The following is a 57,671-nucleotide window of genomic DNA, read 5'->3' on the forward strand; positions in this document are numbered from 1 at the left end:
GGTACAAGTTACGTAGCCGTGAGCTAGTCGAGCAGCTGTACTTGTCTTTGCTCGTAGTAATCGTCATCCTTCTTACTTCGAGGCCAATCACCAAACTCCAGAATGGACTCCACCTTCATAGAAAACTTGGCCATCGCCATTATTGATTATCTGCAACGACATCCAAAGAGTGCTGACACTTTGAGTGGAATTCACGCATGGTGGCTGCCAAGCGAATTGGCATTGCAGCCCCAGCTAACTGAAAAAGCGCTTGATCTGCTTGTATCACGCGGCCAGCTTGAATCAGTCACGATCGGCAACAACAAGATCTACCGTCGCCCAATGAATGTCTAGTTTCCTTAGCCGTATTAAAAGGATGAAAGCCAATTTTATTATTTTACATAATATACATTATTTGGCATTATGGTGATACCATCCCGAAATTCAGATCTCCTTGAAATCTCATTCCGTGTCCGACGCTCCTCGCTTTCAATACCAACCGCCTGCCCATGAGGGTTTGAGAATCCTTCATTTATCCAAGCAGATGATCGTGCTTGAAAAGCCGGAAGGATTGCTCACCGTGCCTGGCAGAGGTGATGATCGGGCCGACTGTCTGTTGAGCCGCGTTCAACTGGAGTTTCCCGATGCCATGATCGTCCATCGTTTGGATTTGGCTACGTCGGGGATTGTCGTAATGGGACGTGGACCGAAGTACCAACGAGAGTTAAGCATCCTGTTCCAAGACCGCAAGGTCAGCAAGCGCTACCAAGCTTTGGTTGACGGCTGTGTCGAGACGCCGGAAGGCTCGGTCGATTTGCCGATGATCGTGGACTGGCCCAACCGGCCACGCCAGATTGTGGACCATGTCCATGGCCGGCCCAGCTTGACACACTACAAGCGCTTATCGGTCGATGCCGAAGGAGATACCACTCGGGTGGAGTTGGAGCCGGTTACCGGTCGTTCCCACCAACTGCGGGTGCACATGAATGCCCTGGGGCATCCGATTCTCGGCGACGACTTGTACGGCACGGAAAAATCCATGACTGCCGCCAAACGCCTAATGCTCCATGCCTGTTATCTGGCATTGGCGCACCCGGCGACGGGGAAGACATTGGAAATCGTCTCCCCGCCGCCCTTTTGATCAGCCTAGCCAGAAAGACGTTTCAAGATCGCAGACCGAAGGCGCGCCGTGGGTGATTTCCTCGGCATAGGCATTGGCCTGGGGCAACACGTGGTGGGCAAAGAAGGTGGCCACCGCGATTTTTTCCTTCAGGAAAACCGGGCTGAAAGTGCCCTCTCCCTTGGCTTGGACAGACTCCGCTGCAAGCGCGGCGCTGGCCATTTGCCAGCCTCCGAAGACCGTGCCTGACAGGTACAGATAGGGTACGGCACTGGCGGCCACGGCACCGGCATTGGTCCGCAGCTGTCCGGCAACCCAAAGCGTGGCACGCGATAGGGCCTCGGCGGCCACTGCGAGCTTGAGGCCGATGCCCTTGATGGTGGCATCGCCGGATTCGCGGCATTGCGAGATCGTCTGCTGGATTTGGGCGAAAATCAGCCGGGCAGTGGCGCCCTCGTCGCGCAACAGCTTGCGGAACACCAGGTCGTTGGCCTGGATGCCCGTGGTGCCTTCGTAGATCGTAGTGATCCGCGCATCGCGGAGGTGTTGGGCAGCGCCAGTCTCCTCGATGTAGCCCATGCCACCATGTACCTGGACGCCGAGGGATGCCACATCCACGCCGGTTTCCGTGGCCCAGCCTTTGACAATGGGGATCAGATACTCGGCCTGGAACAAGTAGCGCTGACGTTCCTCCTGCTCAGGATGGGCATGGGCCCGATCCAGCCAAGAGGCCGTCAGATAGGCCAGGGCGCGGGCGGCTTCCACCCGTGACCGCATGGACAGCAGCGTGCGCTTGATTTCCGGATGGTGCACGATGGCGACACCATCCTTGCCGGTCACCACATCCCGTCCCTGAATCCGTTCGCGGGCATAGGACAGTGCCTGTTGATACGCCCGCTCGCCAATGGCGACCCCTTGCAGGCCGACGCCCAGACGGGCTTCGTTCATCATGATGAACATGTACTCAAGACCGCGATGGGGCTTGCCCACCAGGTAGCCGACCGCCCCACCCTTCTCACCGTAGGTCATGACGCAGGTCGGGCTGGCGTGAATACCCAGCTTGTGCTCCAAGGAAACACACTGAACATCGTTACGCATGCCCAGGCTGCCGTCGGCGTTTACCAGGAACTTGGGTACCACGAACAGGGAAATTCCCTTGATGCCCGGCGGCGCATCGGGCAAGCGGGCCAGCACCAGGTGGATGATGTTCTCCGCCAAATCATGCTCGCCATAGGTGATGAAAATCTTTTGGCCGAAGATCCGGTAACTGCCATCATCGCTTGGTTCGGCCTTGCTACGTAGCAAGGCCAGATCGGAACCGGCCTGGGGCTCGGTCAGGTTCATGGTGCCGGTCCATTCGCCGCTCACCAACTTAGGCAGATAGATGGCCTTGAGTTCATCGCTGGCGCAGCGGCTGATGGCTTCGACGGCACCGGCTGTCAACAGCGGACCAAGGGAGAAGGATAAGTTGGCGGACGTCACCAGTTCCTTGACCGCCAGGGACAGCACGCTGGGCAGACCCTGCCCACCGAAATCGGTAGGGGAACCGATGCCATTCCACCCGCCTTCGCAAAAATGGCGGTAGGCGTTTTGCCAACCTGGTGGCGTTGTCACGCAGCCATCGGCATCGAGCTGACAGCCGGTCGTGTCGCCGATACGGTTGAGGGGGGCAACGACTTCCGCGGCAAAACGACCGCCCTCCTCCACGATGGCCTCGGCCACATCGGAAGTGGCTTCCTCAAAACCCGGCAATTGGGAAATGGAGGAAAAGTCCGTCAATGTCTCCATGACAAAGCGGATGTCGGTGATCGGTGCTTGATACTGGCTCATGGAAAATTCCTGATGAATGTCAAAGGGCGGCAAAACCAGCCATTTTTTGAGACAGATCGGCCTGGGCGGCCTGGTACTCGGTTTTGAGACGTTGAATCAGTGCCGCGGTATCGCTGACTTGATCCACCACGCCGATCCCCTGCCCCGCACCCCAGATGTCGCGCCAGGCCTTGGCTTCGGCGGCCTTGCTGCCGAAGTCCATGGCACTCTTGTCGCGTACGGGGAGGTTGTCGGGATCCAAGCCGGCGGCACGGATGCTGGCCTTCAGGTAGTTGCCGGAGACGCCAGTGAAATAAGGGGTGTAAACCACGTCGTCAGCAACGCCATCCACGATCGCCTGCTTGTAGGCCTCGCTGGCATTGGCCTCCTGGGTGGCAATGAAACATGTCCCCATATAGGCCAGATCGGCGCCGAGTGCCTGGGCAGCAAGGATCGAGCGGCCATGAGCGATGGCACCCGAGAGGATGATCGGGCCGTCGTAAAACCGACGAATTTCATTGACCAGAGCGAACGGACTCAATGTTCCGGCGTGACCACCGGCACCAGCGCAGACCAGGATCAAGCCGTCGACACCAGCTTCCAGGGCTTTCTCGGCATGACGCACACTGATCACGTCATGGAAAACCAGGCCGCCGTAGCCGTGCACATGAGGCACCACGATGTCCGGTGCCCGCAGGCTGGTAATGATGATCGGCACCTTGTGCTCGACGCAGACCGCCATGTCGTGTTCGAGACGGGTGTTGCTCTGATGGATGATCTGGTTCACCGCATAAGGTGCGATGATCCGCTTGGGATCAGCCTGTTTCGCTTCGGCCAAGGCAGTTTCGATCTGGGTTAGCCACTGGCCCAATGTTTCCTGCGGCCGGGCATTGAGGGCGGGGAAACTGCCGACGATGCCATTCAAGCATTGGGCGATCACCAATGCCGGGTTCGAGACGATGAACATGGGCGAAGCAATCACCGGCAGGGCCAGGCGGCCCTGAAGCGCTTTGGGCATGGCCATCTCAGGCTCCTTCCTTGAGGGCACGGCGAAGGATCTTGCCCACGTTGGTCTTGGGCAGGTCGTGGCGGAATTCCACGTGCTTGGGCACCTTGTAGCCGGTGAGCTGCTGGCGACAATGGGCGATCAGCATTTCCGCCGTCAGGGACGGATTCCGCCGCACCACGAAGATTTTCACCGCCTCGCCCGAATGCTCGTCGGCAACTCCCACGGCGGCCACTTCAATCACGTCGGGATGCAGGATCACCGCCTCCTCCACCTCATTGGGGTAGACGTTGAAACCGGAGACCAGGATCATGTCCTTCTTGCGATCCACCAGGAAAACGTAACCCTTGTCATCGATGTAGCCCAGGTCGCCGGTACGCAGGAAACCGTCCTTGCCCAGCACCAGGTTGGTTTCATCGGGACGCTGCCAATAGCCGCTGGTGACTTGGGGCCCGCGAATGCAGATTTCCCCCACCTGCCCTTGCACCACTTCATGACCATCGTCACCACGGATGACAACTTCCGTCGAGGAAATCGGCAAGCCGATGGAACCGTTGAACCCGGCCAACTCCAAGGGATTGATGGTTGCGGCCGGAGAGGTTTCGGTCAATCCATAGGCTTGGGCCAGGGGCTTGCCCGTCACCTTTTGCCAACGCTCCGCCACGGCCTGCTGCACGGCCATGCCGCCGCCCAGGGTGAGGCGCAGGGTGGAAAAATCCAGTTGGGAAAAGGCCGGGTTGTTGAGCAAAGCATTGAACAAGGTGTTCACGCCGGTGACGGCCGTGAACGGATACTTCCCCATTTCCTTGATCATGCCAGGGATGTCCCGCGCGTTGACGATGAGCAGATTGCGGGCGCCGATCATGAGGAAGGTCAGGCAGTTCGCCGTTAGCGCGAAGATGTGGTACAGCGGCAGAGCCGTGACAATCAATTCCTCGCGCTCGCGCACGGCGGGACTGATCCAGGCTTCCGCTTGAAGTACGTTGGAGACGATGTTGCGGTGACTGAGCATGGCGCCTTTGGCCACGCCGGTGGTGCCCCCGGTGTATTGCAGGAAGGCCAAGTCCTCGGGGTGCAGGTCGACACGCTTGAACGTCAGCCCCTTGCCCTCTGCCAACACGCTGGGAAAGGGAATGGCCTGGGGAAGGGACCAGGCGGGCACCACCTTCTTGATCCGGCGCAGGACCAGGTTCACCACCCTACCCTTCACGGCACCCAGCATATCCCCCACCGTGGCGACGATGACCTGTTTCATCTGGGGGGTATGGGGCAAGGCCTGCTGCAAGGTGGCGGCGAAATTCTCCACCACCACGATGGCCTCGGCACCGGAATCCCGCAACTGGTGTTCCAGTTCGCGAGCGGTGTACAGCGGATTGCAATTGACGGCCACGCAGCCGGCCCGTAGGGCGCCGAACAGGCAGACCGGGTATTGCAGCAGGTTGGGCATCATCAAGGCCACGCGGGAGCCCTTGCCCAATCCCCGGCTTTGCAACCAGGCAGCGAAATTCTGGGAGAGCTCGTCCAATTGCCGATAGGTCAACTCGCGACCCATGCTGATATAGGCCACCTGGTCGGCATACTTGGCGAAGCTTTCCTCCAACATGGCCACCAGGGATGGATAGCGGTTCGGGTCGATTTCAGCCGGCACTCCTGGCGGATAGCTTTTGAGCCAGATCTTTTCCATGCTTTCTCCTCTTTGTTTTTTATTGGCTTGCCAGTGCGCTTAGTTGCCCAGCAATGCTTTCTTCAATCCTTCTTCCACCGGACGATCCCCCAACCAAATGGTCAACAAGCGCCGGGCGTTTTTCCCGCCGGGGATAGTGCCCTTGCTCTCGCCATTGAGGGAAACGGTCAAGCCATCGGGCAGAAAATCCAGGGTAACGGTATCACCGCTGCGGATATTGCCGATCCGGCGCATCAGGCCGGCCAGGGCATCGAGGAAAACCTGCATCGTTGCCATTTCGCCTTCTTGCAGATTAGGGGCGAGACCATCGCGCATGGCACCGTATAGGGTGTCGGCATCCAGGTCCCGCATCAGCCGCAGACTGATGCGGGCGGGCTCGGAGGACTCCAGCACCACGGCAGCCGTGGAGGATTTGCGTGGCACGTACAGGGCGGCAACGTATACCTTGAAGAACAAGCGGGTACGCAAGCCGGCGCCATTCAGGACCAACTCCCGTCCCGCCGCCGTGCTTTTCTCTTCCACCTTGACACCAGCCACCTCGGTGCCCCAGGCAGCCCCGGCCAAAGCGAATGCACTGGTGAGTACAAGCAGTCGTAGCGTTTTTTTCATGGTGAACCTCCTCCAGATTTTTTCTTTTTGTAGTGATGCTTCGCGGCGATATAAACGGTGCGTTCCACAATGGCATGAACGTGGCCGCCCCGGTCCTTGATTTCCACGGTATAGGTCCGGTCAGTTTCCCCCTCCTCCGCCAGAATGCGGCGCACCGTGTCGACTTCTTCCGGCGTGATGCGGAAATCGGCGGTCAAGGTGCTGTGCCCCGGCTTGCGATAACGGATGCTGGCAGCCTTGTCCCAGACGATCACATCCTTGCCCAAGGCCACCATCAACATGGAAGGATGGGGACCATCGGTGATGGCGAACAAAGAGCCGCCATAGATGGAGCCCACCACGTTGCGGGTACGCCAGGTGAGGGGTAAGCGAATCCGGATGTGGTCCAGCGCCGGGGACACATATTCGACCCGACCGCCGGTCCCACGGAAGGCGGGATGAAAATTGAATCCGACTTTCATCATCCACGCCTGCCAACGGGGCGGCAGCTTGGCCAACCATTGCGGCTTCATCAGAGAACCTCGAACACCCCCGCAGCCCCCATGCCCGTGCCGATACACATGGACACCATGCCGTAGCGACCACCGGTGCGCTTGAGGCCGTGCACCAGGGTGGCGGTACGGATGGCACCGGTGGCGCCCAGGGGGTGGCCCAGGGCGATGGCGCCGCCGAGGGGATTGATGCGTTCCGGATTCAGCCCCAGTTCCTTGGTCACGGCCAGGGCCTGGGCGGCGAAGGCTTCATTGAGCTCGATCCAGTCCAGGTCGTCCTGCTTCACACCGGTCTGGGCCAGAACCTTGGGAATGGCCGCAATGGGACCAATACCCATGATCTCCGGTGCCACGCCGGCCACGGCGAAACCGACGAAACGAGCCAGGGGCGTCAGGTTGTATTGCTTGAGCATCTTCTCGGACACCAGCACCACGGCGGCGGCACCGTCGGACATCTGGGAGCTGTTGCCAGCCGTGACGGAACCCCGAGCGGCGAACACGGGTTTAAGCTTGGCCAGCCCTTCCAGGGAAGAATCGGGACGGGGGCCTTCATCGTCCTCGGCCAGGCGTTCCACCACCCGCACCGCACCGGAAGCAAAGTCGGGCTGGTGGCTGCGCACCGTGTAGGGAGAAATCTCGGCCTTGAAATGACCGGCAGCGATGGCGGCGCAGGCCTTCTGGTGGGAGGCGACAGCGAAGGCGTCCTGCTCGTCGCGGCTGATCTGCCACTGGTTGGCGACTTTTTCCGCAGTCAAACCCATGCCGTAGGCAATGGCGACGTTCTCTTCCTTGGCGAAAACGGCCGGGTTGAGGGAAACCTTGTTGCCCATCATCTGGGGCATGGCGCTCATGGACTCGGTGCCGGCAGCGATCATCACGTCGGCTTCGCCGAGGCGAATCTTGGCAGCGGCATCAGCCACGGCCTGGAGGCCCGAGGAGCAGAAACGATTGATGGTGATGCCAGGCACGCTCTGGGGCAAACCGGCCAGCAGCAGGCCAATACGGGCCACGTTCATGCCCTGCTCTCCTTCGGGCATGGCGCAACCAACGATGACATCGCCGATTAAGGCCGGATCAATGGCGGGCACCTGATCCACGGCGCTACGGATGACATGGGCCAGCATGTCGTCGGGCCGGGTAGTGCGGAAAAAACCGTTGCGCTTGGCCGTGGGCAGGCGTGTCGCGGCAACGATGTAGGCGTCTTGAATCTGTCGGGACATTGCGTGTCTCCTCACTTGTGAGCTTCGCACCGCGAAGCTCCGATTTCGTTACCCCCGCCCGGGCGGGGGCTAGGGGGTGGGGGCTTAACTGCCAGATCGCTGGAGGCGGGACAGGCTGTTGCGCATCAATTGCGCAACGGCTTGCCCGTCTCCAGCATGTGCTTGATCCGCGCCTGGGACAGCGGGTGCTTGAGCAGTTCGATGAACAGGCGTCGTTCCACCTTGAGCAACCACTCCTCGTCCACTTTGGTCCCGGTTTCCACCTCGCCACCGCACAGAGCGATGGCGGCATCACGGGCAACCCGGTAGTCGTGGGCGGAAATCATGCCGCCTTCCTTCATGTTGATCAGCATCATCTCGAAGGTGGCGATACCGTTGCGACCGGCAACGGGAATGTCCTTGGCCGGCAGCGGCGGCGCATAGCCGGCATCGGCCATGGCACGGGCTTCGCGGATGGCCACCCAGAGCAACTCGTGGGCGTTGAACAACACCGTGTCCGACGCCAGGGCAAAGCCCATGCTGACGGCGTCGTGGGCACTCTTGGCCACCTTGGCCATGGCGATGTTGGTGAACACCGATTGCAAGAAGTTGAACACCTCTCCCGGGGTGGCGGTCTTGGCTGCCATCTGGGCAGCACGCAGGGCAAATTCCTTGCAGCCGCCGCCAGCGGGAATCAGGCCGACGCCCGCTTCCACCAGACCGATGTAACTTTCCAGGGCCAACACCCGCTTGCTGGCATGCATGACGAACTCGCAGCCACCACCCAGTGCCATACCCTGCACGGCCGCTACGGTGGGCACCTGAGCGTATTTGAGAGTTTGGGAGGCCCGCTGGAACTTAGCCACCACGGACTCAAGCAAGTCGAACTGGCCAGCAGCGATGGCTTCACCCACCTGGGCCAGGTTGGCGCCCACGGCGAAGGGGGCTTCATGCCAGATCACCAGGCCGTCGAACTCCTGTTCGGCTCGGGCCACGGAGGCGATCAGACCGTCCAGCACCTCGTTACCCAGGGTGTGCATCTTAGATGTAACGGACATGATGGCGATGCGGCCATCCACTTCGGGCAAACGCCACAGGCGCACGCCTTCGTTTTCCCACAGGGTTTCCCCCTTGTTGGCCGGGGCTTCGCCCAGCACTTTTTCAGGGAACAACTGGCGTTGATAGACCGGCAGTGTGGAACGGGGCCGCAGAGACTTCTGGCTGGCGGACCAGGAACCATCGGCAGCATGAACGCCGACACGATCCTTTTCCAGCACCCAGGCGGGCAAAGGCGTGTTGCTCATGGCCTTGCCGGCAGCGATGTCGGCGGCGATGGCTTGGGCAGTCTCCTGCCAACCGGCGGCCTGCCAGGTTTCAAAAGGCCCCTGGGCCCAGCCGAAGCCCCAGCGCATGGCGAAGTCCACGTCCCGGGCATTGTCGGCAATGGATTCCAACTGCACGGCGCAGTAATGGAACACGTCGCGGAAGATGCTCCAGAGCAACTCGGCCTGGGGATGGCTGCTGGCACGCAGGGCCGCAAACTTTTCAGCAGGCGACTTGATCTTGAGGATGGCCGCCACTTCGTCGGCGATCTCGCCAGCGGAGGTCCGATAGTCTTGGGCCGCCAGGTCCAACACCTGGATTTCTTTGCCGGCCTTGCGGAAGATGCCGCCCTTGGTCTTTTGACCCAGTGCCCCCTTGGCGATCAAGGCCTGCAACCACTCGGGGCTCTTGAAGTAACCATGCCAGGGGTCGCCGGGCAGCGTGTCCTGCATGGTCTTGACCACGTGGGCCAGGGTGTCCAGCCCCACCACGTCGGCGGTGCGGTAAGTAGCGCTCTTGGGACGACCGATCTTGGGACCGGTCAGGGCATCGACGGTGTCGAAACCCAGCCCCAGGCGGGCGGTATGGTGCATCACGGCGAGAATGGAGAATACCCCCACCCGGTTGGCGACGAAATTCGGGGTATCCAGGGCCCGCACCACGCCCTTGCCGAGGCGGCTGGTGAGCCAGGTTTCCAGTTGGTCCAGCATGGCCGGTGCGCTGTGGCGCGTGGCGATGATTTCCACCAGGTGCATATAGCGCGGCGGATTGAAGAAATGGATGCCACAGAAATCGGCTTGCAGGCTGGCGGGCAAAGCATCGGCCAGGGCATTAATGGACAAGCCGGACGTGTTGGAGGCGACGATGGCGCCGGCCCGCAGATGGGGAGCGATCTTCTGGTACAGGTCCAGCTTCCAGTCCATGCGCTCGGCGATGGCCTCGATCACCAGGTCGCAATCCTGCAACAGGGGGAGATGTTCGTTGTAGTTGGCGGGCGTGATGCCGGCCAGTTTTTCCGGCGAAGACAGCGGTGCCGGATCCAGTTTCTTGAGCCCGGCAAGAGCCTTGAGCACCACGCCATTGGCGGGGCCTTCCTTGGCGGCCAGGTCGTAGAGCAGCACGGGGACACCGGCATTGGCCAGATGGGCAGCGATCTGGGCGCCCATGACGCCGGCACCGAGCACGGCCGCTTTGCGGACGATGAGTTTTTGCATGAATCGGGGCTTTCTTGGCAGGGAGGTTTCTCGCCGAGAAACCTCCCATGGGTCAGAAGAGATTAGAAGCGGGAGGAGTATTGCGCGCCGAGAATCCAGCCACTATCCTCGTAGGTGCCGGTGATTTGGCCACGACTAGGATTTGCGGTTGTCTGGTTGTTATTGATCTTGGCATCCTTGACATACAAGTAGGTCAAGCCGACATCCAAAGTGGATTCCTTGGTTGCCTTCCACTGACCACCGACTGACAGCCACAGGCGATCGTTGTCGGGCAGAGAAACCAACCTAGTCGCCTCACCCTTTACTGGCGTTTGGTCGTAAGCAATACCGAGCTTGAGCTTCCAGTCATCGGAATACTTATAAGTCCCGCCCAAAGCAACACGCCAAGTATCTCGGAAGTTGGTATCCAGGGTTTGTGCGGTTGCTCCCGCTTGGGAACCAGAGGTTCGAATGATGTCGATCTTCGGAATACTGCTCCAGCCAGTCCAGGACACGTCCCCGAGAAGCTCCCACTTTTCATTGAGTTGATGAGTCAAGCTGGCAATAAAGGTGTCAGGAAGCTCCAGGTCTGCCTTTACATTGCTTAATGATCCATTGCCAGCCAACGTGGATGTGAGGGGTCCGCTTGCATCAACCTGCCCAGTCACGTTGTACTTGATCTTGGAACGATAAGACAAACCCAACTTGGTGGCAGGTGACAACTTAAAAAGTGTCCCCACATTCCAACCGAAAGCCTCATCCCGCAGACTCATTTTCAGCGTTGTTGAAGCGAGGCTAGTAGCGGCAACGCCAACAAGTCGCTTGTACTCGGCTTCGATTTTCTGCCAGTTGAGACCACCACCAATCGAAACGCTGTCATTCACCTCGTAAGCAACTGAAGGATTGATGTTAAATGTTTTGACGTCAAAGCTCATGGACTGAGCACCACCGAGCCACGCTTCGTCATACTTGGTCATCAGACCAAATGGTGCACCAAAGCCAATACCGAATTTCAATTTTGGGCTATACGTCCAAGACACATAACCATTGGGAACTACCCCCAACTGACCAGCATCACTTCCACTACCCGTCAGTACACCTGCACTGGAGCCATTATCCTTAAACTGAAAACTGGGCTGGATGGCAGTCAGACCGACCGAGTACTCGCGGTCCTGCAGTTGGGTCATGCCCGCCGGATTGAAGTAAATCGTACTGGCATTCTCGGCAACCGCAGCAGAACCAGCATACGCATTACCGATACCACTGGCGTTTTGCTCCAGCAATTGAAAACCCGCTGCACCGGCTGTACCGGCAAATGCAGTGGCGATCATGGCCGGAATTAGTTTTTGCATTTGTTTCATGTTTCCACTCCTCCTATTGGTTTTGGCTACAACAACTACAGGGTTACAACGATTTATTCTCAAGTCCTGGCCGCATTGCGGTAATTCAACGGACCGCCGGTGAAAGGGGCAAAGCCTGTACCGAAGATTACGCCGGCATCGGCCAAGTCCGTATCGGCGACGATGCCCTCCTCCACCAATTTGTGGCTTCGCTCAATCAGCGGAGTGACCAAGCGCTCGGCCAAACCCTTCGGTACGGCCGCCGCAGGGGATTTCTTCGCTTTTCCATTCGGGTAAGCATAGAAACCACGGCCGCTCTTGCGACCGAGATCGCCTTGGCTGATTTTTTCCTCCAGGCAGCGAGGCACTTCGGTCGTGCCGCCCAATTGCTTGCCGGCGGCCATGGCGATATCCAGACCGACGGTATCGATCAGTTCGATCGGCCCCATGGGCATGCCGAAGGCCAAGGCGGCCTCGTCCACCGTTTCCGGGGAGATACCTTCATCCACGCAACGCATGGCTTCGAGCATGTAGGGCGCCAGAACGGCATTGACCAGGAAGCCCGGAGCGCTTTTCACCGGCAGGGGAAGGCGGTCGATGGTGCGGACGAAAGCGGCGGCACGGGCCAGGGCCACCGGATCGGTGCCTGCTGCGCCGACGACTTCCACCAGGGGCATCTTGGATACCGGATTGAAGAAATGGATGCCCAGCAGCCGCTCAGGATGGATCATCGCCTCGCGGATTTGCTCGATGCGCAAGCTGGATGTATTGGTCGCAATCAAGGCGTCCGGTCGGGCCATGGACTCCAACTTCTTGAACAGGGCTTGCTTGGCTTCCAGATTCTCGAAAATAGCCTCAATGATCACATCGGCATGACGAGCCCCCTGCCCCTCGGGATCGGGGATCAGGCGGTCCATGGCGGCGCGGCACAGCAGTTTGTCGCGAATGCGCTTGCCGAACAGGGTATAGGCCCGCTTCATGGCCGGCGCAATGCGTGCCATGTCCTGGTCCTGCAAGGTGACGGTCAGGCCGCGCAGGGCGCACCAGGCAGCGATGTCGCCCCCCATGACCCCAGCGCCCACCACATGAACGCGGCGAACCTTGAAGTCGCCAACGGCATCGCTCTTGCCGAAGGACTTGAGTCGTTCCTGCAAGCGGAACACCCGCACCAGATTGCGCGCCGTGCTGGAAGCAACGATACGTTCGGTGATTTCCGTGGCGGCCACGGCGTTACCGCCATGCTTTGACCACAGATCGATGATTGCGTAAGGAGCGGGGTAATGCTCGGGGCGAGCACGCCGGGCCACCTGCTTGCGGGCCTGGCTGGCAACGATGCCCTTCAATGGGCCGTTGAGCAAGCGTTGCATCAACGGCAAGGGACGACGGGCAGGAGGATTGAGCGCCAGCATGCGAGCAGCGGATTCCATCACCCGGGGAGGAACGCACTCATCGGCCAGTCCCATGCGCTTGGCACGCTTGGCGTCGATGGTTTTGCCGGTCAGCATCATGTCCAGGGCGGCGGAGGGACCGACCCGCTGCGGCAGGCGCAGCATGCCGCCCCAACCGGGGAAGATGCCCAGCATTACTTCCGGCAGCCCCAGACGGGTACCGGGTTCGTCCACCACCAGGATGGTACGGCAAGCCAGGGCCAGTTCGAGTCCACCGCCGAGGCAATGACCGCGAACCAGGGCCAGGGTTGGATAGCGAACGGCGGCAAGCTTGTTGAACAAATGCCAGCCCCGCGCCACCATGGCCTTGGCGGCATCGGTGCCTTGCAATTCATCGAATTCGCCGATGTCGGCACCGGCGATGAAACCGGCGTCCTTGCCGGAGCGGATCACCAGGGCCTTGGGCGGGTGGGTGTTCAGATGGTCGAGCACGCTGCCCAGCTCGGCCATGACAGCCTTGGACAGGGAGTTGGCATTTTCACCGGCCTTGTCCAACACCAGCCAGGCGATCCCTTGCTCGTCCCGGCTCAACTGCCAATGCTGCCACTGCTGACCGTTTTTTTGCGGAATATCGTTCATGTTCATCTCAGACCTCCACCATCATGGCGCCGCCCTGGCCGCCGCCGATGCAAATGGAGGCAATGCCCCGTTTCAGATTCCTTGCCTGGAGGGCATGGACCAGATGCAGCACGATGCGCGCACCGGAGGCCCCCACCGGATGGCCCAGGGCGACCGCGCCCCCATCCACATTGAGCTTGTCTTCGTTGAGCTTGCCCAGGGCGCCGGGCAGGCCCAGTTCCTTGCGGCAGTAATCGTCATCTTGCCAGGCGGCAATGCATCCCTGCACCTGGGCGGCAAACGCCTCGTTGATTTCCCACAGGTCCAGATCGTCGAGCCCCAGGCCCTGACGTTGCAGAATCGGCGTGGCGGCATGGACGGGACCAAGCCCCATCTGGGCCGGGTCGAGACCGGCCCATTGCACGTCGGTGATGCGGCCGATGGGGTCCAGATGCCACTGCTTGACCGCCTCCTCGGAAGCCAACAACAACCAGGCAGCGCCGTCGGTGATCTGGGAGCTGTTCCCTGGCGTCACCCGACCATATTTTTTGTCGAAGAAGGGTTTGAGCTTGGCCAAGCCAGTCATGCTGGCATCGGCACGCACCCCGTCATCGTCGGCATAAACATTGCCCTTGGCGTCGATCAACGGCACGATTTCACCCAGGGCACCGCGCTCCTTCGCCGCCACACAACGCTGATGGGAACGGACACTGAACTCATCCATGGCGTCCCGGCTGAGGCCGAAGCGCCATGCCAGGTTTTCCGCCGTTTGCCCCATCAACAAGCCGACCACGGGGTCGGTCAGGCCCTTCATCAGACCGATCACGGGCGACAGCAGCACACCGGGCTTGAGTTTGAAGAAATGGGCGGCTTTCTGGCCCAGGGTTTTCATCTGCATCATGCCGGCGAACCACAGCACCATGGCATCGGCGTAAAGCAAGGGGGCCCGCGACAGGGCATCGACACCACCGGCCAGCACCAGTTGGGAACGACCAGAATGAATGTTGGCCATGGCGGAGTCCAGGGCCTGCATGCCGGAGGCGCAGTTGCGCATCACGGTCCAACCGGTCACTTTTTGGCCACAACCCATGCGCAGGGCAGCCACGCGACCGATGTTCACTTCGTCGGGGGAAGGACTGGCACAGCCCAGGACCACTTCGTCCAGATCCTCGGGGGCAAAAGGTTGCCGGGCCAGCAGCGCCCTGCCCGCCTGCACCGCCAGGTCGGCGGCAGCGAAGGGGCCGGGGCCATTCTTCGCCTTGAGGAACGGGGTTCGGGCGCCGTCGATGATGTAAATGGGTTTCATGCTGTCTCCGAATCAGGCGGCCAAGCGCAGGGCGTCTCGCTTGAGGGCAGAGGCGACGCCGAAGTCGAAGGGGAAGTCGTCGACACGGATCACGATGTCCCGCAGATGATTGCGCCGTTCCAACACGGCATACTCAGCGGAGGTGACCACGCCCGCATCCCGCGCCGCGATGGCCACGTCGCGCACGTTGGCGATGGGGTTGCCCTTGAACAGGCCCTTCTTCTCGGCTTCGCGGATCTTGGCCTCGATCGGTTCGGCGTCAATGGTGGCCTGCAAGGCCAATTCCACGGCGCCCACCGCCTCATCCTCGGTCTTGGGCACGAAGACCCCGCCCGTCAGACGATCACGGGTGGCCGAGGGCGCGATCAGCAGCTTGGCAATGGCGTGGCCCAGATTGTCGCTGGGGGCCTTGCTGGCGGCGCCGAAGGGGAACAGCACCCGACGCAGCACGGCAGGCAGCAAACCGCCAGGGAAGTTGGCCAGGATGCCGTCGAAGGCCAATTGGGTTTTGTGCAGGGCTTGCTGGATGGACCAATGCATCAGCGGCGCATCGGCGGCATGACGACCTTCGTCCTCGTAACGCTTGAGCACGGTGGAGACCAGGTAGAGCTGGGACAGCACATCCCCCAAGCGGGCGGAAAGCTTTTCCTTGCGCTTGAGATCGCCACCCAGGGTCAGCATCGCCACATCGGCGAGGAAGGCGAAGGCAGCGGAATAGCGGTTCAGCACCTGATAGTAGCGACGGGTCTCGGCGGCGACCTTGGCTGGCGTCCCGTTGAGACGGGCGCCGGTCAGTCCCAGCCAGGCAGCGCGCAGGCCATTGCCGATGGTGTAGGCCACGTGGCTGAACAGGGCCTCGTCGAAATCCTTCAGCCCCTTGGCGGCGTCGGGATTCTGGGCGGCCTGCATTTCCTTGAGCACATAGGGATGGCAACGGATGGCACCTTGGCCGAACAGGATCAGACTGCGCGTCAGGATGTTGGCGCCCTCCACGGTGATACCGATGGGCACCTGCTGGTAGGCGCGACCGAGGAAATTGGAGGGACCAAGGCAGATTCCCTTGCCGCCCAGCACGTCCATGCCGTCGCTGACCACTTGCCGGGCCAGTTCGGTGACGTGGTACTTGGCGATGGCGGAGACCACGGAGGGCCGCTCGCCCAGATCCACCGCGCCAGCGGTCATGGCGCGCACCGCGTCGGCGGTGTAGGTGTAGCCGGCGATACGGGTCAGGGCCTCTTCGACCCCTTCGAACTTGCCGACGGCCATCTTGAACTGACTACGAACCCGGGCATAGGCGCCGACGGTGCGGGCCGTCAGCTTGGCCATGCCGGTGTTGGAGGAAGGCAGGGAAATGGAACGACCGGCTGCCAGACACTCCATCAGCATGCGCCAGCCCTGGCCGACCATGGCGGGTCCGCCGATGATGAAATCGAGGGGCATGAACACGTCCTTGCCGCGGGTCGGACCGTTCATGAACACGGCGTTCAGCGGGAAGTGACGGCGACCCACGTCTACGCCGGGGTGATCGTGGGGCACCAGGGCACAGGTGATTCCGAGATCCTTCTTGTCGCCGAGCAGGCCGTCGGGATCGTAGAGACGGAAGGCCAGACCGAGAATGGTGCACACCGGAGCCAGGGTGATGTAGCGCTTGTCCCAGGTGACGCGCATGCCCAGCACTTCCTTGCCCTGCCACTGACCCTTGCAGACCACGCCAAAGTCAGGAATGGCGGCCGCATCGGAACCGGCCCAGGGGCTGGTCAGGGCGAAGGCGGGGACTTCCTGTCCCTTGGCCAGGCGGGGCAGATAATGGTTTTTCTGCTCTTCGGTGCCGTAATGCAGCAACAGTTCAGCGGGACCGAGGGAATTGGGGACCATGACGGACACCGCCAGGGCCGAGGAACGGGTAGATAGCTTGGTCATCACCTGGGAATGGGCGAAGGCCGAAAATTCCAGGCCGCCATAGCGCTTGGGAATGATCAGGCCGAGGAAGCCCTTGTTCTTGATGTAGCTCCAGGCATCGCTGGGCAGGTCGTAAAGTTCTTGGGAAACCTTCCAGTCATCCACTAAACGACAAGCTTCCTCCACCTCGTTGTCCATGAAGGCCTGTTCCTCGGGCCGCAACTTCGGTTGAGGATAGGCATGGAGCTTGTTCCAGTCCGGCTTGCCGCGGAACAAATCCCCCTCCCACCAGACGGTGCCGGCTTCCAGGGCTTCCCTTTCGGTATCGGACATCTGGGGCAGGATGCCCTTGTAGATCGAAAAAAGAGGCCGGCTGATCAAGGAGCGACGCAGGGGACGCACCAGGATCAGACCGACAAGCAGCGCCAGAATCAGTGCTGCGGTGAGGAGAAGTGGGTTCATGGTCGTTTCCTTTCGGGACGATCAACAAAAGTGGAAAAAAGAAGTCTTCATTGGGATTCGCTACCTTTGGCCGCCGTGGGCAAAGGCGCGCGCAGACCGCCGAGGAGAAAGGACATCAGGCGCGGCAGGAGCTTCTCGGCCTGGGTTCCCTCGTCCTCGTTCACCTGCCAGTCGGTCACCAATTGCAAGGCATCGGTGCCGGCGATGGCGTAGGAGGTGGCGCCCAGCATGAAGTGGAAGCGCCAGACGATTTCGGCCTTGGGTACATCCGGCAGGGCGCGGAACAGGGCCGTCTTGTAACGCTCCACCACATCGGCGTATTCCGAGGCCAGGAAGGTACGAATGAAGTTCGCCGGCTCGGTCATGCAACGCCCGATCAAGCGCTGGAAGGTCTCACCCCCTTTGCTCTTGTCTTCCGCCATGCGCAGCAAGGTGCCGAAGAAACCATCCACGATCTGGGAAGGCTTCAAGGGCTTGCCCCCCGCCAGCGCCTCGGCTTCGTCCAAGGCCCGCATCCGTTCTTGGTTCAAAATCGCCAAGCGACGGCGAAGCACCGCTTGCATCAACGACTCTTTGTTGCCGAAGTGGTAGTTCACCGCCGCCAGATTCACCTTGGCCTCGCTAGTGACCATGCGGGTCGAGGTGCCTTCGTAGCCGAATTCCATGAACAGTCGCTCGGCACTGTCCAGAATTCTTTCCCGGGTTTCGCTGACGGAGACTTCCATGGGCTTGGCTGAAGAATTAAAACGAACGTTTGAACTATAGACGAATTATTTTAGAAAGCAAGTATTTTTTGCGCAGGGGATAACGGCAGGAAAAGCCCCCTCTTCTCTGCAAATGAAGCGTGGCAGAACCATCCCAACAATGGCGGCAAGCAGCAAAAGAAAAGGGCCGCAAACGCGGCCCTTCTAGAGAGGGAAAGCCCAGAAATAGGGAAAAATCACCCCGCTTGGCTGACCCGCATGGCGATGTGGGCCAAAGCCTCCTCCACCTGGTCGATCAGAATCAGGCACAAGTCACCGGACTGGAGACGCTCAAGGGCCGTGTCGATGGCCAAGAACTCACCGCGGACTTCCTCCACATGCCGCGTGCGCTTGGCTTTTTCCAAGCCCTGGCGTAGCAAGGCGAGCACCTCGCCGTCCTCCCGTCCCCGCTGGCAAGCGTCCTGATAGAGGATCACGTCGTCAAAGGCATCCCCCAGAATCTGGGTTTGCTGGCGGATGTCCTCGTCACGCCGATCCCCTGCCCCGCTGATGACCACCGCCCGGCGCTTGCTGGACATGGACTCCACGGCATTGGTCAAGGCCTGAATCGCATCCGGGTTGTGACCGTAGTCGGCGATCAGGGTGGCGCCCTTGTAGCTGAACAGGTTGAAGCGACCGGGAGCGCTTTGGGCGTCATTGACGAAAGTCGCCAGGCCCTTGCGGATCAGCTTCCAGTCAATCCCCAGCGCCCAGGCTGCCGCCGTGGCGGCCATGGCGTTTTCCACCTGGAAGCCGATGCTGCCGTTATGGGTCAGGGGCACATCGTGCAGGGAAATGCGCTCGGAGAAGGTGCCTTCGACGCAGACGATCTCGTTGTTTTCCACAAAGACCACCCGCTTGCCCTGGGCACGGTGGGTAGCCATGATGGGGTTGTGCACGTCCCGGGCGAAGAAGGTCACGGAACCGGGGCAAGAAGCAGCCATCTTGACCACGCTGGGATCGGCGGCGTTGAGCACGGCGGTGCCGTTGGACGCCACGTTCTGCACGATTACCCGCTTCACCACGGCCAGGTCTTCCACGGTGCTGATGTAGTTCAGCCCCAGGTGGTCGCCCATGCCGATGTTGGTGACGATGGCCACGTTGCAGCGGTCAAAGCCCAGGCCTTCCCGCAGCACGCCGCCGCGAGCAGTTTCGAACACGGCTGCATCCACATGGGGGTGCAGCAAGACGTTGCGGGCACTCTTGGGTCCGCTGCAATCGCCGGTGTCGATGCGCTGGCCCTGGATGTACACGCCGTCGGTGCCGGTCATGCCGACCCGCTTGCCGTCCTGGCCCATCAGGTGGGCGGTCAGGCGTACGGTGGTGGTCTTGCCGTTGGTGCCGGCCACGGCCACCACGGGAATACGCCCGTCGGAACCGTCGGCGTACATGGTGGAAATCACCGCCTCGCCCACATTGCGGCCCTTGCCGAAGGACGGCGCCAGGTGCATACGCAGGCCAGGGGCGGCATTCACCTCCACGATGCCGCCGCCCTGCACTTCCAGGGGCTTGAGCACGGTGTCGCAGACCACGTCCACACCACAAATATCGAGACCCACCATCTTGGCGGCGGCCACGCAACGGGCGGCCACTTCGGGATGCACGTCGTCGGTGACGTCGGTGGCGGAACCACCGGTGGACAGGTTGGCGTTGTTGCGCAGAATTACCCGGGCGCCCCGTTCGGGCACGGTGTCGGCGCTCATGTTCTGTTTGGAGAGCGTCGCCAGGGCGATGTCATCAAAACGGATCTTGGTCAGGGAAGTGGCGTGACCCTCGCCGCGACGGGGGTCGCTATTGACGATCTCCACCAGTTCGCGCACGGTGTGGGTGCCGTCGCCGATCACCTGGGGCGGCTCCCGGCGCGCGGCGGCCACCAGTTTGTCGCCCACGATCAGGACACGGTAATCCTGGCCCGGCAGGTAACGTTCCACCATGATGTCGTCGCGGAACTCGATGGCCGTCAGGTAGGCGGCCTTGATTTCGGCCTCGGTGTGCAAATTGACCGAAATGCCCTTGCCCTGGTTGCCGTCCCGAGGCTTCACCACCACGGGCAGGCCGATTTCCTGGGCGGCGGCCCAGGCATCGTCCGCATCCACCACCGAGCGTCCGATGGGCACCGGCACACCGGCGGCGTGGAGCAGTTGCTTGGTCAGATCCTTGTCCTGGGCGATGGATTCGGCAATGGCGCTGGTGCAGTCCATTTCGGCAGCCTGGATGCGGCGCTGCTTGCTGCCCCAGCCCAGTTGCACCAGGCTGCCCTGGGTCAGGCGGCGGATGGGAATGCCCCGGGCCAGGGCTGCATCCACGATGGAACCGGTGGAGGGGCCGAGGCGCACGTCCTCGTCCAGGTCGCGCAGGCGATGCAAGGCATCGTCCAGATCGAAGGGCTTGTCCTCCAGGGCGGCCAGGACCAGCGCCTGGGCCAGCTTGAAGGCCAGACGCCCCACTTCCTCTTCGGTGTATTCCACCACCACCTGGAAAGTCCCGACCTCCACGGTCTGGGTGGTGCGACTGAAGGTCACCGGGCAGCCGGCGCTGGCTTGCAGACCCAGGGTGGCGAACTCCAGGGCGTGGGCCAGGGAGATGGGCTCGTTGTGGTGGGCCGGTGTCAGCAGGCCGATTTCGGGAAAACGATTGCGCAGGCGGGCTTCAAAGCCTTCCAGGTTGTCGATGTTCAACTCATTGCCAACGCAGGAAACGATGGCCTCGATGGAGGTGTGGCGGCTCCACAGATTGGGACCGCGCAGGGCACGAGTACGGGAAACTTCCATGATGTGTTCCTGATGTATTCCGTGAAGCCGGCTTAGATGGTGGCCGGATCGAGTTCGAAGGTTTCCACCCCTGCCCGGATGATCTCGGGAGAGAGGCCCAGGGCCCAGGCGGCGCCGACGGCGGCCAGCACGTGGGAGGCGGCATCCGGGTCGGACAGGCTGCCGTTGAGGGGCGAGGCGGCCAGATCCAACAACAGGGTTTCGTCCCGGCCCTTGGCCAGCACCAGGCGGGTATCCAGCAGGAAGACCGCACGCTTGCCCTCGCCCAAATGGGCTGTCACGGTGGGATTGCTCCGGTCCCGGGCGAAGAAGATCACCTCGCCGTCGCACAGCTGGCCCAGTTCGCGGACCAGGGCATCGTCCGCGTCAAGGACGGCGGCGCCTTCCTTGAGCACCACGTCCACCTGGGTACGAACCACCTTGGCCACCATTTCAGGGCTGTCGATATACATCTCTTCCTGGTGCTTGGCCGGATTGATGCGGGTCACCACCCCCACTTGGCAACGATCGTAGGCCAGGCCCTCGCTGAGGATTACGTCGAAGCCGTTTTCAATCACTGCAGCCTCCACGGCGCGGTTCATCAGCAGGCGGCGGGCCGGTTCCCAATGGGCCCGGTCGCCGGCTTCGCTGCGCCGGTGGTCCAGATAAAGGCCATCGGCACAGGCCACGCCGATGTACTTGCCGGCCAATTGCAGCAGACGTCCGATCAGGCGGGAAATCATGGCACTGCCGGCAGTACCGCAAACGCCGACGACCGGAATCCGTCCCGAATCCCCCGCCGGGAATAAGTGGTCGGCAATGGCCTTGCCCACGGGGCGTGACTTGCCGACAGCGGGCTTCAGGTGCATCAACAGGCTGGGGCCGGCGTTCACCTCGACGATGGCACCGCCCTGGGCGGCCAGGGGCTTGGAAATGTCCTTCACCACCAGGTCGATACCGGCGATGTCCAGACCCACGATGCGGGCGGCCAAGGCAGCAATGGCGGCGGTCTGGGGATGGATTTCGTCGGTCACGTCAAAGGCGTGGTTGCCGGTACGCTGCACCATCACCTCGACGCCGGCGGGCGGCACGGCATCTTCGTCGGCGAAGCCCTGGCGCTGGATTTCCAGCAGGCTGTTGGAATTGATGCGAATGCGGTTGAGGGGGTGTTCCTCGGTGTCGCCACGACGAGGGTCGGAATTGATCTGGCTCTGGATCAACTCGTAGATGGTCTGCTTGCCGTCACCGATCACCTTGGCCTCGTCGCCCTTGTTGGCGGCCACCAGGCGGTCGCCCACCACCAGCAGGCGATGCTCACAGCCCTCGATGAACTTCTCGACGATCACACCGCTACCCTCTTCCAGGGCCACCCCATAGGCGGTTTCCACCTGCTCGCGGGTGGTCAGGTTGGTGAACACGCCGCGGCCATGATTGCCGTCATAGGGCTTCACCACCACCGGCACGCCGATGTCTTCGGCGGCATCCCAGGCATCTTCGGGGCTATCCACCAGACGGCCTTCCGGCACCGGCACACCGCAGGATTCCAACAGGGTCTTGGTCAGATCCTTGTCGCGGGAGATGGTTTCGGCAATGGCGCTGGTGCGGTCGGTTTCCGCCGTCCAGATACGGCGCTGGGCGGCGCCGTAGCCCAACTGCACCAGATTGCCCTGTTCCAGCAGACGAATGGCGGGAATGTCCCGGTCGTCCGCGGCATCCACGATGCTGGCGGTGGAAGGCCCCAGGCAGCGGGAATCCACCAGGTCGGTCAGTCGCTCAACGGTGGCCGCCACGTCGTAGGGTTCGTCATTCATGGCCGCCAGGATCAGTTCCCGAGCTGCGAACAGGGCTTCGCGGGTCACTTCCTCATGCCAAGCCCGCACCACCACCTTGTAGTGGCCGCGCTTGTTCATTTCCCGGGCCTTACCGAAACCGCCGGGCATGCCGGCCAGGTTTTGCAGTTCCAGGGTCACGTGTTCCAGGATATGGCCGGGCCAGGTACCTTCCTGCACCCGCCGCAGGAAACCGCCGCGCTCTTCATAGCTACAGCGATGCTCGATCAGGCTGGGCAACCAGGCGGAGAGTCGTTCGTAAAAACCGGGAATCTTGTTGGAGGGGCAGTCTTCCAGAACGCCGATGTCGATCCAGGCTTCGAGCACCGGACGGTAGGTCCACATATTGGGACCCTGGAGATGAATGATGCGGAGGAATTCGATGTCTTTCTTGTTGTGGCTCATGGGCAGAGGGACGAACGAGATGATCGGATTAACGCGGTGCCGGAGGTTTGGTTTACCCCTTGTCAGCAAAATGAAGGGCAGCCTTGTAATGGTTTGTAATGATACAGCCCCATCCTCTCGGACGTTCTTGTCGGAGGACGGGGAAACCCAGGCTAATCGGCCCTTAAACCCCCAAGGCAAGCCGGAATTGGGGGCCTAAGGGCGGGTATACTGCTACGCCCATGACCGTCCAAACCTGCAACACCCCCGCCAACGCCCCCACGCCCCTGCCGCATTCCTGGCAAACCCAGGTTTCGGAACGCCTGACCGAGGGGGAAACCCCGCTAGCCTGGCTGGAAACCGATCTGGATGCACGCCTGCATTTTGCCCCGGGCCTGCTGGTATTGACCGACCGCCGCCTGCTAGCCCGGCAGCCCGGCGCCCGCGAATGGCTCGACATCCCCCTTGCGACGGATCAGGTATTAAGCCTGCATGACCATGCCGGCGTAGGCAGCCTGGAGTTGGTGCAGAACGGTACCCGCCTGGCGCTGTGGCGCTACACCCTGGGCCACAACCCGGTTGCCCTGCGCCTACTGGGCCAGTTTGAGGGGCGCATTGAGTACCTGAAAACCGGCCAGACACCGCTGCCGCCTGAAGAAACCCTCTGCCCCAGCTGCAAGAACCCCATCCCCGCCGACCAGGAGGAATGCCCCATTTGCAGCCGGGAGCTTTCCACCCCGCCCTCCACCTGGACCCTGTTCCGCCTCTGGCGCTTTGCCAAGCCTTATCAGGGCCAGTTGCTCGCCGGCTTCCTGCTCATGCTGGGCTCCACCGCAGCCACCCTGGTGCCACCCTACCTGACCATGCCCCTGATGGACAACGTGCTGATTCCCTTCCAGAACGGCGCTCCCATCGATCCCAGGGAAGTCAGCATGTACCTGGGCGGTCTGCTGGCCGCCGCCCTGCTCTCCTGGGGCCTGGGTTGGGCCAAGACCTACATCCTGGCCCTAGTGTCCGAGCGCATCGGCGCCGACCTGCGCACCAGCACCTACGAGCACCTGCTGCGGCTTTCCCTCGAATACTTCGGCGGCAAGCGCACGGGTGATCTCATGTCCCGCATCGGCTCGGAGTCGGACCGCATTTGCGTCTTCCTTTCCCTGCACCTGCTGGACTTCGCCTCCGACGTGCTGATGATCGTCCTCACGGCGGGCATCCTGTTCTCCATCAATCCCACCCTGGCCATTGCCACCCTGCTCCCCCTGCCGCTGATCGCCTGGCTGATCCATGTGGTGCGGGACCGCCTGCGCACCGGCTTTGAAAAGATCGACCGGGTCTGGTCCGAAGTCACCAACGTGCTGGCCGACACCATTCCCGGTATCCGCGTGGTGAAAGCCTTCGCCCAGGAAAAGCGCGAGGCCAACCGCTTCCGCGACGCCAACAAGCACAACCTGCTGGTGAACGACCGCATCAACAAGGTCTGGTCCCTGTTCTCCCCCACGGTTTCCCTGCTCACCGAAATCGGCCTGCTGGTGGTGTGGGGCTTCGGCATCTGGCTGGTGTCCCGCAATCAGGTCACCGTGGGTGTGCTCACCGCCTTCCTGGCCTACATCGGCCGCTTCTACACCCGGCTCGACTCCATGAGCCGCATCGTCTCCGTCACCCAAAAGGCCGCCGCGGGCGCCAAGCGGATTTTCGACATCCTCGACCACGTTTCCAGCGTGCCCGAGCCGGTGACCCCCGCCAAGCTGCCCGAAATCACCGGCCACATCGAAATCCGCGACATGGGCTTCCGCTACGGCAGCCGCGCCGTCATCCGCAACATGAACCTGGACATCGCCCCCGGTGAAATGATCGGCCTCGTCGGCCACAGCGGTTCCGGCAAGAGCACCCTGGTCAACCTGATCTGTCGCTTCTACGACGTGAGCGAAGGCGCGATCAAGGTGGATGGCGTGGATATCCGCTCCCTGTCCGTGGCCGACTTCCGCGCCAATATCGGCCTGGTGCTGCAAGAGCCCTTCCTCTTCTTTGGCACCATCGCCGACAACATCGCCTACGGCAAGCCCGACGCCACCCGGGAAGAAATCGTTGCCGCCGCCCGGGCCGCCCACGCCCACGAGTTCATCCTGCGGCTGCCCCAGGGTTACGACTCCCTGGTGGGCGAACGGGGCCAGGCCCTGTCCGGCGGCGAGCGCCAGCGCATCTCCATTGCCCGCGCCCTGCTCATCAACCCGCGCATCCTCATCCTCGATGAAGCCACCGCCTCGGTGGATACCACCACGGAAAAGGAAATCCAGAAGGCCCTCGACAACCTCGTGCAAGGCCGCACCACCATTGCCGTGGCCCACCGCTTGTCCACCCTGCGCAAGGCCAACCGCCTCGTGGTCATGGACCGGGGCCGCATTGTGGAAGTGGGCAGTCACGAAGAACTCATGGCCGCCCAGGGCCACTACTGGCGGCTCTATCAGGCGCAACTGCGCCACGCCGAATCCCTGGCCGAAAACCTCGACATCAGCGAGGCCCACGCATGAGCCACGATCAAAGCTACCAACTGAGCCGCGACCCCTTGGGCCGCCTCGTCTATACCGGCAACGGCGAAACCCACGTGGGCATCGTCCCCGTGCGGGCCTTCCCCATCGGCCAGCCCGACCGGGGTATCTCCCTGGTCAGCCCCGACGGCCACGAACTGGTGTGGATCGACCAACTCACCGACCTGCCGGAAAACCACCGCCAACTGGTGGAAGAAGAACTGGCCGGACGGGAATTCATGCCCGAAATCCGCCGCCTCAAGGGCGTCAGCGCCTTCGTCACCCCCAGCACCTGGACCGTGGAAACCGACCGGGGCACCGTGGATTTCATCCTCAAGGGCGAAGAAGACATCCGCCGCATCAGCGGCCCCGTGCTGCTGGTGTCCGACAGCAACGGCATCCACTACCTGATCCGCGACGCGTCGGCCCTGGATCGCCACAGCCGCAAGCTGCTGGATCGTTTTCTATAAGCCGGGCGAGAAGGACGAGGCATGTACGGCGGGCACAACCTCGCTCCTCGTCGGCAGACGCCCCAGCAAGAGGCCGCGCCATCCCATGGGTCGCCCGCCCAGCGCCGTTGGAACATGCTGGCCATGAATACAGGCATCCGCCGCCTGCTCCAACTTTGCCTGTGCTGGCTGCTGACCGCTTTTGCCCCCCTGTATGCCGCCACCTACACTTTTTCCGGCGGCAGCTTCCCCACCTGTTCCAGCGGCTGGTCATCCTCCGGCAGCACGTGGACCTGCACCAGTAGCATCAACCTGGCCAATGGCGACAAAATCCTGCCCGCCAGCGCCATCACCGTCGTCGCCCGGGCCGGAATCACCCTGTCGGGCAACAACACCGTGGGCAGTTCCTCGGTCACGGTCAACCTGACGACCACCTATGGCGACTTCACCAGCAGTGCCACCAGCACCATCTACGGCAGCGTCACCACGGACTCCGGAGATGCATCCCTGACCGGTACCACCGTCAACGGCAATATCGTCACCGGCTCCGGCGCCATCACCCTCAACACTGTCACGGTGACCGGCAGCCTTACCGCCGATTCGGGCAATATCACGCTGACCGGCTCCTCAGTCAGCGGCGGCATTACCACCAACGGCTGGCTGAGCATCTCCGGCGGCAGCGTCGGTGGCAATGTCTCCGCCAAAAATGGTGTCACTTCCAGCAGCGGCACCACCTTCGCTGGCAACGTGGCGGCCAGCAACGGCGCCGTTTCCCTGAGCGGTGGATCGGTCACGGGCAGCGTCAGTTCGGTCTGTTGCGCTGTAACCACCAGCAACACCAACGTCGGCAACGGCATCAGCAGCACCAACAATACCGTCACCATCACCGGCGGCACGGTTTCCGGCAACATCTATTCCGCCGGCGGCAGCGGCATCATCATCACCAATGCCACCATCCTCAGTGCCACCATTTCCGATGGCGACATCACCGCCACCAACGTGCGCATCACCATCACCAACAGCACCATCGGCACCCCCAGCACGCCGGTGAACGTCACCTCCAACAACAACGTCACCATCAGCGGCTCCACCATCTACGGCGACGTCACCGCCGGCAACTGGAGCACCGCGCTGAGCATCGACTCCTCCAGCACCATCTACGGTACCTGCACGTCGAACAGCAATTCCAACGTCAGCCCACCGGACTACCCACGCTGCACAACCGCCAGTGGAGTAAACACCGCCCGTTTCAACGCCTGCCACAACTACGCCTCCGGCAGCTGCTCAGTGGCGGCCGGTCGCCTATACACCCGCCTCGCCGGCACCGCGTTCTCGACCGACCTGGTTGCGCTCAAGGCCGATGGCACGGTGGACAGCAGCTTCACCGGCAAGGTCACGGTCAGCCTCATCGCCCGCGCAACCAGCGGTGGCGCCCTGGATGGCAACAATTGCTTTACGCCCGATGCCACCCAGGCCGTGGACAATGCCGTCACCAGTTTTGCCGCTGGCCGTTTGACGGTCAGCGCAACCCTCTCGACCGCCTATCAGGACGTCCGTTTCAAATTCGTCTGCAATGCGACGAATTGCGCCCCCTCCGGGCTGACCTCGTGCAGTGCCAACAATTTCGCCGTACGTCCCAGCGGGTTTACCGCCATCAGCGCCTCCGCCAACGCCGATGCCAGCGGCAGCTCGACGACTGCGACGCCCACGGTGGCGGCCGGCGGCGCGTTCACCCTGAGCGCCACCGCCCAGGCCGGCTACAACGGTACGCCGAAAATCAATACCGCCCAGGCGGTCGCCCATGGCGGTGCCGTTGCCACCGGCGTGCTTGCCGGCAGTTTCAACGCTGGCAACGTCGCCACCGGCGTCGCCAGCGGCAACAGTTTCACTTACACCGAGGCAGGTTACTTCCGCCTGGGCATCAATGGCATCTACGACGACAGCTTTACCTTCGTTGACCAGGCGGTGGGCGACTGCACCAGCGACTACTCGAATACCCTGGTTGGAGGGAAATACGGCTGCTACTTTGGCAACACGGCAGCAACCAGCTATTTCGGCCGCTTCATCCCCCACCACTTTGCCACGGCGGTGGCTCAGCATGGCTGCCCCTCGGGCAGCTTCACCTATTCGGGCCAGCCGCTGACCCTCACCGTGACCGCCCTGAACAGTGGTGGCGACACTACCCGCAACTACCACGGCAGTGCCCCCGTCTTCGCCAAGGCAACGACGCTCTCCGCCTGGGCATCGGACGGCACCACGGCCAATCCGGGCAGTGGCACCCTGTCCCCCACCAGCCTGGCCGTTACCGCCTTCTCCTCCGGCGTCGCCAATGCCACGCCCAGCTACAGCTATGCGGCCAAACTGACCGCCGCCAACACCCTGCGCCTGCGCGCCGTGGATAGCGAAGGCGTGTCTTCGGCCAGCGGCAGCGAAGGCACCAGCCCCATCCGGAGCGGCCAATTGCGCCTGTACAACGCCTTCGGTTCCGAAAACGCCACCCTTTCCCTGCCGGTGCAAGCCCAATACTGGAGCGGTAGCAGTTGGGTACTCAATAGCGACGACAATTGCACCACCGTCCCCGTCAGCGGCTTCTTCCTGAGTGGTGCCCTTGCCGCCAAGACCAGCGTGAATACCGCCCTGGTCTTGAGCGGCGGCAAAGGCAATGTGGTGTTGAAGTCCCCCGCCCCCACCACGGGCAGCGTGGACGTGGCGGCCGACCTCGGCAGCAGCGGCAGCGATGTCTCCTGCCTGTCCAGCCATGGCGGCACCGCGGCCAATCTGCCCTGGCTGCGCTCCCGCAACGGCAATTGCGCCGCGACCTACGACCGCGATCCCTCGGCCCGGGCCACGTTTGGCGTCTATGCACCCGAAACCAAACGCACCGTCCATATCCGGGAGCTGTATTAAATGGCCAAAGCCCACGGCGGATTCACCACCATCGAGCTGGTGGTCGTGCTGGTCCTGTTGGGGATTCTGGCTTTCAGCTTCATGACCCGCTGGAACAACATCGAGCTTCAGGCCGCGACCTTCCACGATAAAACCGTCGCCGCACTGCGCCATGGGCAAAAAACCGCCACCAGCCACCGTCGCGTGGTCTGTGTCGGCTTCAGCGCGGCCACCGTCACCCTGACCATGGCCCTGGCCAGCGGCTCGACCGCATCCTGTAGCACCGCCCTGCTCCTGCCCGGCGACTCGACGAATGTGGTGACCAGTCCGAACAGCGGCAGCGTCTACTTCAGCCCGGTTCCCGCCGGCTTCAGTTTCCTGCCGGATGGCTCCGCGGCGGACCGGACCCTCGCCATCGGCGGCCAACCCGCCATCACCGTGGTCGGCAAGAGCGGCTATGTCCAATAACGCCAACCGGGGCATGACCCTGATCGAATTGATCGTGGCCATCGCGGTCATCAGCGTGGGCCTGGCCGGCGTGCTGCTAGCCTTGAATACCGTGCGCAACAGCGCGGCCCCCCTGGTGCTCAAACAATCCCTGGCCATCGCCGACGTGGTGATGGAAGAAATCCTGCTCAAGCCCCACGCCGTTTCCGGTACCGCGCCGACCAATGGCGCCACCACCTGCGGCAGCACGGCCGCCGTGCGTACCGGATTCGACGATGTACGCGACTACAACGGCTACCAGACCACCGGTTTCTGCGACATCACGGGCACGGCCGTGGCCGGGCTGGAAGGCTATAACCTGAAAGTCGCCGTCAGCAGCGGCACTTGGCAGGGGATTGCGAATTCCCTGCAAATCGTGGTCACGGTCAACCATGGCAGTGACGTCCAAACCCTCACCGGGTGGCGCACCCCCTACGCCCAATGAAGCATCGCGGCTTTACCCTCATCGAGCTGGTGGTCGTCATCACGGTGACGGGCATCCTGTTCGCGGTGATCGGCCTCAACATCAAGCCGGCCTTTGACAGCTATGTGGATAGCCGCCGCCGGGCCGAACTGACCGACATGGCCGACACTGCCTTGCGGCGCATGACCAAGGATATCCGCGCCGCGGTGCCCAACTCGATTCAATCCTACAGTGCCAGTTGTTTCCAGCTTGTCCCCACCATTGGCGGCGGTCGCTACCGCATGGCCTCCGACACCGTAAACGACAGCGGCACCCTGCCCTGCACGCCGTCGGCCACGTGCAGCGCCCCCCTGGATGCCAGCCAAGCCACCACGGTGTTCGATGTTCTCTCCCCCCTCGCCACCCTGCCCAGCGCCAACGACTGGGTGGTGATCGACAACCAGAACACGAGCGACGTCTACAACGGCGGCAACCGGGGGCAAATCAGTGCCATCCAAAGCGCCCCGACCCTGCCCAGGACCAGCGATGGCCTGTACCGGATCACCATCGCCAGCACCGCCTTCCCCGCTGGTTACGACGGCGGACGCTTCGCCCTGGTGGCCAATGCCGAACAAACCGTTTTCTACAGTTGCATCGGCGGCAAGCTGTACCGGACCACCGCCGCCTTCGGCGCGACCGCCACCACCTGCAACGCGACCAGCGGCGATATCGTCGCCACCGATGTCACCGGCTGTTCCTTCGTCTATGACCCCAATCAGGGGGCGACCCAACAAAGCGGTTTCCTCTGGATGCGCCTGGTACTGGGTAGCGGCGGTGAAAGCGTAGTGCTTTCCCACGGCGCCCACGTGGACAACGTGCCATGAAGCGGCAAAAGGGATTCGGCGCCATCGTCGCCATCGTGCTGCTGGTGCTGCTCGCCAGCATTTCCGTGGCCATCGTCGCCCTCGGCGCAACGCAGCAAACCACCCTGGCCCAGGATGTGCTCTCCGCACGGGCCTGGCAGGCTGCCCGGGCAGGCAATGAATGGGGGCTTTATTACGCCCTGAACAACCAGAACTGGGCCGGTGCCAATACGAGCTGCGCCACCGCCAGCCAAAGCAAAACCCTCAACCTGACGACGGAAACCGGCATGTACGTTACCGTGACCTGCGATTCCTGGCTCTATAACGAGGGGGAGGACACGCCGGGCAGCGCCAAGACCGTCAGGATTTACCGCATTGTCGCCGTCGCCTGCCCGGCCACGAGTTGCCCGGCCAGCGATGCCAGCGTCAGCCGGATCGGCTACGTGGAGCGGCGGCGCATGGTGATCGCCACCGGCAGTTAGCCGGCAGCGGACAAAACCGCCGTGCTTATTGGATGGTGATGGTGACCTCGCCGGTCGCCGGTGCCGCCCCCGTATCGGTCACTGGCTCCACCAGGGGCTTGGGCGCCTCCGGCGGCGGCGTCAAATCCTTGATCAGACCGGTATTTCCCGATTCCCGCGCCCAGTCCTGGGCCGTCCGGCCCTGGGGATCCTTGAGCCCCAGATCAGCGCCCTTTTGTTTGAGCAGGGCCACCACCTGGCCGTGTCCATGGCGGGCGGCCAGCATCAGCGCGGTTTGCTGGTTGGCGGCCAGGGCATTGATTTCGGCCCCATGGTCCAGCAGATAGGCCACCACGGTGGCATGCCCTTGAAAAGCCGCGTAGTGCAAGGGCGTCCAGCCATCATGGTTCACCCAGGCGCCGGCTTTGACGAGCTTTTCCACGGCCTCCACGTCGCCATTGAAGGCGGCCAACATCAGGGCGTCGTCGCCATACCGGTTTCTTTTCAGCAGGCTGGCGCGGTTCTTCAACAGCACGTCGAGCAGCTGATGGTTGTTGGTGCGGGCAGCGATCATGGTCAAGGTCGTGCCGTCCCGGTCCGTCGTGTTGACGTCCATACCCTTCGCCAACAACTCAAGGACCTTCTCGGTTTCATTGTTCGCGGCGAAGGCCATCAGATCGTCGTAGGCGCCGGCCAAGGCCGAACCGGCAACTAAGGAAATACCGATGGATAGACAGAGGGCACGAACCGTCTGCGGAAAAGGCTTAGTGGGCTTGGGCATGGTCGAACAGGGTGAAAAAGTTGCGGGTGGTGGCTTCGGCCAAGGCCGGATAGGCCATGGCGCGCTCCACCGCGATGGATTCGGCCACGTGGCGGACATAGGCCGGTTCATTCGTTTTGCCCCGATGGGGCGTCGGCGCCAGATAGGGGGAATCGGTCTCCACCAATAGCCGATCGAGGGGCACGAACTTGGCGACTTCCTTGACCTGGGCAGCGTTCTTGAAGGTAACGATGCCGGACAGGGAGATGTAGAAGCCCAAATCAAGGGCCTGCCGGGCCACCGCCACGGTTTCGGTGAAACAGTGGAACACGCCGGTCTTGGCCCCCGCCCCCTCTTCCCGCAGGATGGCCAGGGTATCTTCGGCGGAGTTGCGGGTGTGGATGATCAAAGGCTTGCCACAGGCCTTGGCGGCGCGGATATGGACACGGAAGCGCTCCCGCTGCCATTCCAAATCGCCGGTGAGCCGGTAGTAGTCGAGGCCGGTTTCGCCGATGGCGACTACCTTGGGATGCCGGGCGCGGGTCAGTAGATCCTCCTCGTTCAGGCCAACGGCAGGGTTTTCCGCGTCCCCTTCGGTGTCGGGGTGCACGCCCACGGCGGCAAACAGGTTGTCATGCTGCTCGGCCAAGGCCAGCACGGCGGGAAAGCGGTCCAGGGTCACACCGGCCACCAGGGCCCAACCGACATCCTGGGCTTTCATGGCCGCCAGAATGGCATCGGTACGCTGGGCCAGATCGGGAAAATCCAAGTGGCAGTGGGAGTCGACAAGCAAGTTCATGGGGAAATTTCAGCGCTTGGCGGCAGCCGTCGCCATGGCATAGCGGGCCGCCAAGTCTTCGAGAAAGAGTTGGGGGTTGAGGGGATGGCGGGCCGTCGCCCGGATTCTCAGCAATTCCTTGTGGAACTTGAGCAAACGAGCCGCGTCGCAGGCGGCCGCGATGCGCGCCAAGGCCGTCCGCTGGGACAGCAGGAAACGGGGCGGCGCCCCCAAGGCGGCACGCAATAGGTCATGCAACCATTTTTGCAGGGTGTTCACGAGTTCCTCATTGCTGTAGCCCCCCTTGACCAGGGCATCCCATTGGGCCGCCGTGGCGATGGGGTCGGCAACACCGGCGCTCAAACTGGCGATGAGGCTGGCCGCCCCTTCGTCCTTGCCGGCTTCCGCATTTTCCAGGGCCGCGATGGGGCTGCCCCCCGAAAGACGCAATGCGTCCTCGGCATTCTTCAGTCCCTGGGCCTTCAGCCAAGCCACGGCGGCCGACGTCTCCGGCAGGCCGAAATTGATCTGGCGGCAGCGACTGCGGAGGGTCGGCAATAGATTGCGCCAATTCGATGAAACCATTAAGAAATAAACATTTGCCGGAGGCTCTTCAAGTACTTTCAGCAGTGCATTGGCGGCCGCGGCATTCATCGCCTCGGCGGGTTCGACGATCACCACCCGGCGGCCATTGCGATGACTGCCAACGAAAATAAAGTCCTCCAGGGCCCGCACCTGCTCGATCTTGATCACCGTCGAGGGTTTGGCCGGTTTCTTGGCTGCTGCGGCTTTTTTGATGCTTTTCTTGGCGGGCGCCTCGTCGTCGCCCCCCTCGGGCTCCTCGTCGCTTTCCAGGGCGACCCGACGGAAATCCGGGTGATTGCCGCCGGCGAACCAATGGCAGGCCTCGCAGTGGCCGCAGGCTTGGTTGCCCTGAGGGCTTTCACAGAGCAAACGGGCCGCCAGGGCCTCGGCAAATCGCCCCTTGCCGACGCCGGCCGGACCCGCCAGCAACATGGCGTGGTGCAAGGTTTCCGGTCTTTGCCAAAGCTCATCCCATAGGGATTTATGCCAATCAAAGCATTGATTAACAGACACTTGAGATCCTATCTTCAAGTTGTTTCTTTATTTCATCCCGGGTCTGGCTCGCATCCACCAGACAGTAACGGGCAGGCGCCTCATCACGCCGCCGATGGTAGCCCGCCCTGACCCGTTCGAAAAAGGCCTGCTGCTCCAACTCGAAACGATCCGGTGCATGCCCGGTACTGGCCAGCCGCTGCCGGGCAATGGCCGGATCGAGATCGAACAGGAATGTCAGGTCCGGCCGCAAGGCCAGCGATCCCTCGCCCTGCACCCAGCTTTCCAGTTGTTTGAGCTTGTCCCAGTCCAATTGGCGACCACCGCCCTGATAGGCAAAGCTGGCATCGGTGAAGCGGTCGGACACCACCCAGTCCCCCCGGGCCAGGGCCGGTTCGATGACCTGGGCGATGTGCTCGCGGCGGGCGGCAAACATCAGCAACGCTTCGGTTTCCATGTGCATGGGCTCGGACAAGAGCAAGGCCCGCAGCTTTTCGCCAAGGGGCGTACCTCCCGGTTCGCGGGTGGAAATCACGGTCTTGCCCTTGCCTTGCAGGTAGTCCACCAGCCAGGCGTGGTGGGTGCTCTTGCCGGCACCGTCGATGCCTTCAAGGGTGATGAACTTGCCGCGCGCGGGGCTGCTTGCTGGGCTCGCTGAGCTCACTGGGGATTGGCCTTTCTCTTCTGATAACGCTGCACGGCCCGGTTGTGTTCATCCAGGGTGCGGGAAAACTCGCTGCTGCCGTCGCCCCGGGCGACGAAATAGAGTTTGTCGCTTTGCGGCGGATGCAATGCCGCGCGCAAGGCGGCAAGCCCCGGCATGGCAATGGGGGTGGGCGGCAAGCCGGGGCGGGTATAGGTGTTCCACGGCGTATCGCTCGACAAATCGCCCTTGCGCAGATTGCCATCAAAGGACTCTCCCAGGCCGTAGATGACCGTGGGGTCGGTTTGCAGCAGCATGCCGCTGCGTAGGCGATTGACGAAAACCGCCGCGATCTGGGGGCGATCGGCAGGCTTGCCGGTCTCCTTCTCGACGATGGAGGCCATGATCAAGGCGTCGTAGGGGCTGCGATAGGGCAGGCCATTCTGGCGGGACGCCCAGTTTTCCTCCAAATGCCGCACCATGGCCCGATGGGCCCGGCGCAACACATCAAGATCGCTGGACTGCTTGGCGAACAGGTAGGTATCGGGGAAGAACCAGCCCTCCGGCTGGGCAGTGGGCAAGCCCAGCTTCTGCGCCAGGTCACGATCGGACAGCGCGGCGGACTCGTGGCGCAAGTCGGGATGGGCATCCAGCGCCGCCCGCAATTGGCGGAAGGTCCGGCCTTCCACCAATAGCAGCTCGCTTTGATTGACGTCGCCCCGGGTCAGCTTGTCCAGCAAGCCCATGGGCGTCACGCCCTGCTCCACCAGATAGCTACCGGCCTTGATGTCGGCGGCGCGGCCCAGCAAACGTCCGAACAGGGAGAACTGCCAGGGCGCGAAGCCCAGTCCGGCCTCGCTCATGCGCCGCGAAGCGACGGACAGGCTGTCACCGGGCGGAATATCGAATTCAAGGGGGCTGGTGGCCAGTCGTAGGGGCTGGCTGGCGAACCACAGGCCGGCGCCGGCCGCGACCAACAGAGCCAACAGCAGGACAAGGAAAAGATACTTGAGAAACCGCATTGAAAGGGGCGCAGAAAGTGAGCCTCTATAATAGCCCAGCCCTCCCCAACCCAGCCCGAGACCAGAACATCATGACCCAACAAAACAGCCCTTGGTCCGCCTTGATCGGGACCGACTCCCTGGCCCATATCGGCGACCCCGCAGCGGAAGTCCAGGCAGTCGCCAGCGCCACGGTCGTGGCCCCCTTGGACGATTTCGCCGTCATCCGCGCCAGCGGTGAGGAAGCCCTTTCCTTCCTGCACAACCTGCTCACCAACGACGTCAATGGCCTGGCCGCCGACGGACTGCGCAAGGCCGGTTTCTGTACGCCCAAGGGCCGCCTTTTGGCGGATTTCCGTCTCTGGCGCGAAGGGGATGACGTGTTGTTGTCCCTGTCCGCTGACATCCACGCCGTCATCCTGAAAAAACTATCCATGTACGTGCTGCGAGCCAAGGTCAAGCTCAGCGACGCCAGCGCTGATCGGCTGCTGCTGGGCATTGCCGGCCCCGAGGCCGGAGCACTGGTCGCCGACCTGGCGGGCACAGCCCCCGCAACCGGCACAACCGCCGCATTTCCCCAGGGATCGGTGTTGGCCTGGGACGAGCGCCGCTATTGGCTGTCGCTGCACGCCGATGCCGCCTTGGACCTGTGGCGGCGGCTTTCCAGCCGGGCAACCCCGGTGGGCACCCAGGCCTGGCGGGCGGTGGACATCGCCGCCGGCGAACCCCGCATCCTGGCTGCCACCCAGGAGGAGTTCATCCCCCAAATGATCAACTTCGCCCAGGTGGGCGGTCTGTCCTTCAAGAAAGGCTGCTATCCCGGCCAGGAAATCGTCGCCCGCACCCAGTACCTGGGCAAGATCAAGCGCCACATGTACCGCGCTACCGTGGCAAGCCAGGAAGCGTCGCCCGGTACCCCCGTCTATGCCCCGGAAACCGGTGAGCAGGCCTGCGGCAACATCGTCCTGTCGGCGCCGACCCAAGGGGGTAACGAAGTCCTCGCGGTAATCCAGACCTCCTGCGCCGAGGCCGGCCAGCTAACCCTTGGGCGTCCCGATGGCCCTGCCTTGAGCCTGCTGCCCCTTCCCTATGCGGTGGAATGACCGCGCCTGACTCCCCGTGTGCTTGATCCTATTGGCCTGGCGAGCCCATCCCGACTTCCCCCTGGTGGTCGCCGCCAACCGGGATGAGTTCCATGCCCGCCCCACGGCGCCGGCCGGTTTCTGGCCCGACCATCCGCAAGTCCTGGCGGGGCGGGACTTGGTGGCCGGTGGTACCTGGATGGGCACGACGAAACATGGGCGCTTCGCCGCCCTGACCAACTTCCGCGACCCCGCCCACATGCGCCGGGAGGCCCCTTCCCGCGGCCCCTTGGTCAGCGATTTCCTGTGCGGCGCCATGGCGCCCCTCCCCTATCTGCAATCCCTGGCCGCCCATGCCGGCGACTTCAACGGATTCAATCTGCTGGCGGGCGACCGGCAGGAAATTTATTGGTACAGCAACGTTGCGGGGCAGATCCATGCCCTGGCGCCCGGGGTTTACGGCCTCTCCAACGAACTGCTGGACACTCCCTGGCCGAAGGTCGAAGCCGCCAAGTCTGACCTGGCCCAGGCCCTGGACGAACTGCCGGACGAGCGCAATCTGTTCCATTTGCTGAGGGACGACCATGTCCATCCCGATGACACGCTACCGCGCACGGGGGTGAGCCTGGAACTGGAGCGCATGCTCTCCGCCGCCTTCATCAAGGATGCCCGCGGACACTACGGCACCCGCAATTCCACCCTGCTGCTGCGGCACCGCTCAAACCGCGTCTGTTACGACGAACAAAGCTGGCTACCGGACGCCAGCCTCGGTCCCCGCCACCGCTTCGTCTTTACCCTGTCGAGTTGAAGAAAACCCCATGAAACACAACGACCACGCACCGGAAACACCGGCCACCCAATTCCTCGCCAAGCACGGCATCGCCCATTCCAACCACCTCTATGCCTACGAAGAGCATGGTGGCACCAAGGTATCAGCACGGGAACTGAACGTCGCCGAACATGCCGTGGTCAAGACCCTGATCATGGAGGATGAGGCCGCCAAGCCCCTAATCGTGCTGATGCACGGCGATTGCAAGGTGAGCACCAAGGAGTTGGCACGCCAGATCGGCTGCAAGAAAGTCGCCCCCTGCGCGCCGGAGACCGCCAATCGCCACAGCGGCTACCTGGTGGGTGGCACCTCGCCCTTCGGCACCAAGAAGGCCATGCCCGTTTACATGGAACAGTCGATCCTGGACCTACCCCTGGTCTACATCAACGGCGGACGACGGGGATATTTGGTGGGCGTGCATCCCCACGATATCCAGAAAGCCCTGCGACCGACCCTGGTCACCGTGGCGCTGAAGGACTGACGCCCGGACCAGCCTTACCGCACCATGAGCTGGTGGGGAATACCGGCCTCCATGAACGGCTCCCCGACGGGGAGAAAACCGAAGGGCCGGTAGAAGTCCATCGCCTGGCTTTGGGCATGAAGCGCCAAGGAGGCCAAATCCGCTGCCGCCGCCTCATCGAGCAGTCGATCCATCAAGGCCTGGCCGACGCCCTTGCCGCGCCAGGGCGACAGCACCGCCAAGCGGCCGATATGCCCATCGGGCAACAGCCGGCCGGTCCCGATCGGCTCCCCGCCGGGCCCCAGCGCCAGGACATGACGGGAGACGGGGTCGAACTCGTCGACTTCCATGTGCACCGGTACGCCCTGCTCCCTCACGAAAACCTGCTCCCTGACTAGGTAGGCCGCGGACGCCAGTTCATCCCAGGTACCAGAGCGCAAGGAAAATTCGACAATATTGACCGGCGCATAGGGCGGCACCCGGTCAAATAGTTCGATCAGTTGGGCGTTGTCCATGCGTATGCACCCGTGGGAACCGGGCTCGCCCAGGCGGGTGACCGGGGGCGTGCCATGGATGTAGACATAGCGCCGCATGGTGTCCACCTCGCCCAAACGATTGAAGCCCTGCTCCCGACCGGAGAGCCAGAGAATCCGGGTCAGAATCCAATCCCGCTCGGGGAAGGCGGCGCCCAGTTCCGGGGTCCACACCTCGCCGGTCGGACGCCGGGCGACGAACACGGCATTGGCAGGCTGGCCTGCGCCGATCTTGGCCCGGATCAGGTGCTTGCCCCGGGGCGTCTGATAGCTGCCACTCACCTCGCCAGCGCCCTTGGCCGCCGTGGAAACGGGATAACGGGCCAGCAAGCGGCCATCCGTTTGCCGCAACTCCAGGCTTTGCTCGGCAATACTGATGCGGAGGCGCAGGTCTTGGTCAGACATCAGGCCACCAGGGTCTTGCCCCGCCGCGCGGCGAAAAAGGAGGACAGCAACTGGCCACACTCCTCGGCCAACAGGCCGCCAGTGACGTGGGCATGATGGTTGAGTCGCGTTTCCTGATAAAGATTGATGACACTGCCGGCGACGCCGGTCTTGGGATCCTTGGCGCCGTAGATCACCCTGGCGATGCGGGCGTGCATGATCGCGCCGGTGCACATGACACACGGCTCCAGGGTCACGTAAAGCTCGCAATGGGGCAGGCGGTAATTGCCCAGGCGCTGGGCCGCATCCCGCAGGGCCATGACCTCGGCGTGGGCGGTGGGATCATGGCGGCCGATGGGCTGATTGAAGCCCCGCCCGACCACCTCGCCGTCGCGCACTACCACCGCCCCCACGGGCACCTCGCCCAGGGCCGCGGCCTCCTTGGCCAAGTCCAGGGCCATGCGCATGAATGTCTCGTTCATGGGCCGGATTATGCCCGTGTTGCCCATGTTCCCGTCCACGAAAAAGGGCCTGCAAGGCAGGCCCTTCCACGAATTACCATCGACCAAGAATCAGGGCATCAACTCGTTGAGCAGATTGTCCACTTCGCTTTGGGTCAGACGGTTTTCTTCTATGGTGCCACCACCCTCGACGACGATGATGGCGCCCACCAAGGCCTTCATGGACTTGCGCAGGGCCTGCCCCGCCAGATCCTGAAACTCCTGGGCGACGATGATGTTGGTCAGGTGATCATCCGCCAGCTTGAGAGCAGCCTCGATATCCTTGCGGCTCCAATCCTTGCCCAGGTTGAGCTTGAGCTTGTCCAGCACCGCCTTGGCGGCCTCCGCTTCGAGCAGGGACTTGTTGGCGGCGTCGCTGGTCATGCGCTCGACGCTGCCGAGAATGTTGGCGACGCTCTTGGGATTGTCGCTGGTGGAGGACTTGCCCAAACCCTTGGCGGCCTTACTCAATTCCTTCGCCAAGGACTTGAGTTCGTTCAATACCTCGCCGGTTTTGGGCGCACCCGGCTTGACGCTGCGACCGGCCGGTCTTGCGGCTGCTCGCTTGACGGGAGCAGCTTTTACGGTGGGTTTGGAAACCGCTTTGACGGCCGGCTTTTTCGCCGGAGCCTTCTTGGCAGCCGTTTTGCTGGCCGCGACGGGTTTCTTGGCAACGCTTGCTTTTGCTGTCGCGGACTTCGCTGCTGGTTTCTTCATGCACGCCTCCCTTCAGTCAAGACAGAAGGAAGGGTAACAGGAGTGTGACCCTTAGGGTGCAATCCGGCGACAAATACCGGGAAAACCGTGGGAAGAAAGGGAGTTGGGGTGGCTGATGGGACTCGAACCCACGACGACAGGAATCACAATCCTGGACTCTACCAACTGAGCTACAGCCACCACCGTTTGAAATCGGCGCTTACTGCGGATACTACTTTACTGGCCCGCCCGAAGGGACTCGAACCCCTAACCCCCGGCTTAGAAGGCCGGTGCTCTATCCGGTTGAGCTACGGGCGGTTCGGGTACTGCAAGACCACTCTTCGAAGCGAACTGGTCGGGGTAGAGGGATTCGAACTCTCGACATCCTGCTCCCAAAGCAGGCGCGCTACCGGGCTGCGCTATACCCCGAAGAGGCGCGCATTCTAGCCGTGTCGGTAATTCAGGTCAAACATTTTTGCTAGTTTTTCTCCCTGGAGAAAGAGAAGCCGGCCCATTAAAACTTTAGCTTGCGACTGTCTAGGCTTTCGTTTATAAAGCCCGCTTTTCATCGCCCGTGGATGTTTCAAAAATGGCTGAAGATCTGCTGCACAAGAAACAATTTCCCGCCTATGTGCCCAAGAAAGGCGAGGAATACATGAACGAGAAACAGCTCGCGCATTTTCGCGGCATCTTGGACTCCCTGAAGGAAGAGCTTCAGGAGGACATCGAGCGGACGGTACATACCATGCAGGACGAGGCGACCGTCTTCGCCGACCCCAACGACCGCGCCAGCCAGGAATCCGACATCGCCCTGGAACTGCGCAACCGGGACCGCGAACGCAAGCTGATCAAGAAAATCGACGAATCCATCGCCGCCATCGACAGCGGCGACTACGGCTACTGCGAGAGCTGCGGCGTCGAAATCGGCCTCAAGCGCCTGGAAGCCCGCCCCACCGCCACCCTGTGCATCGACTGCAAGGAACTGGAAGAGCGCCGCGAGAAGCAAATGGCCAAATGATTGGTCGGGGCGGCCCGCCGCCCTTTCCCACCGGCGCCGTTGCCGGTTCGGTAAAACAAAAAAGGACGCCGAGGCGTCCTTTTTTGTTGGTCAGCGTACGCTTCAGTCGCCGATCTCGGCAGCGGGAGCGGAAGGCTCCAGCAGGGCCTTCATGGACAGGCGGACGCGGCCCTTGTCGTCGGTCTCGATGACCTTGACACGCACCACTTGGCCTTCCTTGAGGTAATCGGCCACGGCATTGACGCGCTCGTTGGCGATCTGGGAAATGTGCAGCAGGCCGTCCTTGCCGGGCAGCACTTGCACGATGGCGCCGAAGTCCAGCAGACGCTGCACGGTGCCTTCGTAGATCTGGCCCACTTCCACCACGGCGGTGATTTCCTCGATGCGCTTCTTGGCCACCTGGGCGGCGTCGGAATTGACGGAGGAGATGGTCACGGTGCCGTCGTCGGTGATGTCGATGACACAACCGGTTTCTTCGGTCAGGGCACGGATGGTGGCGCCGCCCTTGCCGATCACGTCGCGGATCTTCTCGGGGTTGATCTTGATGGTGATCATGCGGGGGGCGAACTCGGACACTTCGGTACGGGCACCGGACACGGTGGCCTTCATCTTTTCCAGGATGTGCAGACGGGCGTCCTTGGCCTGAGCCAGGGCCACTTGCATGATTTCCTTGGTGATGCCTTGGATCTTGATGTCCATCTGCAGGGCGGTCACGCCAGCGTCGGTACCAGCCACCTTGAAGTCCATGTCGCCCAGGTGATCTTCGTCACCCAGGATGTCGGTCAGCACGGCGAAGCGGTTGCCTTCCTTGATCAGACCCATGGCGATACCGGCCACGTGGGCCTTGAGGGGGACGCCGGCGTCCATCAGGGCCAGGGAGCCGCCGCAAACGGAAGCCATGGAAGAGGAACCGTTGGACTCGGTGATTTCGGACACCACGCGCATGGTGTAGCCAAATTCTTCGGCGCTGGGCAGCACGGCCACCAGGGCGCGCTTGGCGAGGCGGCCATGGCCGATTTCGCGACGCTTGGGGCTGCCTACGCGGCCACACTCGCCAGTGGCGTAGGGAGGCATGTTGTAGTGAAGCATGAAGCGTTCGCGGTATTCGCCTTGCAGGGCGTCGATGATTTGCTCGTCACGGTTGGTGCCCAGGGTGGCCACCACCAGACCCTGGGTTTCGCCACGGGTGAACAGGGCGGAACCGTGGGTGCGGGGCAGCACGCCGGTACGGATGGTGATGGGACGCACGGTACGGGTGTCGCGGCCGTCGATACGGGGCTCACCGGCCAGGATCTGGCTGCGGACGATGCGGGCTTCCAGTTCGAACAGCAGATTGCCGACGGTGTTGGCATCGGGGCCACCTTCCACGCACAGAGCCTCGACCACCTTCTTACCGATTTCGCGGGTCTTCTGCGTGCGGGCTTGCTTGCTGGTGATGCGATAGGCTTCGCGCATGTCGGCTTCGGCCAGTTCGTTGATCTTGGCGATCAGGGCTTCGTCCTTGGCGGGGGCTTGCCAATCCCATTCGGGCTTGCCGGCCACTTCCACCAGTTCATTGATGGCCTTGATAGCGGCTTGCATCTGGTCGTGACCAAACACTACGGCGCCAAGCATGACTTCTTCGGACAGTTGCTGGGCTTCGGATTCCACCATCAGCACGGCGCTGGCGGTACCGGCCACCACCAAGTCCAATTGAGTACTTTGCAGTTGGGTCTTGGTGGGGTTGAGAACGTATTGGCCGTCGATGTAACCCACGCGGGCGGCGCCGATGGGGCCGTTGAAGGGAATGCCGGAAATAGCCAGGGCGGCGGAGGCGCCGATCAGGGCGGGGATGTCGGGATCCACTTCGGGATTGCAGGACATCACGGTACACACCACCTGGACTTCGTTATAGAAGCCATCGGGGAACAGGGGGCGGATGGGACGATCGATCAGGCGGGAAGTCAGGGTTTCCTTTTCGGAAGGACGGCCTTCGCGCTTGAAGAAGCCACCGGGGATCTTGCCGGCAGCGTAGGTCTTTTCAACGTAATCGACGGTCAGGGGGAAGAAATCCTGACCGGGCTTGGCGGCCAGTGCGCCGACCACGGTGGCCAGCACCACGGTGTCGTCCATGTTCACCATCACGGCGCCGCCGGCTTGGCGGGCGATTTCAGCGGTTTCCAGGGTGACGGTATGGGCACCGTAGGTAAAGCTCTTCTTGATTGGATTCAACACAACAGTTTTCCTTTCACTCAACAATTTTTGTCATTCTTTTCAACAACAATAAAAAAGCCGGCACGGCCCCATGGCCGAACCGGCTTTATTGGTGCCCTCAACTGGGGTCACCGGCATTTGCCGCAATAGTCCGCGTGGGCAGAACGATTGGGAAATGAACTTACTTACGCAGACCGAGGCGTTCGATCAGTGCGCGGTAACCGTCGGCGTTCTTGCGCTTCAGGTAGTCGAGCAGCTTGCGACGTTGGCTCACCATCATCAGCAGACCACGACGGGAGTGGTGATCCTTGACGTGTTCCTTGAAGTGGCCGGTCAGGTCGTTGATACGGGCGGTCAACAGGGCGATTTGCACCTCGGGGGAGCCGGTGTCGCCTTGGGCGCGTTGGAAGTCGGTAACGATTTTCGCCTTGTCGGCGGTGGAAATAGCCATTTTGATCAATGTCCTTGCTTGGTTTTTCTGATCCCTCAGGAAGGCCGGCATTATACGCAAGCATCCTTCAGGAACTCAATAATTTCTCGGACTTTTTTGTCCTTTATTCGCTTTTATCCCCATCCTGCGCCTGGGTGGCGACAAGACGACGGGGGTTGAGCCAACCATCGGGCGACATCTCCCCCAGGCCGAGGAAGGCATTACCCGGCCCGTACAGGCGCCATCGCTCCCCTACCCCGGCGTTCCAGCGCAATCCCTGGCCGTGGAGCACCCGCGCCGCCTCCCCATCGTTCAAATCGGCCCGGGGAAGATCGGACACCAGGGCATCCGCCGGTGCCAGCAGCGCATCCCGCGCTGCCAGGTCGGCCGCTTCGAAGGTCTCCAGGCTCACCGCGCCGTCCAACGCCAGACGGCCGATCCGGGTCCGTCGCAGAGCGGCCAAATGGGCGCCGCAACCCAGGACTTCGCCGATATCGGCCGCCAGGGTGCGGATATAGGTCCCCTTGCTGCAATCCACGTCGATCACCGCCTGGTCACCGGAAAACGACAACAGGTCAATCCGGTGAATGCGGATGCGACGGGGCTTGCGCTCAATTTCCACGCCCTGGCGGGCATATTCGTACAAGGGCTTGCCGTCCTTCTTCAGGGCGGAATACATGGGCGGCACCTGGTCCTGCTCACCGACAAAGCGGGTCAAGGCCTGGCGTAGGTCGGCTTCGCTGAAGCCGACGGGACGGGTTTCCAGCACCGTGCCCTCGGCATCGGCCGTGTCGGTGGTGATGCCAAACCGCAGCGTGGCCTGGTAGGCCTTGTCGGCGTCCAGGAGTTCTGAGGAAAACTTGGTGGCCTCACCGAAGCAAAGGGGCAGCAGGCCGGTGGCCAGGGGATCCAGCGTGCCCGTATGGCCGGCCTTGGCGGCATTCAACAGCCAGCGGGCCTTTTGCAGGGCGGCGTTGGAGGTGAAGCCGATCGGTTTGTCCAGCAGCAACACGCCGTCCACGGGACGGCGCGGGGCACGACGGGGCTTGTTCAATTGCTGTCTTCTTGCCCGTCCGGGCTGTTTTGCCGGTCCGAAGCCACGGCCTCGTCAATCAGGCGGGACAACTCGTTGCCCCGTTCCACGGAACCGTCATAGACGAAATGCAACTCAGGCGTATGGTGGATGCGCACCCGCTTGCCCAACTCGCGGCGGAGGAAACCGGCGCTACGCTTGAGGCCGCGCTCCAGGGCTTCCCGCTGGTCGGCGGGAATCAGGGTGGTGTAGAACACCTTGGCGTGGGCATAGTCCGGCGTGATTTCGACGGCCGTCAGGGTGACGAAGGTCACCCGGGGATCCTTGACCTCCAGCCGAATCAGATCCGCCAGCTCGCGGCGGATCTGTTCGACGACTCGGTCTGAACGGGCAAAGCCCTTGTGTTGCGGCACTTACAGGCTCCGGGCGATTTCCTGGATTTCGAAGATTTCCAGTTGGTCGCCTTCCTGGATGTCGTTGAAGTTCTTCAGGGAGAGGCCGCACTCGTAGCCTTCCTTGACTTCCTTCACGTCGTCCTTGAAGCGCTTGAGGGAGTCCAACTCGCCGGTGAAGACCACCACGTTGTCCCGCAGCAGGCGGACCAGGGCGCCGCGCTTGACTTGGCCGGACAGCACCATACAACCGGCAATCGCGCCCACCTTGGAGATGCGGAAGACCTGGCGGATTTCCACGGTACCAATCTGGTTCTCGCGCTTTTCCGGAGCCAACATGCCGGACAGGGCCGCCTTCACCTCATCCACGGCATCGTAGATGATGTTGTAGTAGCGGATATCCACACCGAAGGTTTCGGCCACCTTGCGGGCACCGGCATCGGCACGGGTATTGAAGCCGATGATGACCGCCTTGGAAGCGGAAGCCAGGTTGACGTCGGATTCGGAAATGGCCCCCACGGCGGCGTGGATGACATTGACCTTGACCTCGTCGGTGGACAGTTTTTGCAGGGATTGCACCAGGGCTTCCTGGGAACCTTGCACGTCGGCCTTGATGATCAGGGGCAATACCTTGACCTCGCCCTCGCCCATCTGTTCCAGCATGGACTCCAGCTTGGCGGCCTGTTGCTTGGCCAGGCGCACGTCGCGGAACTTGCCTTGACGGAACAGGGCAATTTCCCGCGCCTTGCGCTCGTCGGCCAGCACCATGGTTTCGTCGCCGGCACCGGGAACCTCGGACAAGCCCTGGATTTCCACGGGAATCGAAGGACCGGCTTCCTTGATGGGCTTGCCGTTCTCATCCAACATGGCACGGACGCGACCGAATACCTGGCCGGCCAGCAGCACGTCGCCCTGATGCAGGGTACCGGACTGCACCAGCACGGTGGCCACGGCACCCTTGCCCTTGTCGAGGCGGGCTTCGATCACCAGACCCTTAGCCGGTGCATCCTTGGGCGCCTTCAATTCCAGCACTTCGGCCTGAAGCAGCACGTGCTCCAGCAGTTCGTCGATGCCGGTGCCCTTCTTGGCGGACACGGGAATGAAGGGAGAATCGCCACCGTATTCTTCCGGCACCACGCCCTCGGCGATCAGTTCCTGCTTGACGCGCTCGGGGTTGGCATCGGGCTTGTCGATCTTGTTCACCGCCACCACCAGGGGGACGCCGGCCGCCTTGGCATGGTGGATGGCTTCCTTGGTCTGGGGCATCACGCCGTCGTCGGCGGCCACCACCAGGATCACGATATCGGTCGCCTTGGCGCCGCGGGCACGCATGGCCGTGAAGGCCTCGTGACCCGGGGTGTCGAGGAAGGTGATGACGCCACGGTCGGTTTCCACATGGTAGGCGCCGATGTGCTGGGTGATGCCGCCGGCTTCGCCCGCAGCCACCTTGGCACGACGGATGTAGTCCAGCAGCGAGGTCTTGCCGTGGTCCACGTGGCCCATCACGGTGACGACAGGCGGACGGGGCAGCAACTCGGCATCCTTGTGTTCGTCGTCGGCTTCATCGAGGAAGGCATCCGGATCGTCCAGCTTGGCGGCAAACGCCTTGTGGCCCAACTCTTCCACCACGATCATGGCGGTTTCCTGGTCCAACTGCTGGTTGATGGTGACCATCATGCCCATCTTCATCAGGGCCTTGATCACTTCGGTGGCCTTGACGGACATCTTGTGGGCCAGGTCGGCCACGCTGATGGTTTCCGGCACATGGACTTCCTTGACCACGGCCTCGACCACCATGGGCGCGGGACGGGACTCTTCCTGATGCTTGCCATGGCGCCCCTTGGGACCGCCACGCCAGCCGGCAGTACCGCCACCGGTATCGCCACGGGTCTTGATGCCGCGCTTCTTGGCCGCATCGTCCTTCCAGGCGCTGCCGCCCTTCTTGTCGGCGGGTTTCTTTTCGCCTTCCTTGACGGCGGGCTTGTGCAAGGTGCCGCTGGGCTTGGCTTCAGTACCGGCCTCGCTGGCGGCCGCCTTGCGGGCCAACTCTTCCTGCTGGGCCTTGAGACGCTTTTCTGCCTCTTCCCGGGCGCGGGCTTCCCGCTCCTGCTTGGCCTTCAGCTCGGCGGCCTGGATGGCGTACAACTGGGCTTGACGCTTGGCTTCCTCTTCTCGCAGAGCGCGTTGCTGCTCATCGATGACGGAGGCCTGGGTCACCACCCGGGTGACCTTGGGTTTGGGCGCGGGCGCTGCTGCTGCCGGTGTCTCGACTTCGACAGGCTTGGCCTCGGCTGCCTTGCTCTTGCTTGCCTTGGCGGCGGAGGGCTTTTCCGCCTTGGCCGGCGCTTCGACGCTGGCGGGTGCGGGGGCAGGCGCCGGAGCTTCGGCCTTCACCTCCACCGGGGGCACTTCGGCCTTGACGACCGGTGCGGGCTCCGGCGCAGGGGCCACGACGGCAGGCGCTTCGGGCACGGGCGCAGGGGCTGGCGCCGCTTCCACCTTGACCGGCTCGGCCGCGGGAGCCAGCTCGTCACGCTTCACCAGGACCCGCTTCTTGCGGACTTCCACCTGGATGGTGCGGGCCTTGCCGGTGGCGTCGGCCGCCTTGATTTCGCTGGTCTGCTTGCGGGTCAGGGTGATCTTGGCCTTGGGCGCGGTTTCACCGTGGGACTTGCGCAGGAATTCCAGCAGCTTGGTCTTGTCCTGTTCCGTCAGCAGGTCACCGGAAGCGGATTTCTCCACGCCGGCCTTGGCCAACTGTTCCAACAGGGCCGTGGTCGGCATTTTCAGTTCTGATGCAAATTGGGCAACGCTCATCTGTGCCATGGTCGTTCCCCTTACTTGTCTTCATTCGCGAACCAATGGGCTCGGGCGTTAGTAATCAATTTCTTCGCGTCTTCCTCGGAGATATCACTGATTTCCGTCAATTCGTCCACCGCCAGATCGCCAAGATCATCGCGGGTCTTGATGTTGTTGCGGGCCAGCTTGGCCGCCAAATGCTTGGTCATGCCTTCCAGTTGCAGCAGTTCTTCCTCGACGCCATCCAATTGTTCCTCGTCCACGATGGCTTCGGTCAGCAGCACGTTGCGGGCGCGGTCGCGCAGTTCGTTCACCGTGGCTTCGTCAAAGGCCTCGATTTCCAGCATTTCGGCCAGGGGCACGTAGGCCACCTCTTCCAGGGTGGAGAAGCCTTCCTCGATCAGGATGTCGGCCACTTCCTGGTCCACGTCCAGCTTTTCCATGAACAGGGCACGGATGGTGGAAGCCTCGGCCTCGTGCTTCTGGGCGGACTCCTCTTCCGTCATCAGGTTGATGGTCCAACCGGTCAGCTCGGAGGCGAGACGCACGTTCTGTCCGCCGCGGCCGATGGCGATGGCCAGGTTGGCCTCGTTCACCACCACGTCCATGGCATGGCGCTCTTCATCCACCACGATGGAGGACACTTCAGCCGGGGCCAGGGCACCGATCACGAATTGCGCGGGGTCGGCGGACCACAGCACGATATCCACGCGTTCGCCGGACAGTTCGTTGGTCACGGCGGTCACGCGGGAACCGCGCATGCCGACACAGGTACCGATCGGATCGACGCGGGGGTCATTGGACTTGACGGCGATCTTGGCGCGGATGCCGGCATCGCGGGCGGCGGACTTGATCTCCAACAGGCCCTCTTCCATCTCGGGCACTTCCAGTTCGAATAGCTTGATGATGAATTCGGGTGCTGTGCGGGACAGGATCAACTGGGGACCACGGGCCTGCCGGTCGATCTTCATCAACCAGGCACGGACACGGTCACCGGGACGCAGATTTTCCTTGGGAATCATCTGGTCGCGGGGCAGCAGGGCCTCGACCCGGCCGGCTTCGATGATGGCGTTGCCGCGCTCCAGGCGCTTCACGGTACCCATCACCAGGTGTTCCTTGCGTTCCAGGAAGTCGTTGAGGATCTGCTCGCGTTCAGCGTCGCGGATTTTTTGCAGGATCACCTGCTTGGCGGCCTGGGCGCCGATACGACCGAAATCCACCGGCTCCAGGGATTCCTCGATGTAATCGCCCACATTGACGTCGGACAACTGCTCACGGGCTTCCACGAGACCGATCTGCTGCTCGTAGTTGTCCATGTCTTCTTCATTCATCACCAGCCAGCGACGATAGGCCTCGTATTCGCCGGTATTGCGATCGATTTCGACGCGGACGTCGGCATCGTCGTGGACACGCTTCTTGGTGGCGGAAGCCAGGGCCATCTCGAGGGCGGTGAACACGATGTCCTTATCAACGTTCTTTTCCCGCGCCAGGGCATCCACCAGCAACAGCAATTCGCGGCTCATAGTTTTCTCCAACAATCCAATACTAAGTTCAGAATTTCGGGATCAGGCGGGCCTTTTCCACGTTGTCCAAAGGGAACAGATGCTCGGTGCCTTCCGACGTCAAGACCAGCGACCCGTCCCGCAAACCGCCGAGCACCCCGCTGAAATTGCGCTGATTGCCCACGGGGATGCGCAGCTTCACCTGGGCCTCCTGACCGGCGAAACGCTCAAAATCGGCGGCCTTCTTCAAGGGCCGGTCCAGCCCCGGAGAGGAAACCTCCAGGCGGTCGTAATCGATGTTTTCCACCGTGAACAACCGGGTCAGGTGATTGCTGACGGTCGCGCAATCGTCCACCGTGATGCCGCCTTGGGCAGCCGGCGCGCCTTCGGCGGGGGCCGGTGCCACGAAGCCAACGGGACGATCGATGAAAATGCGCAGCAAACGGGCGCGGGGACTGATTTCAAAGTCCACCAACTCGTACCCGAGGCCGGTCACGGCCTGTTCAATCAACTCGACAATCTGCATGAATCCGGTGCCACAAATGAAAAATGGGCAAAACTGCCCATTTTCTTTCGCCGCCTTCCGCCTTGATTTGAAGGTGGAAGCAGCCCCAAAAATTTCGCTGATTGTAGCAGTTGCATCAATTCATCGCAATCTTTGATGTATTTGCACCCATCACCAGGGCCGCGGCAGCGCCCGTGGGCCGTGTAGAATCCGCCCCTTCCGCCGCCCGGATGGTGAAATTGGTAAACACAGCGGACTTAAAATCCGCCGCCGCAAGGCCTGCCGGTTCGAGTCCGGTTCCGGGCACCAGAGAACAGTCCCCATGCCCGAATTTCTTGTCGCCTGCCTTTGCGCCGAATGGTGCGGTACCTGCCGGGATTACCGCGCCGGCTTCGAGGCCATGGCGGCCGACTTCCCCAATGCGCGTTTCCGTTGGCTGGACATCGAGGACGAAAACGCCGGGTTGGAGGACTTCGACGTGGAAAACTTTCCCACTTTGCTAATCCAACGGGGCGACGACGTGTTGTTCTTCGGCACCATGCTGCCCCAGCACCACCACCTGCACCGCCTGCTGGAAACCTTCTGCCAACAAACGGCGGAAGAAAGCCATGCCTACGCCCACAAGACGGAAGAACGTCAAGGCTGGCAGCAACTGAGCCTGCGGCACTTGCTGGCGGACTAGCCATGCTGTCGCGCAAATACCATTACCTGATCGCCCTCGCCCGGGAAAAGCATTTCGGTCGGGCGGCCGCCAGTTGCCACATCTCCCCGTCCACCCTTTCCGCCGCCATTCGCGACCTGGAAACCGAACTGGGGGTGTCCATCGTCGAACGGGGACAACAGTTTTCCGGCCTGACGGCGGAAGGCCGCTGCGTTCTCGACTACGCCCAGCGCATGGCCGCCAGCGCCGAAGGCCTGCGTCAGCAACTGGCCCAATTGCGCGACGGCCTGAGCGGCCGCCTGCGCCTGGGAGTGATTCCCACCGCCCTGACCATGGTGGCGTCCCTGACCTCGGCCTTCGCCCGACGCCACCCCCTGGTGGACATCGAGGTGCTCTCCCTCAGTACCGGGGAAATCCTAGATCGGCTCCAGCACTTTGAACTCGAAGGCGGCATCGTGTATTCCGAATCGAGCGCGAGCCCCGACCTGGACAACATCCCCCTCTGGAATGAAAACCACGTTTTCATCACCCACGAAAGCACACCCGAGGCCGAACGGGAAACCATCACCTGGGCGGAGGCGGCCCAAGTGCCCCTGGTCCTGCTGACCAAGGACATGATGAACCGCAAGATCATCGACCGGGTTTTTCACGACATCGGCCAGGACCCCAAGCCCTCCCTGGAAACCAATTCCATCGTCAGCATCCTGGCCCATGCCTGCACGGGGCAGTGGTCGGGCATCCTGCCCAAGGGGGTGCTGGAGCAGATCGGCTTGCCGGCCGGTCTGCGCATGGTCAAGCTGGTTTCCCCCTCCCTGGGTTGGGCAACCTGCCTGGTAACCCCCCACCGCAAACTGCTCTCCCCGCTGGCAAGTGCCCTGGTGGACACCGCACGCCACCTGAATGTTGCATTCGCAAAAAGCGAATAACTCTTCAGAATTATTTGATTTCACGGGCCAATGACCTGGGTTACTTTGCAGCCCGAGTCTGGCCTGTTCCTTTTTGTTCATCCCGTTCCAACTGGAACAAGGGCCATTCCACACCACAACAGCCAACAAGGCTGACAAAGGAGGATTCATGACCACCACTGCCGTATTGACGTCGCCGCCGTCCACCGACTTCCTATCCCGCGAGCGCATCATTGCCAAACCCGGATTCAACCGCTGGCTCGTCCCCCCCGCCGCTCTCGCCATCCATCTTTGTATCGGTATGGCTTACGGTTTCTCGGTTTTCTGGCTGCCTCTGTCCAAGGCCATCGGCATCAAGGAAAGCGTCGCCTGTCCGGCCGACATGGGCTTCTTCGCCCAAGCCGTCGCCGCCAACTGCGACTGGAAGATTTCCATGTTGGGCTGGATGTACACCCTGTTTTTCGTCTTCCTCGGCTGTTCCGCCGCCATCTGGGGCGGCTGGCTGGAAAAAGCCGGTCCGCGCAAGGCCGGTGTCGTTTCCGCCGTCTGTTGGTGCGGCGGGCTGGTGATTTCGGCCTTCGGTGTTTATGCGCACCAGATCTGGATGCTCTGGCTGGGCTCCGGCATCATCGGCGGCATCGGTCTGGGCCTCGGCTACATCTCGCCCGTGTCCACCCTGATCAAATGGTTCCCTGACCGGCGTGGCATGGCCACCGGCATGGCCATCATGGGCTTCGGCGGCGGTGCCATGATCGGCGCCCCCCTGGCCGACAAGCTGATGAAGTTCTACGCCACCCCGACTTCCGTCGGCGTCGCCGAAACCTTCCTCACCTTGGCTGCCATCTATTTCGTCTTCATGATGGCCGGCGCCCTGGGTTACCGCGTGCCCGCCGACAACTGGAAGCCCGCCGGCTGGCAACCGCCGGCCCAGGACCCGAAGAAGTCCATGATCTCCGCCGGTCACGTGCATCTGGACGTGGCCTGGAAGACCAAACAGTTCTGGCTGGTGTGGGGCGTACTGTGTCTCAACGTGACCGCCGGCATCGGCATCCTCGGCATGGCCTCCCCCCTGTTGCAGGAGGTGTTCGCCGGCAAGCTGATCGGCATCGACGTCGCCTTCAACGACCTCACCGCAGCGCAGAAGGGCCAGATCGCCGCCATCGCCGCCGGTTTCACCGGCCTGCTCTCCCTGTTCAACATCGGCGGCCGTTTCTTCTGGGCCTCCCTCTCCGACAAGATCGGACGCAAGGCCACCTACTTCACCTTCTTCCTGCTCGGTTTCGCCCTCTACGCCTCCATTCCCTGGACGGCCGCCCAAGGCAGCCTGGCCCTGTTCGTCGCGTTCTTCTGCGTCATCCTCTCCATGTACGGCGGCGGTTTCGCCACGGTACCTGCCTACCTGGCCGATATGTTCGGCACCAAGATGGTGGGCGCCATTCACGGTCGCCTGCTCACCGCCTGGGCCACCGCCGGCATTCTCGGCCCCGTGCTGGTGAACTACATCCGCGAGTACCAACTGGAGCATGGCGTAGCCCGGGCTGATGCCTACAGCATCACCATGTACATCCTGGCCGCGCTGCTCTTGCTCGGTTGCGTCTGCAACTGGCTGGTGACGCCGGTTTCGGAAAAGCTGCACATGAGCCCCGAGGAGTTGGCGGAGGAAAAGAAGGCCGCCGACAACACCCACCAACACTTCGTCGAGGACGTGGAAGCCCTGGCCAAGGAAGCCAGCCACTCCACCAAGGTCACCCTGGCCTGGCTGGCCGTCTGGATTCCCCTCGGTTGGGGCATCTGGATGACCTTGCAGAAGGCCATCGTCCTCTTCAAATAACGAGATCGTCACCGAAAGCCTGACATGGACACACCTGCCGTCGCCGCCATCATCGATGCCCACCGTCATCAGCCCGGCGCCCTCCTGCCCACGCTCCACGCCCTTCAGGATGCATTGGGCTTCATTCCCGAGGACGCCGTGCCGCTGCTGGCCTCGACCCTGAACCTGTCACGGGCCGAGGTGCATGGGGTGATCAGCTTCTACCACCACTTCCGCACGGCACCGCCGGGGCGGAAGGTGGTGGAGGTATGTCGGGCGGAGTCCTGTCAGGCCAAGGGGGGCGCGGCCCTCGAAGCCCACGCCAAGAAACGGCTGGGGACCGATTGGCACGGCACCAGCGCCGACGGTGACTTCACCCTGGAGCCGGTGTATTGCCTGGGGCAATGCGCCTGTTCGCCAGCGATCCGCATCGGCGACGACGTATTTGGCCGGGTGGATGCCGACAGTTTTGATGCCATCCTGGAAGAGCAAGGGAGCAAGGCATGAGCACCCGCGTATTCGTCCCCATCGACTCCAGCGCCCTGGCACTCGGCGCCGAACGGGTTGCCCGTGCCATCGCCGAAGAAGCGGCCCGGCGCGGCGCGGACGTGGAAATCGTACGCAACGGCAGCCGTGGCATGGTCTGGTTGGAGCCTCTGGTGGAAGTCCAGACCGAACACGGTCGCATCGCCTACGGCCCCGTACAACCCAAGGATGTGGTGGAACTGTTCGACCAGGGTTTCCTTGAAGGCAAACACCACAAGCTTTGCCACGGTCTCACCGAGCACATTCCCTTCTTCGCCGGCCAGGAGCGCCTCACCTTCGCCCGGGTCGGTCTCACTGATCCGCTCTGTCTTGACGACTACGCCGCCCGAGGCGGCTGGGAAGGCCTCAACCGGGCGGCTGCCCTGAGTGCTGCCGATATCGTCAAACAGATCACCGACTCCGGCCTGCGGGGTCGCGGTGGCGCCGCCTTTCCCACCGGGATCAAGTGGAACACCGTGCTGGGCGCCCAGGCTGCCCAGAAGTACATCGTCTGCAATGCCGACGAAGGCGACTCCGGCACCTTCTCCGACCGCATGTTGATGGAAGGCGATCCCTACGCCCTGATCGAAGGCATGGCCATCGCCGGCCTGGCCGTGGGGGCTACCCAAGGCTATATCTACCTGCGCTCCGAATATCCCCACGCCTTCAAGACCCTGAAGGCCGCCATCGAAAAAGCCCGCGCCGCCGGCTACCTGGGCCGAGACGCCGACCACTCGGGCCGCAACTTTGAGCTGGAAGTGCGCCTCGGTGCCGGCGCCTACATCTGCGGTGAGGAAACCGCCCTGCTGGAAAGCCTGGAGGGCAAGCGCGGCGTGGTTCGCGCCAAGCCGCCCCTGCCCGCATTGAAGGGCCTGTTCGGCCAACCCACGGTGGTGAACAACGTGATGACCCTGGCCTCGGTTCCCATCATCATGGCCAAGGGCGCCACCTTCTACCGTGACTACGGCATGGGCCGTTCCCATGGCACCTTGCCCTTCCAACTGGCGGGCAATTTGCGCCACACCGGCCTGGTAGAAAAGGCCTTCGGCCTGACCCTGCGCGAACTGCTCTACGACTACGGTGGCGGCTCTGCCTCGGGCCGGCCCATTCGCGCCGTCCAGGTGGGCGGCCCTCTTGGCGCCTACGTGCCCGAGTCCCAGTTCGATACGCCCTTGGACTACGAGTCCTTCGCCGCCATGGGCGCCATGGTGGGCCACGGCGGCATCGTCGCCTTCGACGACACGGTGGACATGGCCGCCCAGGCCCGTTATGCCATGGAGTTCTGCGCCGCTGAGTCCTGCGGCAAATGCACACCGTGCCGCATCGGCTCCACCCGGGGCACGGAAGTCATCGACCGCATCATTGCCGGCGAGGAACGTCCCCGCAACGTGGCTTTGCTGAAAAGCCTGTGCGACACCATGACTGCCGGTTCCCTTTGCGCCCATGGCGGTATGACGCCTTTCCCGGTGCTGTCGGCCCTGCGCCATTTCCCTAGCGATTTCGGCATTGCCGATACCGACAGCCAAGCCGCTTGAATACAGGAGACGACCATGTCCCTCAATAAAGACATCGACTACGGTACCCCTGCCCGCACTTCGGAAAAGGAAGTCACCCTCACTATCGATGGCATCGAGGTAACGGTGCCGGAAGGCACCTCCATCATGCGTGCCGCCCAGGACCTGGGCACCGCCATTCCCAAGCTCTGCGCCACCGACAGCCTGGAACCCTTCGGTTCCTGCCGTCTCTGCCTGGTGGAGATCGAAGGCCGCAAGGGCTGCCCCGCGTCCTGTACCACGCTGGTGGAACCGGGCATGCAGGTGCAGACCCAGACCCCCAAGCTGGCGGAGCTGCGCCGCAACGTGATGGAGCTGTATATCTCCGACCATCCCCTGGACTGCCTGACCTGCGCCGCCAACGGCAATTGCGAATTGCAGGACATGGCCGGCGTGGTGGGCCTGCGGGAAGTGCGTTACGGGTTCAAGGGTGACAACCATTTCGACGCCGAGCACCGCTGCGAGAAGGACGAGTCCAACCCCTATTTCACTTACGACCCGGCCAAGTGCATCGTCTGCAACCGCTGTGTGCGCGCCTGTGAGGAAACCCAGGGTACCTTCGCCCTGACCATTTCCGGCCGGGGTTTTGAATCCCGCGTCAGTCCCGGTCAAAGTCAGCCCTTCATGGAATCGGAGTGCGTTTCCTGCGGCGCCTGCGTTCAGGCCTGCCCCACGGCGACCCTGATGGAAAAAACCGTCATCGACAAAGGCCAGGCCGAGAAGAGCGTGGTCACCACCTGCGCCTACTGCGGCGTGGGCTGCGGCTTCAAGGCCGAGGTCAAGGGCAGCGAAGTGGTGCGCATGGTGCCCTGGAAGGACGGTCAGGCCAACCACGGCCATTCCTGCGTCAAGGGCCGTTTCGCCTGGGGCTACGCCACCCACGCCGACCGGGTGAAGTCCCCCATGATCCGCAAGAGCATCCACGATCCCTGGCAAGAAGTTAGCTGGGATGAGGCTTTCTCTTACGCCGCATCGGAGTTCAAACGCATCCAGGCGCAATACGGCCGCGATTCCATCGGCGGCATCACCTCTTCCCGCTGCACCAACGAAGAAACCTATCTGGTGCAAAAGCTAGTCCGTGCCGCCTTCGGCAACAACAACGTGGATACCTGCGCCCGGGTTTGCCATTCCCCCACGGGTTATGGCCTCAAGCAGACCCTGGGCGAATCCGCCGGCACCCAGACCTTCGACTCGGTGATGGACGCCGACGTGATCGTGGTAATGGGCGCCAATCCCACCGATGGCCATCCGGTGTTCGGCTCCCAACTCAAGCGCCGCATCCGCCAGGGTGCCCAGCTAATCGTCATCGATCCCCGCGCCATCGACCTGGTGAAGTCACCCCACGTACAGGCCGCCCACCACCTGCAACTCAAGCCCGGCACCAACGTCGCCATGGTCACCGCCCTGGCCCATGTGATCGTCACCGAAGGATTGGTAAACGAAGCCTATGTGCGGGAACGCTGCGAAATCCCCGCCTTCGAGGCCTGGCGAGACTTTGTCGCCAAGCCGGAGAACTCTCCGGAAGCCACCGAAGCCGTGACTGGCGTACCCGCTGCCGAAGTACGCGCAGCCGCCCGGCTCTACGCCACGGGTGGCAATGCTGCGATCTACTACGGCCTCGGCGTCACCGAGCACAGCCAGGGCTCCACCACCGTCATGGGCATCGCCAACCTGGCCATGGTCACCGGCAACGTGGGCCGCATGGGTGTGGGCGTGAATCCTCTACGGGGCCAGAACAACGTGCAAGGCTCCTGCGACATGGGCTCCTTCCCCCACGAGCTTCCGGGTTACCGCCACGTCTCCGATGCCACGGTGCGGGGCCTGTTCGAATCCGCCTGGGGCGTGGAACTGCAACCAGAACCCGGCCTACGCCTGCCCAATATGTTCGAAGCCGCCCTGGACGGCAGCTTCAAGGGCATGTACGTCCAAGGAGAAGACCCGCTCCAGTCCGACCCCAACACCCACCACGTGGAAGCCGCCCTCTCCAGCCTGGAGTGCTTGGTAGTGCAGGACATCTTCCTCAACGAAACGGCCAAGTACGCCCACGTTTTCCTGCCCGGTTCCAGCTTCCTGGAAAAGGATGGCACCTTCACCAATGCCGAGCGCCGCATTTCCCGGGTGCGCAAGGTGATGCCGCCCCTGGCCGGCCTGGCCGACTGGGAGGTCACCCTCAAGCTGGCCCAGGCTTTGGGCTACGCCATGCACTACGACCATCCCTCCCAGATCATGGACGAGATCGCCCGCCTGACGCCGACCTTCCACGGTGTCAGCTACGACAAGCTGGAACAGATGGGCAGCATCCAGTGGCCCTGCAACGAAGCGGCGCCGGACGGTACGCCCATCATGCACGTGGACCACTTTGTTCGCGGCAAGGGCAAGTTCGTCATTACCCAGTAC

At 62.4% G+C, this 57,671-nt stretch carries 48 protein-coding genes and 4 tRNA genes (1 of these 52 cut by a window edge); 20 read left to right on the forward strand and 32 right to left on the reverse strand.

The genetic code is table 11. The annotated features are described in order from the left end of the window. Window positions 1-102 precede the first annotated feature (102 nt). Window positions 103-333, forward strand: a complete 231-nt coding sequence (locus tag ACYQ2U_RS13145) for a hypothetical protein (protein WP_459950833.1) — start codon at window positions 103-105, stop codon at window positions 331-333. Between the two features lie 190 nt (window positions 334-523). Then, complete coding sequence (locus ACYQ2U_RS13150; RefSeq protein WP_459950834.1) at window positions 524-1,120, forward strand: RluA family pseudouridine synthase; 597 nt, start codon at window positions 524-526, stop codon at window positions 1,118-1,120. Here ACYQ2U_RS13150 and ACYQ2U_RS13155 read toward each other — a convergent pair whose 3' ends face one another. From ACYQ2U_RS13155 to ACYQ2U_RS13220, 14 genes are all read right to left on the reverse strand, one after another. After that, window positions 1,121-2,929 (reverse strand): acyl-CoA dehydrogenase family protein, encoded by a 1,809-nt coding sequence (locus ACYQ2U_RS13155; RefSeq protein WP_459950835.1) that lies wholly within the window; start codon window positions 2,927-2,929, stop codon window positions 1,121-1,123. Between the two features lie 19 nt (window positions 2,930-2,948). Next, complete coding sequence (locus ACYQ2U_RS13160; protein WP_459950836.1) at window positions 2,949-3,932, reverse strand: NAD(P)H-dependent flavin oxidoreductase; 984 nt, start codon at window positions 3,930-3,932, stop codon at window positions 2,949-2,951. 1 nt (window position 3,933) lies between these two features. Next, window positions 3,934-5,598, reverse strand: a complete 1,665-nt coding sequence (locus tag ACYQ2U_RS13165; RefSeq protein ID WP_459950837.1) for a long-chain-fatty-acid--CoA ligase — start codon at window positions 5,596-5,598, stop codon at window positions 3,934-3,936. Between the two features lie 39 nt (window positions 5,599-5,637). Beyond that, entirely contained in the window at window positions 5,638-6,207 is a 570-nt protein-coding gene (locus ACYQ2U_RS13170; RefSeq protein WP_459950838.1) for a chalcone isomerase family protein, read from the reverse strand. After that, window positions 6,204-6,704 (reverse strand): DUF4442 domain-containing protein, encoded by a 501-nt coding sequence (locus ACYQ2U_RS13175; RefSeq protein ID WP_459950839.1) that lies wholly within the window; start codon window positions 6,702-6,704, stop codon window positions 6,204-6,206. Before ACYQ2U_RS13175 ends, ACYQ2U_RS13170 begins: the two co-directional genes overlap by 4 nt. A gap of 14 nt (window positions 6,705-6,718) precedes the next feature. Beyond that, window positions 6,719-7,918, reverse strand: coding sequence for an acetyl-CoA C-acyltransferase (locus ACYQ2U_RS13180; protein WP_459950840.1), 1,200 nt, complete (start codon window positions 7,916-7,918; stop codon window positions 6,719-6,721). Window positions 7,919-8,043: 125 nt separating this feature from the next. Further along, window positions 8,044-10,434, reverse strand: coding sequence for a 3-hydroxyacyl-CoA dehydrogenase/enoyl-CoA hydratase family protein (locus ACYQ2U_RS13185; RefSeq protein WP_459950841.1), 2,391 nt, complete (start codon window positions 10,432-10,434; stop codon window positions 8,044-8,046). Between the two features lie 62 nt (window positions 10,435-10,496). Further along, on the reverse strand, window positions 10,497-11,774 hold the full coding sequence (locus ACYQ2U_RS13190; protein WP_459950842.1) for an OmpP1/FadL family transporter: 1,278 nt from the start codon (window positions 11,772-11,774) through the stop codon (window positions 10,497-10,499). A 59-nt stretch (window positions 11,775-11,833) separates the two neighbouring features. Further along, entirely contained in the window at window positions 11,834-13,786 is a 1,953-nt protein-coding gene (locus tag ACYQ2U_RS13195; protein ID WP_459950843.1) for a 3-hydroxyacyl-CoA dehydrogenase NAD-binding domain-containing protein, read from the reverse strand. Window position 13,787: 1 nt separating this feature from the next. Then, window positions 13,788-15,065 carry an acetyl-CoA C-acetyltransferase gene (locus tag ACYQ2U_RS13200; protein ID WP_459950844.1) on the reverse strand — a complete coding sequence of 426 codons (1,278 nt, stop codon included), beginning with the start codon at window positions 15,063-15,065 and terminating at the stop codon, window positions 13,788-13,790. A 12-nt stretch (window positions 15,066-15,077) separates the two neighbouring features. Continuing rightward, entirely contained in the window at window positions 15,078-17,426 is a 2,349-nt protein-coding gene (locus tag ACYQ2U_RS13205) for an acyl-CoA dehydrogenase (RefSeq protein ID WP_459950845.1), read from the reverse strand. A 47-nt stretch (window positions 17,427-17,473) separates the two neighbouring features. Then, window positions 17,474-18,151 carry a TetR/AcrR family transcriptional regulator gene (locus ACYQ2U_RS13210; protein WP_459950846.1) on the reverse strand — a complete coding sequence of 226 codons (678 nt, stop codon included), beginning with the start codon at window positions 18,149-18,151 and terminating at the stop codon, window positions 17,474-17,476. 215 nt (window positions 18,152-18,366) lie between these two features. Continuing rightward, window positions 18,367-20,940: a cyanophycin synthetase gene (gene cphA, locus ACYQ2U_RS13215; RefSeq protein WP_459950847.1), complete on the reverse strand. Its 2,574-nt coding sequence runs from the start codon at window positions 20,938-20,940 to the stop codon at window positions 18,367-18,369. A gap of 32 nt (window positions 20,941-20,972) precedes the next feature. Next, complete coding sequence (locus ACYQ2U_RS13220; RefSeq protein WP_459950848.1) at window positions 20,973-23,153, reverse strand: cyanophycin synthetase; 2,181 nt, start codon at window positions 23,151-23,153, stop codon at window positions 20,973-20,975. A 221-nt stretch (window positions 23,154-23,374) separates the two neighbouring features. On the opposite strand from ACYQ2U_RS13220, the gene ACYQ2U_RS13225 reads away from it, so the two are divergent. The 7 genes from ACYQ2U_RS13225 (at window position 23,375) to ACYQ2U_RS13255 (ending at window position 31,226) form a co-directional block, all read left to right on the forward strand. Then, complete coding sequence (locus ACYQ2U_RS13225; protein ID WP_459950849.1) at window positions 23,375-25,660, forward strand: cyanophycin metabolism-associated ABC transporter; 2,286 nt, start codon at window positions 23,375-23,377, stop codon at window positions 25,658-25,660. Then, window positions 25,657-26,127, forward strand: coding sequence for a cyanophycin metabolism-associated DUF1854 family protein (locus tag ACYQ2U_RS13230; RefSeq protein ID WP_459950850.1), 471 nt, complete (start codon window positions 25,657-25,659; stop codon window positions 26,125-26,127). Before ACYQ2U_RS13225 ends, ACYQ2U_RS13230 begins: the two co-directional genes overlap by 4 nt. A 123-nt stretch (window positions 26,128-26,250) precedes the next feature. After that, a complete protein-coding gene (locus ACYQ2U_RS13235; RefSeq protein WP_459950851.1) occupies window positions 26,251-29,013 on the forward strand; it encodes a DUF6701 domain-containing protein in 2,763 nt (920 codons plus the stop codon). After that, on the forward strand, window positions 29,014-29,460 hold the full coding sequence (locus ACYQ2U_RS13240) for a prepilin-type N-terminal cleavage/methylation domain-containing protein (RefSeq protein ID WP_459950852.1): 447 nt from the start codon (window positions 29,014-29,016) through the stop codon (window positions 29,458-29,460). Continuing rightward, a complete protein-coding gene (locus tag ACYQ2U_RS13245; protein WP_459950853.1) occupies window positions 29,450-29,923 on the forward strand; it encodes a type II secretion system protein in 474 nt (157 codons plus the stop codon). Before ACYQ2U_RS13240 ends, ACYQ2U_RS13245 begins: the two co-directional genes overlap by 11 nt. Beyond that, a complete protein-coding gene (locus ACYQ2U_RS13250) occupies window positions 29,920-30,765 on the forward strand; it encodes a type II secretion system protein (protein ID WP_459950854.1) in 846 nt (281 codons plus the stop codon). The genes ACYQ2U_RS13245 and ACYQ2U_RS13250 overlap by 4 nt, the downstream gene beginning before the upstream one ends. Then, on the forward strand, window positions 30,762-31,226 hold the full coding sequence (locus tag ACYQ2U_RS13255) for a hypothetical protein (RefSeq protein WP_459950855.1): 465 nt from the start codon (window positions 30,762-30,764) through the stop codon (window positions 31,224-31,226). The genes ACYQ2U_RS13250 and ACYQ2U_RS13255 overlap by 4 nt, the downstream gene beginning before the upstream one ends. A 25-nt stretch (window positions 31,227-31,251) precedes the next feature. On the opposite strand, the gene ACYQ2U_RS13260 is transcribed toward ACYQ2U_RS13255, so the two are convergent. The 5 genes from ACYQ2U_RS13260 to mltG are packed head-to-tail and all read right to left on the reverse strand — an operon-like array spanning window position 31,252 to window position 35,485. Continuing rightward, window positions 31,252-31,986: an ankyrin repeat domain-containing protein gene (locus ACYQ2U_RS13260; RefSeq protein ID WP_459950856.1), complete on the reverse strand. Its 735-nt coding sequence runs from the start codon at window positions 31,984-31,986 to the stop codon at window positions 31,252-31,254. After that, window positions 31,970-32,758 (reverse strand): TatD family hydrolase, encoded by a 789-nt coding sequence (locus tag ACYQ2U_RS13265; protein WP_459950949.1) that lies wholly within the window; start codon window positions 32,756-32,758, stop codon window positions 31,970-31,972. The genes ACYQ2U_RS13260 and ACYQ2U_RS13265 overlap by 17 nt, the downstream gene beginning before the upstream one ends. Window positions 32,759-32,773: 15 nt before the next feature. Continuing rightward, window positions 32,774-33,772 (reverse strand): DNA polymerase III subunit delta', encoded by a 999-nt coding sequence (holB, locus tag ACYQ2U_RS13270; protein ID WP_459950857.1) that lies wholly within the window; start codon window positions 33,770-33,772, stop codon window positions 32,774-32,776. Between the two features lie 58 nt (window positions 33,773-33,830). Next, entirely contained in the window at window positions 33,831-34,484 is a 654-nt protein-coding gene (tmk, locus tag ACYQ2U_RS13275) for a dTMP kinase (RefSeq protein ID WP_459950858.1), read from the reverse strand. Further along, a complete protein-coding gene (gene mltG / locus ACYQ2U_RS13280; protein ID WP_459950859.1) occupies window positions 34,481-35,485 on the reverse strand; it encodes an endolytic transglycosylase MltG in 1,005 nt (334 codons plus the stop codon). Before mltG ends, tmk begins: the two co-directional genes overlap by 4 nt. Before the next feature lie 71 nt (window positions 35,486-35,556). Here mltG and ygfZ point away from each other — a divergent pair, with 71 nt between their 5' ends. From ygfZ to ybaK, 3 genes are read left to right on the forward strand one after another with little or no spacing between them, the layout of a single operon-like run. Beyond that, a complete protein-coding gene (gene ygfZ, locus ACYQ2U_RS13285) occupies window positions 35,557-36,567 on the forward strand; it encodes a CAF17-like 4Fe-4S cluster assembly/insertion protein YgfZ (RefSeq protein ID WP_459950860.1) in 1,011 nt (336 codons plus the stop codon). A gap of 16 nt (window positions 36,568-36,583) precedes the next feature. Next, complete coding sequence (locus tag ACYQ2U_RS13290) at window positions 36,584-37,354, forward strand: NRDE family protein (RefSeq protein WP_459950861.1); 771 nt, start codon at window positions 36,584-36,586, stop codon at window positions 37,352-37,354. Window positions 37,355-37,364: 10 nt separating this feature from the next. Then, window positions 37,365-37,856, forward strand: coding sequence for a Cys-tRNA(Pro) deacylase (gene ybaK, locus ACYQ2U_RS13295; protein ID WP_459950862.1), 492 nt, complete (start codon window positions 37,365-37,367; stop codon window positions 37,854-37,856). Window positions 37,857-37,870: 14 nt separating this feature from the next. Here ybaK and ACYQ2U_RS13300 read toward each other — a convergent pair whose 3' ends face one another. The 6 genes from ACYQ2U_RS13300 to ACYQ2U_RS13325 form a co-directional block, all read right to left on the reverse strand. After that, window positions 37,871-38,773 (reverse strand): GNAT family N-acetyltransferase, encoded by a 903-nt coding sequence (locus tag ACYQ2U_RS13300; RefSeq protein WP_459950863.1) that lies wholly within the window; start codon window positions 38,771-38,773, stop codon window positions 37,871-37,873. Beyond that, a complete protein-coding gene (gene tadA / locus ACYQ2U_RS13305; RefSeq protein ID WP_459950864.1) occupies window positions 38,773-39,234 on the reverse strand; it encodes a tRNA adenosine(34) deaminase TadA in 462 nt (153 codons plus the stop codon). Before tadA ends, ACYQ2U_RS13300 begins: the two co-directional genes overlap by 1 nt. 90 nt (window positions 39,235-39,324) lie before the next feature. Then, on the reverse strand, window positions 39,325-39,969 hold the full coding sequence (locus ACYQ2U_RS13310; protein WP_459950865.1) for a hypothetical protein: 645 nt from the start codon (window positions 39,967-39,969) through the stop codon (window positions 39,325-39,327). Between the two features lie 104 nt (window positions 39,970-40,073). After that, window positions 40,074-40,149 (reverse strand) — tRNA-His (locus ACYQ2U_RS13315). Window positions 40,150-40,189: 40 nt separating this feature from the next. After that, window positions 40,190-40,266: transfer RNA gene (locus ACYQ2U_RS13320), tRNA-Arg, on the reverse strand. 34 nt (window positions 40,267-40,300) lie between these two features. Further along, window positions 40,301-40,377 (reverse strand) — tRNA-Pro (locus ACYQ2U_RS13325). Window positions 40,378-40,537: 160 nt separating this feature from the next. Between ACYQ2U_RS13325 and dksA the strand changes: the two genes are divergently transcribed. Beyond that, window positions 40,538-40,966: an RNA polymerase-binding protein DksA gene (gene dksA, locus ACYQ2U_RS13330; protein ID WP_459950866.1), complete on the forward strand. Its 429-nt coding sequence runs from the start codon at window positions 40,538-40,540 to the stop codon at window positions 40,964-40,966. Window positions 40,967-41,068: 102 nt separating this feature from the next. On the opposite strand, the gene pnp is transcribed toward dksA, so the two are convergent. The 7 genes from pnp to rimP all read right to left on the reverse strand — a co-directional run bounded on the left by pnp (window position 41,069) and on the right by rimP (window position 49,841). After that, on the reverse strand, window positions 41,069-43,177 hold the full coding sequence (pnp, locus tag ACYQ2U_RS13335; RefSeq protein ID WP_459950950.1) for a polyribonucleotide nucleotidyltransferase: 2,109 nt from the start codon (window positions 43,175-43,177) through the stop codon (window positions 41,069-41,071). Window positions 43,178-43,340: 163 nt separating this feature from the next. Beyond that, window positions 43,341-43,610, reverse strand: coding sequence for a 30S ribosomal protein S15 (gene rpsO, locus ACYQ2U_RS13340; protein WP_459950867.1), 270 nt, complete (start codon window positions 43,608-43,610; stop codon window positions 43,341-43,343). A 103-nt stretch (window positions 43,611-43,713) separates the two neighbouring features. Beyond that, on the reverse strand, window positions 43,714-44,643 hold the full coding sequence (truB, locus tag ACYQ2U_RS13345) for a tRNA pseudouridine(55) synthase TruB (protein WP_459950868.1): 930 nt from the start codon (window positions 44,641-44,643) through the stop codon (window positions 43,714-43,716). Further along, window positions 44,640-45,035, reverse strand: a complete 396-nt coding sequence (gene rbfA, locus ACYQ2U_RS13350; RefSeq protein WP_459950869.1) for a 30S ribosome-binding factor RbfA — start codon at window positions 45,033-45,035, stop codon at window positions 44,640-44,642. The genes truB and rbfA overlap by 4 nt, the downstream gene beginning before the upstream one ends. Next, on the reverse strand, window positions 45,036-47,840 hold the full coding sequence (gene infB / locus ACYQ2U_RS13355; RefSeq protein ID WP_459950870.1) for a translation initiation factor IF-2: 2,805 nt from the start codon (window positions 47,838-47,840) through the stop codon (window positions 45,036-45,038). 11 nt (window positions 47,841-47,851) lie between these two features. Then, a complete protein-coding gene (gene nusA / locus ACYQ2U_RS13360) occupies window positions 47,852-49,336 on the reverse strand; it encodes a transcription termination factor NusA (RefSeq protein ID WP_459950871.1) in 1,485 nt (494 codons plus the stop codon). A gap of 28 nt (window positions 49,337-49,364) precedes the next feature. Beyond that, window positions 49,365-49,841 carry a ribosome maturation factor RimP gene (rimP, locus tag ACYQ2U_RS13365; protein ID WP_459950872.1) on the reverse strand — a complete coding sequence of 159 codons (477 nt, stop codon included), beginning with the start codon at window positions 49,839-49,841 and terminating at the stop codon, window positions 49,365-49,367. A 203-nt stretch (window positions 49,842-50,044) separates the two neighbouring features. Between rimP and ACYQ2U_RS13370 the strand changes: the two genes are divergently transcribed. The 7 genes from ACYQ2U_RS13370 to fdhF form a co-directional block, all read left to right on the forward strand. Beyond that, window positions 50,045-50,129, forward strand: a tRNA-Leu gene (locus ACYQ2U_RS13370). A 13-nt stretch (window positions 50,130-50,142) separates the two neighbouring features. After that, window positions 50,143-50,502: a thioredoxin family protein gene (locus tag ACYQ2U_RS13375; protein ID WP_459950873.1), complete on the forward strand. Its 360-nt coding sequence runs from the start codon at window positions 50,143-50,145 to the stop codon at window positions 50,500-50,502. Between the two features lie 2 nt (window positions 50,503-50,504). Next, on the forward strand, window positions 50,505-51,407 hold the full coding sequence (locus tag ACYQ2U_RS13380) for a LysR family transcriptional regulator (protein ID WP_459950874.1): 903 nt from the start codon (window positions 50,505-50,507) through the stop codon (window positions 51,405-51,407). Window positions 51,408-51,555: 148 nt separating this feature from the next. Continuing rightward, window positions 51,556-53,217: an OFA family MFS transporter gene (locus ACYQ2U_RS13385; protein WP_459950875.1), complete on the forward strand. Its 1,662-nt coding sequence runs from the start codon at window positions 51,556-51,558 to the stop codon at window positions 53,215-53,217. 24 nt (window positions 53,218-53,241) lie between these two features. Then, on the forward strand, window positions 53,242-53,703 hold the full coding sequence (locus tag ACYQ2U_RS13390) for a formate dehydrogenase subunit gamma (protein WP_459950876.1): 462 nt from the start codon (window positions 53,242-53,244) through the stop codon (window positions 53,701-53,703). Continuing rightward, window positions 53,700-55,256 carry a formate dehydrogenase beta subunit gene (locus ACYQ2U_RS13395; protein WP_459950877.1) on the forward strand — a complete coding sequence of 519 codons (1,557 nt, stop codon included), beginning with the start codon at window positions 53,700-53,702 and terminating at the stop codon, window positions 55,254-55,256. The genes ACYQ2U_RS13390 and ACYQ2U_RS13395 overlap by 4 nt, the downstream gene beginning before the upstream one ends. Window positions 55,257-55,271: 15 nt before the next feature. After that, window positions 55,272-57,671 carry the 5' portion of a formate dehydrogenase subunit alpha gene (gene fdhF / locus ACYQ2U_RS13400; protein WP_459950878.1) on the forward strand. It continues 471 nt past the right edge of the window, so 2,400 of the gene's 2,871 nt are visible here — the first part of the coding sequence; the start codon lies at window positions 55,272-55,274; the stop codon falls past the right edge of the window.

Source organism: Denitratisoma sp. agr-D3, assembly GCF_054658675.1.

What these genes read in the sequence shown, in the direction of transcription:
- ybaK (WP_459950862.1), top strand. Translation starts at nt 37,365, where the DNA reads ATGAAACACAACGACCACGCACCGGAAACACCGGCCACCCAATTCCTC.
- ACYQ2U_RS13230 (WP_459950850.1), top strand. Translation starts at nt 25,657, where the DNA reads ATGAGCCACGATCAAAGCTACCAACTGAGCCGCGACCCCTTGGGCCGC.
- ACYQ2U_RS13310 (WP_459950865.1), bottom strand. Translation starts at nt 39,969, where the DNA reads ATGAAGAAACCAGCAGCGAAGTCCGCGACAGCAAAAGCAAGCGTTGCC.
- tadA (WP_459950864.1), bottom strand. Translation starts at nt 39,234, where the DNA reads ATGAACGAGACATTCATGCGCATGGCCCTGGACTTGGCCAAGGAGGCC.
- ACYQ2U_RS13380 (WP_459950874.1), top strand. Translation starts at nt 50,505, where the DNA reads ATGCTGTCGCGCAAATACCATTACCTGATCGCCCTCGCCCGGGAAAAG.
- nusA (WP_459950871.1), bottom strand. Translation starts at nt 49,336, where the DNA reads ATGAGCCGCGAATTGCTGTTGCTGGTGGATGCCCTGGCGCGGGAAAAG.
- ACYQ2U_RS13245 (WP_459950853.1), top strand. Translation starts at nt 29,450, where the DNA reads ATGTCCAATAACGCCAACCGGGGCATGACCCTGATCGAATTGATCGTG.
- ACYQ2U_RS13195 (WP_459950843.1), bottom strand. Translation starts at nt 13,786, where the DNA reads ATGAACATGAACGATATTCCGCAAAAAAACGGTCAGCAGTGGCAGCAT.
- ACYQ2U_RS13160 (WP_459950836.1), bottom strand. Translation starts at nt 3,932, where the DNA reads ATGGCCATGCCCAAAGCGCTTCAGGGCCGCCTGGCCCTGCCGGTGATT.
- rpsO (WP_459950867.1), bottom strand. Translation starts at nt 43,610, where the DNA reads ATGGCTATTTCCACCGCCGACAAGGCGAAAATCGTTACCGACTTCCAA.
- ACYQ2U_RS13390 (WP_459950876.1), top strand. Translation starts at nt 53,242, where the DNA reads ATGGACACACCTGCCGTCGCCGCCATCATCGATGCCCACCGTCATCAG.
- ACYQ2U_RS13200 (WP_459950844.1), bottom strand. Translation starts at nt 15,065, where the DNA reads ATGAAACCCATTTACATCATCGACGGCGCCCGAACCCCGTTCCTCAAG.
- dksA (WP_459950866.1), top strand. Translation starts at nt 40,538, where the DNA reads ATGGCTGAAGATCTGCTGCACAAGAAACAATTTCCCGCCTATGTGCCC.
- ACYQ2U_RS13185 (WP_459950841.1), bottom strand. Translation starts at nt 10,434, where the DNA reads ATGCAAAAACTCATCGTCCGCAAAGCGGCCGTGCTCGGTGCCGGCGTC.
- ACYQ2U_RS13375 (WP_459950873.1), top strand. Translation starts at nt 50,143, where the DNA reads ATGCCCGAATTTCTTGTCGCCTGCCTTTGCGCCGAATGGTGCGGTACC.
- ACYQ2U_RS13145 (WP_459950833.1), top strand. Translation starts at nt 103, where the DNA reads ATGGACTCCACCTTCATAGAAAACTTGGCCATCGCCATTATTGATTAT.
- ACYQ2U_RS13205 (WP_459950845.1), bottom strand. Translation starts at nt 17,426, where the DNA reads ATGAACCCACTTCTCCTCACCGCAGCACTGATTCTGGCGCTGCTTGTC.
- ACYQ2U_RS13235 (WP_459950851.1), top strand. Translation starts at nt 26,251, where the DNA reads ATGAATACAGGCATCCGCCGCCTGCTCCAACTTTGCCTGTGCTGGCTG.
- cphA (WP_459950847.1), bottom strand. Translation starts at nt 20,940, where the DNA reads ATGGAAGTTTCCCGTACTCGTGCCCTGCGCGGTCCCAATCTGTGGAGC.
- ACYQ2U_RS13190 (WP_459950842.1), bottom strand. Translation starts at nt 11,774, where the DNA reads ATGAAACAAATGCAAAAACTAATTCCGGCCATGATCGCCACTGCATTT.
- ACYQ2U_RS13240 (WP_459950852.1), top strand. Translation starts at nt 29,014, where the DNA reads ATGGCCAAAGCCCACGGCGGATTCACCACCATCGAGCTGGTGGTCGTG.
- ygfZ (WP_459950860.1), top strand. Translation starts at nt 35,557, where the DNA reads ATGACCCAACAAAACAGCCCTTGGTCCGCCTTGATCGGGACCGACTCC.
- ACYQ2U_RS13150 (WP_459950834.1), top strand. Translation starts at nt 524, where the DNA reads ATGATCGTGCTTGAAAAGCCGGAAGGATTGCTCACCGTGCCTGGCAGA.
- infB (WP_459950870.1), bottom strand. Translation starts at nt 47,840, where the DNA reads ATGGCACAGATGAGCGTTGCCCAATTTGCATCAGAACTGAAAATGCCG.
- ACYQ2U_RS13180 (WP_459950840.1), bottom strand. Translation starts at nt 7,918, where the DNA reads ATGTCCCGACAGATTCAAGACGCCTACATCGTTGCCGCGACACGCCTG.
- ACYQ2U_RS13225 (WP_459950849.1), top strand. Translation starts at nt 23,375, where the DNA reads ATGACCGTCCAAACCTGCAACACCCCCGCCAACGCCCCCACGCCCCTG.
- ACYQ2U_RS13210 (WP_459950846.1), bottom strand. Translation starts at nt 18,151, where the DNA reads ATGGAAGTCTCCGTCAGCGAAACCCGGGAAAGAATTCTGGACAGTGCC.
- ACYQ2U_RS13155 (WP_459950835.1), bottom strand. Translation starts at nt 2,929, where the DNA reads ATGAGCCAGTATCAAGCACCGATCACCGACATCCGCTTTGTCATGGAG.
- ACYQ2U_RS13395 (WP_459950877.1), top strand. Translation starts at nt 53,700, where the DNA reads ATGAGCACCCGCGTATTCGTCCCCATCGACTCCAGCGCCCTGGCACTC.
- ACYQ2U_RS13260 (WP_459950856.1), bottom strand. Translation starts at nt 31,986, where the DNA reads ATGCCCAAGCCCACTAAGCCTTTTCCGCAGACGGTTCGTGCCCTCTGT.
- ACYQ2U_RS13170 (WP_459950838.1), bottom strand. Translation starts at nt 6,207, where the DNA reads ATGAAAAAAACGCTACGACTGCTTGTACTCACCAGTGCATTCGCTTTG.
- ACYQ2U_RS13250 (WP_459950854.1), top strand. Translation starts at nt 29,920, where the DNA reads ATGAAGCATCGCGGCTTTACCCTCATCGAGCTGGTGGTCGTCATCACG.
- ACYQ2U_RS13255 (WP_459950855.1), top strand. Translation starts at nt 30,762, where the DNA reads ATGAAGCGGCAAAAGGGATTCGGCGCCATCGTCGCCATCGTGCTGCTG.
- ACYQ2U_RS13165 (WP_459950837.1), bottom strand. Translation starts at nt 5,598, where the DNA reads ATGGAAAAGATCTGGCTCAAAAGCTATCCGCCAGGAGTGCCGGCTGAA.
- rimP (WP_459950872.1), bottom strand. Translation starts at nt 49,841, where the DNA reads ATGCAGATTGTCGAGTTGATTGAACAGGCCGTGACCGGCCTCGGGTAC.
- mltG (WP_459950859.1), bottom strand. Translation starts at nt 35,485, where the DNA reads ATGCGGTTTCTCAAGTATCTTTTCCTTGTCCTGCTGTTGGCTCTGTTG.
- ACYQ2U_RS13220 (WP_459950848.1), bottom strand. Translation starts at nt 23,153, where the DNA reads ATGAGCCACAACAAGAAAGACATCGAATTCCTCCGCATCATTCATCTC.
- ACYQ2U_RS13385 (WP_459950875.1), top strand. Translation starts at nt 51,556, where the DNA reads ATGACCACCACTGCCGTATTGACGTCGCCGCCGTCCACCGACTTCCTA.
- ACYQ2U_RS13300 (WP_459950863.1), bottom strand. Translation starts at nt 38,773, where the DNA reads ATGTCTGACCAAGACCTGCGCCTCCGCATCAGTATTGCCGAGCAAAGC.